The organism is Nocardioides sp. SYSU D00038 (assembly GCF_016924665.1).
Classification (GTDB): domain Bacteria; phylum Actinomycetota; class Actinomycetes; order Propionibacteriales; family Nocardioidaceae; genus Nocardioides.
Window position 1 is genome coordinate 340,383 of record NZ_JAFFJT010000007.1, and the last position, 56,954, is coordinate 397,336.

The 56,954-nt window shown below is 72.5% G+C and carries 52 protein-coding genes (2 of these 52 cut by a window edge); 13 read left to right on the top strand and 39 right to left on the bottom strand.

Annotated elements, in window-relative coordinates; translation table 11 throughout:
* Positions 1-401, bottom strand: partial view of a hypothetical protein gene (locus tag JT721_RS03850; RefSeq protein WP_205471572.1) — the 5' portion only. Its footprint begins 67 nt before the window's first position; 401 of the gene's 468 nt are visible here — the first part of the coding sequence; the start codon lies at positions 399-401; its stop codon lies beyond the left edge, outside the window.
* A gap of 60 nt (positions 402-461) precedes the next feature.
* On the opposite strand from JT721_RS03850, the gene JT721_RS03855 reads away from it, so the two are divergent.
* Complete coding sequence (locus JT721_RS03855) at positions 462-1,058, top strand: mismatch-specific DNA-glycosylase (protein ID WP_205471573.1); 597 nt, start codon at positions 462-464, stop codon at positions 1,056-1,058.
* Positions 1,059-1,061: 3 nt separating this feature from the next.
* On the opposite strand, the gene JT721_RS03860 is transcribed toward JT721_RS03855, so the two are convergent.
* Positions 1,062-1,535: a hypothetical protein gene (locus JT721_RS03860; protein ID WP_205471574.1), complete on the bottom strand. Its 474-nt coding sequence runs from the start codon at positions 1,533-1,535 to the stop codon at positions 1,062-1,064.
* Positions 1,536-1,695: 160 nt separating this feature from the next.
* Here JT721_RS03860 and JT721_RS03865 point away from each other — a divergent pair, with 160 nt between their 5' ends.
* Positions 1,696-2,367, top strand: coding sequence for an EthD domain-containing protein (locus JT721_RS03865; protein ID WP_205471575.1), 672 nt, complete (start codon positions 1,696-1,698; stop codon positions 2,365-2,367).
* 21 nt (positions 2,368-2,388) lie between these two features.
* Here the strand turns inward: JT721_RS03865 and JT721_RS03870 are convergent, their stop codons facing one another.
* Complete coding sequence (locus JT721_RS03870) at positions 2,389-3,387, bottom strand: DUF1707 domain-containing protein (RefSeq protein WP_205471576.1); 999 nt, start codon at positions 3,385-3,387, stop codon at positions 2,389-2,391.
* Between the two features lie 76 nt (positions 3,388-3,463).
* Here JT721_RS03870 and JT721_RS03875 point away from each other — a divergent pair, with 76 nt between their 5' ends.
* From JT721_RS03875 to JT721_RS03885, 3 genes are read left to right on the top strand one after another with little or no spacing between them, the layout of a single operon-like run.
* Entirely contained in the window at positions 3,464-4,123 is a 660-nt protein-coding gene (locus JT721_RS03875) for a hypothetical protein (protein WP_205471577.1), read from the top strand.
* Positions 4,123-4,746: a hypothetical protein gene (locus JT721_RS03880; protein WP_205471578.1), complete on the top strand. Its 624-nt coding sequence runs from the start codon at positions 4,123-4,125 to the stop codon at positions 4,744-4,746. The genes JT721_RS03875 and JT721_RS03880 overlap by 1 nt, the downstream gene beginning before the upstream one ends.
* The gene (locus JT721_RS03885; protein WP_205471579.1) at positions 4,743-5,372 is read left to right on the top strand and encodes a hypothetical protein; all 630 of its coding nucleotides are present in this window, start codon (positions 4,743-4,745) and stop codon (positions 5,370-5,372) included. Before JT721_RS03880 ends, JT721_RS03885 begins: the two co-directional genes overlap by 4 nt.
* Here the strand turns inward: JT721_RS03885 and JT721_RS03890 are convergent.
* A complete protein-coding gene (locus JT721_RS03890) occupies positions 5,299-6,564 on the bottom strand; it encodes a hypothetical protein (protein ID WP_205471580.1) in 1,266 nt (421 codons plus the stop codon). The genes JT721_RS03885 and JT721_RS03890 overlap by 74 nt on opposite strands.
* Positions 6,557-6,724: a hypothetical protein gene (locus JT721_RS03895; RefSeq protein ID WP_205471581.1), complete on the bottom strand. Its 168-nt coding sequence runs from the start codon at positions 6,722-6,724 to the stop codon at positions 6,557-6,559. The genes JT721_RS03890 and JT721_RS03895 overlap by 8 nt, the downstream gene beginning before the upstream one ends.
* A 14-nt stretch (positions 6,725-6,738) precedes the next feature.
* Here JT721_RS03895 and JT721_RS03900 point away from each other — a divergent pair, with 14 nt between their 5' ends.
* Positions 6,739-7,359, top strand: a complete 621-nt coding sequence (locus JT721_RS03900; protein WP_205471582.1) for a hypothetical protein — start codon at positions 6,739-6,741, stop codon at positions 7,357-7,359.
* Between the two features lie 19 nt (positions 7,360-7,378).
* Here JT721_RS03900 and JT721_RS03905 read toward each other — a convergent pair whose 3' ends face one another.
* The 5 genes from JT721_RS03905 to JT721_RS03925 all read right to left on the bottom strand — a co-directional run bounded on the left by JT721_RS03905 (position 7,379) and on the right by JT721_RS03925 (position 10,621).
* The gene (locus JT721_RS03905) at positions 7,379-7,804 is read right to left on the bottom strand and encodes a DUF4234 domain-containing protein (protein ID WP_205471583.1); all 426 of its coding nucleotides are present in this window, start codon (positions 7,802-7,804) and stop codon (positions 7,379-7,381) included.
* 221 nt (positions 7,805-8,025) lie between these two features.
* Entirely contained in the window at positions 8,026-8,469 is a 444-nt protein-coding gene (locus JT721_RS03910; RefSeq protein ID WP_205471584.1) for a hypothetical protein, read from the bottom strand.
* A gap of 10 nt (positions 8,470-8,479) precedes the next feature.
* A complete protein-coding gene (locus JT721_RS03915; RefSeq protein WP_205471585.1) occupies positions 8,480-9,487 on the bottom strand; it encodes an ERCC4 domain-containing protein in 1,008 nt (335 codons plus the stop codon).
* Positions 9,488-9,499: 12 nt separating this feature from the next.
* The gene (locus tag JT721_RS03920) at positions 9,500-9,640 is read right to left on the bottom strand and encodes a hypothetical protein (protein ID WP_205471586.1); all 141 of its coding nucleotides are present in this window, start codon (positions 9,638-9,640) and stop codon (positions 9,500-9,502) included.
* Positions 9,641-9,850: 210 nt separating this feature from the next.
* Positions 9,851-10,621 carry a nuclease-related domain-containing protein gene (locus JT721_RS03925; protein WP_205471587.1) on the bottom strand — a complete coding sequence of 257 codons (771 nt, stop codon included), beginning with the start codon at positions 10,619-10,621 and terminating at the stop codon, positions 9,851-9,853.
* Between the two features lie 212 nt (positions 10,622-10,833).
* Between JT721_RS03925 and JT721_RS03930 the strand changes: the two genes are divergently transcribed.
* A complete protein-coding gene (locus tag JT721_RS03930; RefSeq protein WP_374220860.1) occupies positions 10,834-11,205 on the top strand; it encodes a PH domain-containing protein in 372 nt (123 codons plus the stop codon).
* Between the two features lie 63 nt (positions 11,206-11,268).
* Here the strand turns inward: JT721_RS03930 and JT721_RS03935 are convergent, their stop codons facing one another.
* The 12 genes from JT721_RS03935 to JT721_RS03990 all read right to left on the bottom strand — a co-directional run bounded on the left by JT721_RS03935 (position 11,269) and on the right by JT721_RS03990 (position 26,118).
* Positions 11,269-11,928, bottom strand: a complete 660-nt coding sequence (locus JT721_RS03935) for a vancomycin high temperature exclusion protein (protein WP_205471589.1) — start codon at positions 11,926-11,928, stop codon at positions 11,269-11,271.
* A 31-nt stretch (positions 11,929-11,959) separates the two neighbouring features.
* Entirely contained in the window at positions 11,960-12,241 is a 282-nt protein-coding gene (locus JT721_RS03940) for a DUF4287 domain-containing protein (RefSeq protein WP_205471590.1), read from the bottom strand.
* Positions 12,242-12,469: 228 nt separating this feature from the next.
* Complete coding sequence (locus JT721_RS03945; RefSeq protein WP_205471591.1) at positions 12,470-13,060, bottom strand: excalibur calcium-binding domain-containing protein; 591 nt, start codon at positions 13,058-13,060, stop codon at positions 12,470-12,472.
* A gap of 119 nt (positions 13,061-13,179) precedes the next feature.
* Positions 13,180-15,042, bottom strand: coding sequence for a glycosyl hydrolase (locus tag JT721_RS03950; protein WP_205471592.1), 1,863 nt, complete (start codon positions 15,040-15,042; stop codon positions 13,180-13,182).
* Positions 15,039-16,658 (bottom strand): glucoamylase family protein, encoded by a 1,620-nt coding sequence (locus JT721_RS03955; protein WP_205471593.1) that lies wholly within the window; start codon positions 16,656-16,658, stop codon positions 15,039-15,041. The genes JT721_RS03950 and JT721_RS03955 overlap by 4 nt, the downstream gene beginning before the upstream one ends.
* A 36-nt stretch (positions 16,659-16,694) precedes the next feature.
* Entirely contained in the window at positions 16,695-17,591 is an 897-nt protein-coding gene (locus JT721_RS03960; RefSeq protein WP_205471594.1) for a carbohydrate ABC transporter permease, read from the bottom strand.
* A gap of 1 nt (position 17,592) precedes the next feature.
* On the bottom strand, positions 17,593-18,540 hold the full coding sequence (locus JT721_RS03965; RefSeq protein WP_307827870.1) for a sugar ABC transporter permease: 948 nt from the start codon (positions 18,538-18,540) through the stop codon (positions 17,593-17,595).
* A gap of 1 nt (position 18,541) precedes the next feature.
* A complete protein-coding gene (locus tag JT721_RS03970; RefSeq protein WP_205471595.1) occupies positions 18,542-19,816 on the bottom strand; it encodes a sugar ABC transporter substrate-binding protein in 1,275 nt (424 codons plus the stop codon).
* Positions 19,813-20,805, bottom strand: coding sequence for a LacI family DNA-binding transcriptional regulator (locus tag JT721_RS03975; RefSeq protein WP_205471596.1), 993 nt, complete (start codon positions 20,803-20,805; stop codon positions 19,813-19,815). The genes JT721_RS03970 and JT721_RS03975 overlap by 4 nt, the downstream gene beginning before the upstream one ends.
* A gap of 338 nt (positions 20,806-21,143) precedes the next feature.
* Complete coding sequence (locus JT721_RS03980; protein WP_205471597.1) at positions 21,144-24,041, bottom strand: vitamin B12-dependent ribonucleotide reductase; 2,898 nt, start codon at positions 24,039-24,041, stop codon at positions 21,144-21,146.
* Positions 24,042-24,197: 156 nt separating this feature from the next.
* A complete protein-coding gene (nrdR, locus tag JT721_RS03985; RefSeq protein ID WP_205471598.1) occupies positions 24,198-24,722 on the bottom strand; it encodes a transcriptional regulator NrdR in 525 nt (174 codons plus the stop codon).
* 349 nt (positions 24,723-25,071) lie between these two features.
* Positions 25,072-26,118 (bottom strand): ATP-binding protein, encoded by a 1,047-nt coding sequence (locus tag JT721_RS03990; RefSeq protein WP_205471599.1) that lies wholly within the window; start codon positions 26,116-26,118, stop codon positions 25,072-25,074.
* A gap of 79 nt (positions 26,119-26,197) precedes the next feature.
* Between JT721_RS03990 and JT721_RS03995 the strand changes: the two genes are divergently transcribed.
* Positions 26,198-26,542 carry a hypothetical protein gene (locus tag JT721_RS03995; protein ID WP_205471600.1) on the top strand — a complete coding sequence of 115 codons (345 nt, stop codon included), beginning with the start codon at positions 26,198-26,200 and terminating at the stop codon, positions 26,540-26,542.
* Here the strand turns inward: JT721_RS03995 and JT721_RS04000 are convergent.
* Entirely contained in the window at positions 26,517-26,927 is a 411-nt protein-coding gene (locus JT721_RS04000; protein WP_307827871.1) for a DUF3052 domain-containing protein, read from the bottom strand. The two genes, JT721_RS03995 and JT721_RS04000, sit on opposite strands and share 26 nt — an antisense overlap.
* 113 nt (positions 26,928-27,040) lie before the next feature.
* On the bottom strand, positions 27,041-27,427 hold the full coding sequence (locus JT721_RS04005) for a LysM peptidoglycan-binding domain-containing protein (protein ID WP_205471601.1): 387 nt from the start codon (positions 27,425-27,427) through the stop codon (positions 27,041-27,043).
* 332 nt (positions 27,428-27,759) lie between these two features.
* Here JT721_RS04005 and lexA point away from each other — a divergent pair, with 332 nt between their 5' ends.
* From lexA to JT721_RS04025, 4 genes are all read left to right on the top strand, one after another.
* On the top strand, positions 27,760-28,494 hold the full coding sequence (gene lexA / locus JT721_RS04010) for a transcriptional repressor LexA (protein WP_205471602.1): 735 nt from the start codon (positions 27,760-27,762) through the stop codon (positions 28,492-28,494).
* Positions 28,495-28,614: 120 nt separating this feature from the next.
* Positions 28,615-29,334 (top strand): phosphatase PAP2 family protein, encoded by a 720-nt coding sequence (locus JT721_RS04015; protein WP_205471603.1) that lies wholly within the window; start codon positions 28,615-28,617, stop codon positions 29,332-29,334.
* 14 nt (positions 29,335-29,348) lie between these two features.
* Positions 29,349-30,872 carry an MXAN_6640 family putative metalloprotease gene (locus JT721_RS04020; protein WP_205471604.1) on the top strand — a complete coding sequence of 508 codons (1,524 nt, stop codon included), beginning with the start codon at positions 29,349-29,351 and terminating at the stop codon, positions 30,870-30,872.
* Positions 30,873-31,000: 128 nt separating this feature from the next.
* Complete coding sequence (locus tag JT721_RS04025) at positions 31,001-32,545, top strand: MXAN_6640 family putative metalloprotease (protein WP_205471605.1); 1,545 nt, start codon at positions 31,001-31,003, stop codon at positions 32,543-32,545.
* Here the strand turns inward: JT721_RS04025 and JT721_RS04030 are convergent.
* From JT721_RS04030 to hflX, 15 genes are all read right to left on the bottom strand, one after another.
* The gene (locus JT721_RS04030; RefSeq protein ID WP_307827872.1) at positions 32,535-34,535 is read right to left on the bottom strand and encodes an ATP-dependent DNA helicase; all 2,001 of its coding nucleotides are present in this window, start codon (positions 34,533-34,535) and stop codon (positions 32,535-32,537) included. The genes JT721_RS04025 and JT721_RS04030 overlap by 11 nt on opposite strands.
* 541 nt (positions 34,536-35,076) lie before the next feature.
* Positions 35,077-36,042 (bottom strand): sugar phosphate isomerase/epimerase, encoded by a 966-nt coding sequence (locus JT721_RS04035; RefSeq protein WP_205471606.1) that lies wholly within the window; start codon positions 36,040-36,042, stop codon positions 35,077-35,079.
* A 44-nt stretch (positions 36,043-36,086) separates the two neighbouring features.
* Positions 36,087-36,737 carry a hypothetical protein gene (locus JT721_RS04040; RefSeq protein WP_205471607.1) on the bottom strand — a complete coding sequence of 217 codons (651 nt, stop codon included), beginning with the start codon at positions 36,735-36,737 and terminating at the stop codon, positions 36,087-36,089.
* 3 nt (positions 36,738-36,740) lie between these two features.
* Positions 36,741-37,748: a sugar phosphate isomerase/epimerase gene (locus JT721_RS04045; RefSeq protein WP_205471608.1), complete on the bottom strand. Its 1,008-nt coding sequence runs from the start codon at positions 37,746-37,748 to the stop codon at positions 36,741-36,743.
* Between the two features lie 301 nt (positions 37,749-38,049).
* On the bottom strand, positions 38,050-43,437 hold the full coding sequence (locus JT721_RS04050; protein ID WP_205471609.1) for a ThuA domain-containing protein: 5,388 nt from the start codon (positions 43,435-43,437) through the stop codon (positions 38,050-38,052).
* A 195-nt stretch (positions 43,438-43,632) separates the two neighbouring features.
* Positions 43,633-44,796 carry a xylose isomerase gene (gene xylA / locus JT721_RS04055; protein ID WP_205471610.1) on the bottom strand — a complete coding sequence of 388 codons (1,164 nt, stop codon included), beginning with the start codon at positions 44,794-44,796 and terminating at the stop codon, positions 43,633-43,635.
* Complete coding sequence (locus tag JT721_RS04060) at positions 44,793-45,977, bottom strand: Gfo/Idh/MocA family protein (RefSeq protein ID WP_205471611.1); 1,185 nt, start codon at positions 45,975-45,977, stop codon at positions 44,793-44,795. Before JT721_RS04060 ends, xylA begins: the two co-directional genes overlap by 4 nt.
* A 126-nt stretch (positions 45,978-46,103) precedes the next feature.
* Positions 46,104-47,159 (bottom strand): substrate-binding domain-containing protein, encoded by a 1,056-nt coding sequence (locus JT721_RS04065; RefSeq protein WP_205471612.1) that lies wholly within the window; start codon positions 47,157-47,159, stop codon positions 46,104-46,106.
* Positions 47,160-47,241: 82 nt separating this feature from the next.
* Complete coding sequence (locus tag JT721_RS04070) at positions 47,242-48,369, bottom strand: ABC transporter permease (RefSeq protein WP_205471613.1); 1,128 nt, start codon at positions 48,367-48,369, stop codon at positions 47,242-47,244.
* Positions 48,366-49,907: a sugar ABC transporter ATP-binding protein gene (locus tag JT721_RS04075; RefSeq protein ID WP_307827873.1), complete on the bottom strand. Its 1,542-nt coding sequence runs from the start codon at positions 49,905-49,907 to the stop codon at positions 48,366-48,368. Before JT721_RS04075 ends, JT721_RS04070 begins: the two co-directional genes overlap by 4 nt.
* On the bottom strand, positions 49,904-51,145 hold the full coding sequence (locus JT721_RS04080; RefSeq protein WP_205471614.1) for an ROK family transcriptional regulator: 1,242 nt from the start codon (positions 51,143-51,145) through the stop codon (positions 49,904-49,906). The genes JT721_RS04075 and JT721_RS04080 overlap by 4 nt, the downstream gene beginning before the upstream one ends.
* Positions 51,146-51,432: 287 nt before the next feature.
* A complete protein-coding gene (xylB, locus tag JT721_RS04085; RefSeq protein WP_205471615.1) occupies positions 51,433-52,815 on the bottom strand; it encodes a xylulokinase in 1,383 nt (460 codons plus the stop codon).
* Positions 52,812-54,020: an ROK family transcriptional regulator gene (locus JT721_RS04090; RefSeq protein ID WP_205471616.1), complete on the bottom strand. Its 1,209-nt coding sequence runs from the start codon at positions 54,018-54,020 to the stop codon at positions 52,812-52,814. The genes xylB and JT721_RS04090 overlap by 4 nt, the downstream gene beginning before the upstream one ends.
* Before the next feature lie 45 nt (positions 54,021-54,065).
* Positions 54,066-54,761 carry a GDSL-type esterase/lipase family protein gene (locus tag JT721_RS04095; RefSeq protein ID WP_205471617.1) on the bottom strand — a complete coding sequence of 232 codons (696 nt, stop codon included), beginning with the start codon at positions 54,759-54,761 and terminating at the stop codon, positions 54,066-54,068.
* A 98-nt stretch (positions 54,762-54,859) separates the two neighbouring features.
* Entirely contained in the window at positions 54,860-56,374 is a 1,515-nt protein-coding gene (gene hflX / locus JT721_RS04100) for a GTPase HflX (protein WP_205471618.1), read from the bottom strand.
* Between the two features lie 78 nt (positions 56,375-56,452).
* Here hflX and JT721_RS04105 point away from each other — a divergent pair, with 78 nt between their 5' ends.
* On the top strand, positions 56,453-56,954 hold the 5' portion of the coding sequence (locus tag JT721_RS04105; protein ID WP_307827874.1) for a nucleoside/nucleotide kinase family protein. Its footprint extends 134 nt past the window's final position; only the first 502 of its 636 coding nucleotides appear in the window; it begins with the start codon at positions 56,453-56,455; its stop codon lies beyond the right edge, outside the window.

A 56,954-nucleotide genomic window follows, 5' to 3' on the forward strand; every position in this document is an offset into this window, starting at 1 on the left:
ACGCCGTCGGCCACGACCCGCAGCCCGTCGCCCTCCTCGGTCACCGTCACCCCGGTCGGCACCTCGCAGCCCAGGTGGACCACGGCCCCGTGGAGGAGCCGCCCGGGAGCCAGGTCGGCCCGCGCCCGCCGGGCTGCCTCGGCGAGCTCGGTGGCGAATCCGTCGTCGAGCCCGGAGGCCCACTGCTGCACCGCCTGCTCGTCGGGCAGCGCGACCGCCACCGGGTCGGTGCGCCCGCCCACCCCGGAGCCGTGCAGCAGCCGCACCAGCCGCGGCTCCGCCGCAGCGGATGCGGACGGCGCCGGTGACTCCTCGGTCGTCGGCTCGTCACCGCAGCCACCGAGCAGCACGAGCGGGCCGACCAGCAGGAGGGTCGCGGTCGGTCCGAGCAGGCGTCGCATGGTGCTCCGACGCCCCTGCCCCGTGCCGGGTTCCGAGCCCCGCCGTGACAGGCTGCGCCCGTGCCCCGCTTCACCCGCGACGAGCTGCTGGCGTTCCGCGACGCCGAGGTGCCCGACCTGGTCGGCTCGGACCTGCGGCTGCTCTTCGTGGGCATCAACCCCGGCCTGTGGACCGCGGCCGTGCAGACCCACTTCGCGCACCCGGTCAACCGGTTCTACCCCGCGCTGCTCCGCGCCGGCATCCTCGACCGCCCGGTCGACCCCGCCGCCGGCATGACCGACGACGACCGCGCGGCGCTCACCGGCCGCGGCATCGGCATCACCAACGTCGTCCGCCGAGCCACCGCGCGGGCCGACGAGCTGACCGACGAGGAGCTGCGCGAGGGCGGCCGCCAGCTGGTCGCGACCGTCGAGCGCACCCGCCCCCGGGTCGTGGCCATCCTCGGCATCACGGCCTACCGCACGGCGTTCGGCCGCCGGAAGGCCGCCGCCGGTCGGCAACCGGAGACCCTGGGCGGCGCCGAGCTGTGGGTCGCACCCAACCCGAGCGGCCTCAACGCCCACGAGACCGTCGAGTCGCTAGCGGTCGCGTACGCCGAGGTGGCGCGCGCGGCCGGCATCCTCCCGCCCGTCGAGCCGGGGCCCGACCAGGGTTGATCGTCACGACTCCTCCCTCCCCCGCCTCCCCAGCGGCACCACCTCCCCCGGCCCTCGTCGTGGTCGGCGCAGCGGGAACAGGTCGTCGTCGAGCGGCACCTCACGCACCCGGTTGTGGGTGACCACCACCAGCACCGGCCCCGACCCGCCGTGCTCCACGAGCGCCCGGCCGTCGAGCCGGTGCCCGCCCGGCAACCCCATCCGTCGCGAGCGGCGCAGGGGCCCCGCCGCCCGCGGCGCCACCAGCTCGCGCACCAGGAACCGCAGCCAGCGCGCCGCCCCGGGGTCGTCGTCGCACAGCACCAGGCAGCACCCGTCGGGACACGGCGCCCACGGCGACCGCGGTCCGGGCTGCCCCGGCCAGACCACCCGGGTCGCCCCCGGCACCGCCGCCAGCCCGGCCACCAGGGCGCGGGTGCGCGGCTCGAGCGGCGGGTCGACCACCACCAGCTGGGTCAGGTCTCGCGGTCGCAGCACGGCACACCTCCAGGAGCTAGTCCGCTGCTGATCCCGACGCTTCCCGTCCGCACCGACGGACCCACCCGTGCGCGCCGGACCCTGTGGACGAGGCCTTCGCGGGGCCCGGATGTGGGCGCGACGTGGTCCGCGACGAGCGCTGAGCCACTACCGTGACCGCGTGTCCAAGCTGATGTTCGCCCTGTGGGGCGGCGACCTCGCGTCTACGCTGCACGACCCGGCGCTCCACGCCCGGCTCGCGGAGGCGGGGGTCGAGCGGGTGCAGGTGAACGTCGACGACGCCGCGGTGGCGGGGGCGATGCGGATCCCGTCGGCCGAGCCGGCGATCGGGGCGGTCGTCAGCACCTGGGGCGGGGAGGCGCCCGCCGTCGTCGACGTGCTGGGAGGCGCCGCCGACCGGGTGGCCGGCTGGGCGGTGGAGGAGCGGCTGCCGATCCCGCCGCCGTCGTCCGCGAGCGGGGAGCGCCTGGACGCCCTCGCCAACATCGCGCTGCTGCGCCGCCCCGAGGAGCTGTCGCACGAGGAGTGGCTGCACCGGTGGCTGGTCGACCACACACCGGTCGCGATCGCGACGCAGGCGACGTTCGGCTACGTGCAGAACGTCGTCTCGGCCCCGGTCACCCCGGACGCGCCGGCGGTGGCCGCGCTCGTGGAGGAGCTGTTCCCGAGCGCGGCCATCGACGACGTGCACGCGTTCTACGGCAGCGCGGGCGACGACGCCGAGCTGCACGACCGGCTCGGGCGGATGATGGCCAGCGTGGCGCGGTTCGGCGCCGACCGCGACCTCGACCTGGTACCGAGCAGCCGCTACGTCTACGACGTCGGCCCCTGAGCCACCGCGCCGGGCGCCCCGCTAGTCCGAGGCCGTGGAGTCGTAGGTGACCTTGCCGCCGAGCGTGGCGTTGAGGTGCACGGACTCGCCGTACTCGTTCGACGCGCTGGCGGTGATCCTGCTGTCGTTGAGCGCCAGCCCGCCGACGGTGACGTACCACGTGGTCGGGTCCTCGACCTTCGACCGGGCCAGCTCGACGAGCTTGAGGATCACCCCCGGCCGCACCTTCGCGAGGTCGGTGCGGGCGTACTCGATCGTGCCCTTCGAGCCCGACTCCTCGAGCTGGCCGTCGTAGTAGAAGGAGCGGTAGCGCTTGCCCGAGGGCCCCTCGGGGATCTGCACCACGGCGTAGCGGGGGTAGATCACCGCCATGAAGACCGAGGTGCTGCCGCGCTCGGCGACCGCGTCGACGAGGTCCTGGTAACCCTGCCGGGTGAACAGGTTGATGCCGTTCTCTCCCGGCTCCTCGCCCGGCGCGTACGTCGTGTCGTCGGTGGGGGTGATGCCACCGAGGTCGGTGTCGTCGAACGCCGAGACGACCGCTCCGATCACGGTGCCGAACACCGCGATGGCGACGATCGCCACCACGGCGAAGATCAGCGGCCGGGTGCGCCTGGCGACCTGCTGGGCCGCGTCGCCGACCACGACGGTGATGTCGGTGACGCCCCCGCCGCCCGAGGTCGGCCCGTACTGCGGGCCGGTCGGGAAGCCGGTGCGCTGGCCGGTGGCGCTGGCGACCGCAGCGGGGTCGGGAGCGGCCGGCTCGTCCTCGACCGCCTCCGAGGCCGGCGTGGGCGGCGTCGCGTCGTCCGGGTAGGTCTCGTAGGTCGGCAGCACCGGAGGCGGACGCAGGTCGCGCACGTGGGTCTCGATGTCGCCGAGGGTCTGGGCGTGCTGGAGGTCGGCGAGGCGCTTGTCGCGGTCGGCCTCGATGATCCGGCCGTCGGCGAAGGCCTCGCGCACGAGGTCCATGGCGGTGGCCCGGTCGGCGTCGCGGGCCCGCTTGTCGGGAGAGGTCACGTCGGCACGGTAGCGATCGGGCGCCACTCCCGACCATGGCCCGGTCGAGTGGTTGCGCCCGCCTAGGATCTGGCGCGTGACCGTCTCGGAGGCGTCGACCGACCAGCCGCCCCCGCCCCGCCGGCGCCGGGTGCGCGAGCTCGTCGCCAACCGCCCGCTGCCGCAGCGGGTCGGGGCGGTCGTCGGCGTGCTGATCCTCCTCACCGCGCCGTTCGGCGGGCTCAGGGAGGCCACGGGCAGCGACACGGAGCCGATCGCCCTCGACCAGCGCATCGACATCGGCCCGTTCCACCTCACCGTCACCAAGGTCGTCTCGCTCCCCGACCTCGCGCCGGTGGCCGAGCCCGAGCCCGGCAACCGGGTGCTGGCGATCAGGTTCGACCTCGAGAACCACACCGACGAGCCCGTCTACGCCGAGCGGCTGATCCGCGACGCGTTCGGCTCGCCCACCAAGGGGTTCCGCCCCTGGCCGGGCGAGGAGTCGCCCGAGATCGAGTTCTTCTTCGTCGACGACACCGCCCCGCTCGGCACCGAGTACGTCAACCCCGGCACCACCGCCGACCTGGTCGGCGTGCTGCACACCGGGCCGACGTTCGAGCCCGAGGACTTCGAGCTCGAGGTCTACGGGTTCACCTACCAGGTTGACGAGATCGCCGCGTTCCGCGCCGACGAGTGGGGCCCGGCCGGTGGCGACCCGCTGGCCGCCGGCCCCCTCGAGGTCGCGGTGGAGGACTGATGGCGCTCCCGCTCCAGCGCGGCCTCCAGGCCGCGGCCGTGATCGCCGCGATGGCCCTGGCGCACGTCGTCGACGGCGCCCTCTCCGCCGAGGACGACATCTCGGCGCCCTTCCTGCGCGAGGGAGTGCGCGGCGAGCCGGTCGTGCTGGAGTACGGCGAGCTCGAGGTGCTCGACGTCGACGCGGCGCAGTACCTCTCCCACCTCCGCGAGAGCGTGCAGGCCTCCGGTCGCTTCCTGATGGTCGAGGTCGCCGGCTCGGGCGCCGACGACCAGCTCGTCACCGGCACCGTGCGGCTCCAGGACGAGGACGGCCGCACCTACGCGACGTCGGCCAAGGCGGGCTGCCCGCGCACCCTCACCTTCGACGCCGGACTGACCGGCTACGGCTGGCTGTGCTTCGACGTCCCGCCCTCGCGGATCGACGAGCTCGACCTCGTGGTGGGGCGCGGCAGCGACATCACCGACGGCACCCGCCGCGACGAGGTCGCCGTCGTCGACCTCGACCTCGACGGGGCACGGGCGGCCGAGCTGGCCCGCACGACCGCGGCCTACGTCGCGCCCCAACCCGGCCTGGTGCGCCAGGAGCTCGACCCGGTCGAGCTGGAGGTGGCGCAGCCGTGACCTGGTGGCGACGCAACCGCGTCTGGCTGGCGCTCCTCCCGGTCGTGCTGCTGGCGCTCGGCGCCGCGGCGTCGTACCGGGTCGCCGACTACTGGTGGAACGTCGAGCCCCACGAGGTCATCGCGCGCGGCGAGCCCGGTCGGGCGCTGACCTTCACCGACGACTACGAGGACGCGCTGGGCGAGACCTCGCGCACGCTCACCGTCGAGGTGGTCGACGTCGCCGAGCTCGACGCGGTGCCGGTGCGGCGGCTCGACGACCCGGTGCCGCTCTCGGACGACGCCCGCGTCGTCCGCGTGACCATGGACTGGGAGGCCGACCCCGACCAGGGGCTGCGCGGCTGCACGGTGGCGCTGCGCGACTCGCGCGGCCGCACGCACCGGCTGTCGTCGGCGGGGCTGCGGTTCGCGAGCTGCCTGCCGTCGGAGGGCGGCGGTCCGCTGGTGCCGAGCGCGGTCGACGACGCCGCGGGGCGCAGCGTCCCCGACGGCGAGGAGCGCCTGCCGGCGTGGCGGACCCGCCCGGTCTTCGTGGTGCCGCAGGACGCCGAGATCACCGAGGTGCTGCTGTGGTGGCAGCTTCCGGAGCACGTCGTGCTGCCGGTCCCCCCGCGCGCCGGGAGCTGACCAGCCAGTCGACGGCGGCCGCGAGCAGCGGGGCCACCACGACCATCGACGCGACCAGGCCGAGCGCCTGCTCGTAGGGTTGGAACGCCAGGTAGGTGCCGTGCTCGGTGGGGCCGACCACGACGCGGCTCAGCCGCACCAGCAGGCCGGGCAGCCGGAGCGCCACCACGAAGACGAGCGAGAAGACCAGCATGGGGTAGAGGCCGGCCGCCGAGAGCAGCCGCAGGCCGTCGAAGAACGCCCCGAAGCGGCCGCGCAGGTCGGCACCGAACGACCGGAGCAGCCCGCCCCTGCGACCCCCTTCGGCGTCGTCGGCGTCGTCGGCGTCGTCGCCAGCTCGGGTGGCGCCGTCGCCGTGGCCCTCGGCCAGCTGGTGCCCGAGGACGACCGCGCCGACCGTGAGCCACGCGATCGGCACGACGACGACGCTGTCGAACGAGCCCAGCACCGCCTGGCCCGCGTCGACCGTCGCCGCGACCGGGTCGGCGAGGAAGCCGAGCCGGCCGAGCAGGGCGTCGTACCCGTCCTGGAACCACTGGTAGGCGCGGCGCCGGGCGAGCCACTCCATGCCGTCGGTCTTGATGAGGAAGCCCTGCCCGGCGAGCTGGGAGGTGTAGTAGAGCTCGACCACGGCGCCGACGACCGCGAGCGCCAGGAACTTGGTGCGGTGCTCGAAGCGGCCCAGCGCCCACCGCAGCACCCAGGCGACGACGACGATCATCGCCGCGACCTGGACGGGGTAGAGCCCGAGCCGGTCGCGGAAGTCGACCTCCTCGACGAACGTGTTGCCGAGCTCCTCGCTGGCGGCCTCGTTGCGGAACTGGAGGATGTCCTGCTCCAGGAAGCCGTAGCTGACGTAGACGGCCAGGAACGGCACCAGCACGCTGACCGCGATGTCGACCAGGCGCCGCTGCCGGCCCTCGGTGGGGCTGACCCGGTCGTCCTCGCCCTGGAGGTTGGGCAGGCTGCCGCGGCACAGGTGGAGCATCCAGATCACTGGCAGCAGGTAGCCGAGCGGCGCCAGGATCAGCAGCAGCTGGGCGAGCTCGCTCTGCCGGTTGCTGAGCGCCACCGCCGCCCACAGGGTCGCCGCGCGCACGGCCGCGCCCGCGACGGCCAGCACCAGGAACGCCGGCCAGTGCCGGGCGAGCAGCCGCCCCGCCGTGACGAGGACGCCGGGGACGTCACGCATCCGCGTCGTCCCCGGTGGCCTCCCGGAGCCGCCGGTGCAGTCGCTCGCGGACCTGGTCGGGGGTGAGGTCGGCTCGCTTGCGCTGGTTGCGGGCGACCACGATGCCGGTGGCCGCCACGCCGGCCAGCCCGGCCAGTCCGAGCACCTTCCAGAGCCTCACGGGATGATCCTTCCATGACCCCTTCGCGGCTGTCCCTCGACGAGGCCGTCGACCTGACCCGCACCGGTGACCTGTGGCTGTTCCGCGGCCACACCGCCGCCGACCACGCCATCCGGGCACTGACCAACGCGCCCGTCAACCACGTCGGCATGGCGGTGGTCGTCGACGACCTGCCACCCCTGATGTGGCACGCGGAGCTGTCGAAGGGCCTGCTCGACGTGTGGACCGGGAGCCACCACCGCGGCGTCCAGCTGCACGACCTGCGCGAGGCGGTCGTGCAGTGGCACGACCGCTACGAGCAGCGCGCCTGGCTGCGCCAGCTCCACCACCCGGTCTCGCGGTCGATGGAGGACGCCGTGCTGCGCACCATCGCGCGGCTCGACGGCACGCCGTTCCCGTCGACGGCGCGGCTGGCGGCCCGGTGGGCGAGGGGCCGGTTCCGGCGCCCGGACTCGATCGAGGCCACCTACTGCGCCGAGGTGGTCGCGGCGACGTACACGGCGATGGGGCTGCTCGACGGCACCAGGCCCACCAACTACTACGACCCCGGCTCGTTCTGGTCCGGCGACGAGCGCGAGCTCGACCTCCAGCACGGCGCCCGGCTGGGCGAGGAGATCGCTGTCGAGGTCCCGTGAGCCGGAGCCAGTCGTGCGTCTACCGGGCGCCCTGCGACCGCCAGTAGCTGTTGAGCGCGCCGTTGGTCTTGACGAACCAGACGATCGGTCCGACGAGGATGAGGAAGCCGGGGATGTACCAGAGACCGGTCGCGCCGCTGACCGGCGCCTGCTGGCCGGACCGGGTGTAGAGCCTGCCCACCTCGGAGGCCACGAGGAACGGGCTCACGACCCCCACGAACAGCGCGAGGACCAGGCCGACCACCCCGCCGACTCCCTGGCCGGTGTGGCGCTTCATCTCCTCGTGGACGCTGTAGTACCAGACCAGGCTGTAGATCCCGAGCGTGATGATCGTGAGCCCGATGCACGCGCCGGTGCCGCGCACCTTGCCGATCGGGCCGTGCTGCGCCGGGGCCGGCGGCGCGCCGTACCCAGCGGGAGCGGGCGGCGGGGACTGGGGCGGCACACCAGGCGGAGCTGCTGGGTCGGGCGACGGAGCGGCCGACGACGGAGCGGCCGACTGCGGCGCGGTGGGGTCGACGGTCGGGTCGGGGGTGTGGGACACGGCTACCTCGATCTCTCGCACGGCCGGGCTGGCCGGACGGCCTCAAGATAGGCGCTGGGGCTGCGCGTGACACTCCTGGTCTGGTCTGGTCTGGTCTGGTCTGGCCGGACTGGCGGCCCAGGTCAGAGGGAGCGGAGACCCTTCTCGGTGAGCTCCCACACGCCGGGGGTCGCCGGCCGCATCAGGCCCTCGTCGATCATCGCCTTGCGCTCCTTGCGGGCCGCGATCTGCCAGCGCACCTCGCCGGTTGGCGCGGTGGTGCGGTCGCGGTCGCGCAGCACGTCGTCCATCCGCTGCCCCAGCGCCTCGAGCACGTCGGCCTGGTCGAGCCGGCCGCCGTGCTCGGAGAGCACCTGCAGGATGTGCGGGCGGAACGCCGCCTGGTCGGTCAGCAGGCTCGGCTTCCGCACCGGCGCGGCCGGGGTCGAGGTGGTGCGGCTGGTGGTCGCGCGCGAGGCCCGCGGCCTGGGCGTACGCACGGCGGGGGCCGGCGGGGGCGGTGGCGGCTGGCCGTGGATGCAGGTGCTCTTCGGGAGGTCGCACAGCTCGCAGTAGTCCTCAGCCACGTCTCCGAGGTTACGAGGGCGGCGCGACCGGCGGCTCGTCAGGGTCGGCGGGACGGGCGCGGGCCGTGAGGTACGCCTCGACCAGGTCCTTCCTCACCCGGCCCCGGTCGCTCACGACGTGGCCGTTGGCCAGTGCCCAGGCTCGCACCTCGGCCGGCGACGGCGGCCCGGGCGGCACCACGGGCCCGGTAGCCAGCGTGCGGATGGCCACGTCGCCGACGCGTTCCTCGGCGGTCGCGCGGTAGACCGCCGCGAGGAACCGGTAGGTCCACTCCTGCGCCAGCTTGCGGCTGTCGCAGAAGACGATCGGCACCGTCGGGAACCGCACCTGGCACTCCGCCAGCCCGTCGGCGACCACCGCCGGGCGCACCCGGTCGAGCTTGAACACCTGGCTGTAGCGCTCCTCGACCACCACCGCGGCTCGCGGCACCGAGGCCAGCTCGGTCAGCTGGTAGGTGAGCTTGCCGGTGGTCAGGCTCGAGACCAGGTCGGGCAGGCTCTTGCGCTCCACCACCGCCGCCAGCCGGTCGTCGACCACCACGCCGTAGTCACCCGCCTCGAGCCGCCGTCGTACGACGTGCGCGGGGCGGTCGGAGAAGGTGAACGCGTAGCGCTCGTTGCTGTCGACCGCGATCTCGAGGTCGGCGACACCCGAGGCGCGGGCGGTGGGCACCGACGCCGCCGGCCGGGCCTTCTTGTTCGTGCGAGCGGTCTGCCAGAAGATCATCTGCCGGCCGCGGGCGTTCGCGACGACGAACTGCGACCGGTTCTCGCGCCCGCGGTCGAGCACCAGGTCGATCGCCGCGCCGCGCTTGACGCAGCTGCGCACCCCGATCCGCTGCACGATCTCGGCGTCCGCCGGCCACTCCTCCGCGCGATGGCAGTAGACCTTCGCGGTGCGTGGCCAGGTCTCCCGCGCCTTCAGCAGCACACCCTCGGGCCCGAGCGGGATGCGCAGCACGTAGGGCAGCGTGGAGTCGCCGTCGGGGTTGCGGGCGATGAGGAAGTCGTCCGTCACCCGGCCAGTGTGTCAGCGGGTGGCGTCGAGCCGGCGCAGCTCGGCCTCGATCTCCTGCTGCTGCCGGCGGCGGAGCGCGGCGAGCCGGCGCTGCTTCTCCTCGCGGGAGAGCAGCCGCCAGTCGCGGGCGGGGAGCCTGCTGTCGAGCTGCATGACTGCGACATTACGGCCGCCCACGGCCGTCGTACATCCGACTTTGGGCTGGTCCGGGGTCAGACCGGGGTCGGAGGCGGGTGGGTCGGGGTCGGGGTCGGGGGTTTCCCCGGTGCACCGGGGAAACCGTGACTTCTCGGCCGGAACTCTGGCCGAGAAGTCACGGTTCTGGCCGAGAAGTACGCCGCTCCTGGCCGGCCGCCACCAGGTTCAGGCCGTCGCCAGTCCGGCCCACCACCCGGCGAACCAGTCGACGCCGGCCGTCAGCAGCTCCGGCTGCGACCGCAGCACGACGACCATCGCGGCTCCGGCGAGCACCGTCATCGCCGTGCGCCCCAGACCGGGGCCTCGCTTCCGGCGTCGGGCTGGCGCGCTCGCCGCGGGTCGCGCCGCGGCCGCGCGCCGCTGGGGGTACGGCGTGCCCACCCGGGCCGCCGGGACCCGTGCGGGCGCCAGGTGGGACAGGGTGGCCGCGACCTCGCGCACCTGCTCGGGCCCCAGCACGGTGGGCCGCGACCGCAGCAGCTGGGCGACGCTCCACGTCGTGCACACCAGCACGTCGTCGACCCGGGCGTCGAGCCCCTCGGCAGTCGTGAAGCAGAGCACGGGCTGCACGCGCAGCCCGGGCAGCACCTCGGCGACCGCCCGCCCGGCGGCTGCGCACGACGCGACGGTCGACGCCCGGGAGCGGCCGTTCTGGCGCAGCACGCCGCCGCGGGTCGACAGCGTGCCCGACCAGTACTTGCTGTCGATCACGTAGACCCCGCCCGGCCCGACGGCCACGTGGTCGAGATTGGCCCGGGCACGCCCCGGCCACCGCAGGTCGTGCAGCACCACCCACTCCGGCGGCAGCACCGACAGCGCGGTGGCCGTCCACTCCTCGCCCTCCGCGCCGCGCTCGTACGCCGCGGCGCTCCGCTGGAGCGCCTCGGCGCGCTCCCTCTTCCGGCGCGCGACGTCGCGCGCTGACTCTCCGGCCATGCTCGCCCTCCCCAGGGTCCGTTGCGGAGGACCGTAGGTCGCCGGCGCCGGTCGCGCCGCCGATCCGGCCAGCCGTGACCGGCCGGCGTCGTCCCCACCCGCTGTCCGGGCCATCGGGGACGACCGGTCGGGGGAGGCGTCGACCGGGGTGTCCCTTGCCAAGCAGGCGGGCACGCGCTTCGGTGTCGAGCACACCGAAGAGAGGAATGTCCGTGGAGACCGCTGCCATCACTGCCTGGACTTTTCAAGCCGAGTGCCCCATCCCGAACGACCTCGGACCCATCCTGGTCGAAGGCGAACAGCCATGGGCTGCGTACAAGACCTTCCGCGACACGTCCGTGTTCACCAACAAACGGCTCATCGTGAGGGACGCTCAGGGTCTGACGGGCAAGAAGGTCGAGATCTACTCCTTGCCCTACTCCGCCATCAACATGTGGTCGTCCGAGAACGCCGGCAAGATCGACTTCAACGCCGAGATGGAGCTGTGGACACGCGCCGGGCACATCAAGGTCAAGCTGGGCAAGGGCATCGACGTCCGCAAGCTCGACCACCTGATTTCGCACGCGGTCCTTAACGGCCGCTGACCCGATTCATCCAGGGTCGCTTCCGCCCACGACGAGGGGATCCGCGGACGACGGACGCCCGGGTCAGTCCTCGTCGTCCCAGGAGGCGCGCCCGTCGCCGGTGATCGGGATCGTGGGGCCGCCCGTGACGTCGGGACGCAGGATCGCCTCGCCGAGACCGCGCACCCGGGCCAGCACCTCGCGGACGCCCCGGCCGGCGTCGCCCGCGACGTAGCCTTGGACGTCGAGGCCGGCGGCACGGCCGAGGTCGACGGACCGCGCGACGTGGAAGTCCTGGGTCACCACCACCGCTGATTCGACCTCGAACACGTCGCGGGCCCGGCGCATGGTGTGCCAGGTGTTGAACCCGGCGTAGTCGGTGAACACGTCCTCGGCGGCAACCCCCGCCGAGATCGCCGCGTCGCGCATCGCGTCGGGCTCGTCGTACGCCGCCGTCCCGTTGTCGCCCGACATCAGCAGCTTGTCGACGACCCCGGCGCGGTAGAGCTCCACGGCCGCGTCGACCCGCTCCTGCACGACGGCACCGAGGCTCCCGTCGGGGCGCACCAGCGAGCCCGGCACGATCGCCACCTGGGCCTGCTCGAGCTGCTCGACGTCGGTGTGGATGTCGTCCTCGGTGCGCACCAGGACGACCGCGTTGGCGGTGGCGACGAGCAGGACGCCGGTCGCCGCAGCGACGCACCCGGCCACCACGACCCGGCGGACCCACCTCCTGCGCAGCACCCCACGAGTGTAGGCGGGGGGTCGCGCCTGATCAGCGGGCGGCGATCCCGTCGAGGCGCAGCACCGCCGACTCGTCGCGGTGGGTGCCGGTGCTGCCGACGTGCGCGTCGCTGATCCCAGGCCCGTTCTTGATCACGTGGACCAGGGCCATGCCGTGCCCGCGGCCGAGGTCGAACTCGTCCTTGAGCCAGGCCAGGATCTCGTTCGCCTTGGTGTCGGGCCCGTAGCCGCGGGCGTGGGCGAGGTCGACCAGCTCCTGGGGCGTGCGCCCGGTCTTCTTCTCGGCGTTGTCCAGGTAGGCCTGGAAGGACATCGGGTCTCCTTCGCGTTCGGGGTTGCCGATCATCTCGCAGTCCAGTGGCTGCGTCAGGCCCTTGCCGGCCCTCCACGAGACCCCCGGTGGCAGTGACGCGTGGCGTACGGACCGGGGCCGAGGCGGGGCTGACGGGCCGACTTCTCGGCCGGAACCGCGACTTCTCGGCCAGAGTTTCGGCCGAGAAGTGGGGGTTTCCCCGGTGCACCGGGGAAACCCACCGAGCCGCTACTCGCAGACGACCCCGTCGCCGTCGCGGTCGTCGTAGTGCGTGTACTCGGGGTCGACGCCCGAGACGTAGTGCCCGAAGCCGGCCGCGTTGGCCTCACCGCAGGTGTCGAAGAGCGGGTCGCTACCGCCTCCGGCGAAGGGCGTCACGCCGCCGGACGCCGCCTCGTCCCGCGCCTCCTGCACGGCCTGCTCCAGCTTGCGCCGTTCCTCGTCGCGCACCCGGGCCACGGCCTGTCGGACGGCGCGCCGCTGCGCCTTGAGGGCCCGCTCCTCCGCCGTTGCGACGGCGGCGGCCAGGTCGGCGGCCGCCTCCTCGCCAGCTTCGGTGAGCCGCTCCTCGGCTGCCGCCAGCTGGTCGTGCAGGGTCGCGGTCTCCTCGGCGACTGCCTGGGCCACCTCGGCGTCGCTGGCACCCGGCGTCTCGGCGGGAGACTCGTCCGCGGACGAGGTCCCGGAGCCACCCCCGGCCAGGGCGAACCCCAGCACGAGTCCGGCCAGGCCCGTGGCCGAGGCGGTCTTGCCACGGCCCCAGAGCCGGGTCTTGGTCGGGCGGTGGCCGGTGCGGGACGTCGATGTCGATCGAGCCATGAGGGGTTCCAGACGGGCGTGGGACGGGACGCCCCCTTCCTACGTCCCCCCGCGCCGGCCGGTCGAGACAGTCAGGACGAAGTGACTACCGAATGACCCCTCCGGCACCCGGTCGCTAGTCACCGTGGGTCAGGGTGACCATCTCCCAGGGTCAGCGTCACCAACGACATCGCCGGCATCGGCAGGTGGGTGTCGAGGACGGCCCGGCCGTCGGCGTCCGCGACGACGACCCGGCCGGGGTCGACCTCCTCGAGCCGGTCGGCAGCGCGGAGGGCGGCCCACTGGTCGTCGTCGGGCCAGTCCTGGCCCTCGCGGCGGATCGAGCCCCACGCGGCGGCGACGTTGGAGTGGTCGGCATCGACCCGCTCCTCCACGACGGCGTACGACGCGCCCGGCTCCAGGCCGGCGACCTCGACCACGACGTCGCGAGCCAGCTCGGGCGCTCCGGCCGACTTGGTCTGGTCGAGGGTGAGGTTCCAGGCGAGCACGGTGACGGTGCCGTCGTCGGCGGCGGTGGCGAGGGCCTCGACGAGCGAGCCGCCGCCGTCGCCGGTGACCGAGCAGCCGAGCCGGTGCGGGCCGAGGCGTTCGAGCATGGCCAGCGCCCACCAGCGCGGCTTGCGCAGCTCGCCGACGGTGCGCAGGCCGAAACCGCCGTGGAGCAGGGACGGCGGGCGGCCGAGTTCCTCGAAGTGGTCGGAGACGACCCAGTAGGAGAGCGCCTCGATCCGGCCCATCGCCGAGGCCATCCCGCGGAGCAGGAAGGTGCCGGAGAAGACGGCGTCGCTGACCTCGTTGAAGTGGGTCGGGGTGACGCCCCACTCGGTCCACCAGATCGGCGTGTCGGCGCGGCCGTAGCGCTCCAGCATCGGGCGGAAGTCCAGCGGCGGCGAGCCGTAGGTGTGGGTCGAGACGAAGTCGACCGGCGTGCCGGTGCGCTCGGCGTGGGCGAGCAGCTCCTCCACCCAGCCGGCGGCCGCCGACGACGGCCCGCCCACCACCAGGCGGTCGTCGACCGAGCGGATCGCGTCGACGGTGACGTCGTAGAGCCGGAGGTACTCCTCGGGAGTGCCGCTCCAGAACACCTCGAGGTTGGCCTCGTTCCACACCTCGAACGACCAGTGCTCCACGACCTCGTCGCCGTAGCGCTCCAGCAGGTGGGCGGTGAGGTCGCGCACCAGCGCGTGCCAGCGCTCCCAGTCCTTGGGCGGGGAGATGATCGCGCCGTAGCCGAAGACGGTCTTGGTGGGGTCGGCGGCGAGGTCGTGGGGCATGAACGACACCTCCACCACGGGGTAGAGCCCCAGCGACCGCACGTGGTCGTAGACCCGGTCCACGCCCGAGAAGTCGTGGACCGGGTCTCCGTCCTCGTCCTCGCGGTAGACGCCGACGTCGTCGCAGAGGATCGCGTGGGCCCGCACGTGGGTGACGCCGAGCTCGTCGTGGGCCGCGCGCAGCGCGGCGGTGAGCTCCTCGCCCACCGGCCGGCCGCCCGTGGTGTCGGTCGACAGCGCGTGCGAGAGGTGCTCGCTGCCGATCATCGGGCGCCACGGGCGGGGCAGCGCGCCGCGCCGCTCGCCCGCGTCCACCGCCACCGTCACCGGCCCGGTCGGCTGCGACAGTGGCGCGATCGCGACCGAGCGCGACAGCGGCCCCTCGACGTGCACGTCGGACAGCGACGACACGGCGTACCAGCGCTGCTCGTCGGGGGTGCCGGTCGTGTCGACGTACGGCGGGTGCGGCACCGCCAGCACGTCGCGACCGGCGTGGTCGAGCGGTCGCCACGGGCCGTAGGGGCCGTCGGCGACGTGCACCTGGTAGCCGATCGCGCCGGCCACCGGCTCCCAGGTGAGCGTGACCTGGTGGCCGCCGGCCACGACCCGCACCTGGCTCGGCGGGTCGAGCTCGGGGGCGTTGCCGCCGAAGGCGGTGCCGGACCGGACGCCGATCCGGGCCTCCCAGTCGGTGCGTGCGGTGCTCATCGGGCCTCCACCACCTGGGTGCGCGCGGAGACCGAGAAGACCTCCTGGCGCATCAGTGGCCGCACCCGCTTCGCGAGCCCGCCGCGGGCGGCGTAGCGGCGCAGGTCGTCGCCGGTCAGCGCGTTGCCGAGCGCGGCCATGATCATGCCCTGGTCGAGGGAGAGGTAGCGCTTGGAGACCTGCCCGCTCCGCACCGCGATCGCGTCGTGGAAGCCACCCTTGCCGTAGGCGTCGAAGTTCCGGCGCAGCTTGGCCAGGTTCCTCAGCGCGCGGCCCGGGGCGTAGCGCAGCGCCAGGAACGACGCGTGCGGGGTGACCACGCCGTCGCCGTACTCGGTCGGCGCCGGCTCCGACTCGCGGCAGTCGCCGTAGGGCTGCTCGTGGGTGGTGCGCTCCTGGTCGGAGGTGTAGCCGGGTCCGTCGAGGCCGAGGGCGTCGACGCCGTACTCGCGGTAGCCGCCGGCGGGGTCGTTGGACGGCGAGAAGCCCCAGTAGCCGTACCTCGCCTCGTCGAGCCCGTGCTCGATCTGACCGCGCACGTAGAGCGGGTGGTTGCGGCCCCACGAGCGCTTGCCCCAGCGCTCCTCGGGCACGAACAGCGGCACCATCAGCGCCTCGAACATGCTGCCGCCCCAGGTCGGCACGATCTTCATGTCCCGGTAGGGCAGCGCCCCCTCGAAGACGTCGACACCCTCGTAGGTGCGCCAGGTGCCGGTGGGCATCGTCTCGGTCCACGACCAGTCACAGCTGGGCGGGAAGGTGCGGAACGTGCCGAAGTAGTGCTTCCTCGGGATCTGGCCGGCGGCGATGCCGAGGTACGACGCCATCCGGGGCTCGGTGTTGAACGCGCCGTAGTGGTGTCCGGTGTACCAGACGTCGCCCCCCATGCCGCAGTAGTCACCCGTGACCGCAGCGCCGTCGTGCGGGTCCTCGTCCCAGAAGCCGCCGCGGATCTGGCCGCCCTGGCCTTCCGCCCCGTTGTAGTAGCAGCCGAAGTCCATCCGGGCGCGGATCGCGTTGGCCTGCTTGCGAATCCGGGGCTCGGCGCGCGCCGCGACCAGTAGCCCGGTGGCGAGCCAGCCGTTGTCGACGCTCGAGAGGAACGGCTTCACCGGGTCGCCGTTCTCGGGCCAGGTGGTGAGCTTGGCAAGCGTGCGCGGGTCGTACCAGTTGTAGAACATCCCGGACGGCTCGTGGTGCACCAGGCGACCCACGGAGCGGATGGTCCGCGACATCCGCAGCTTCGCCTCCCGCTTGCCGATCAGCCCGGCGTCGCGGGCGGCGACCGTGCTCCACAGGTAGGCGCCGATGTTGGTGGGCGAGGTGTACGTCGCCCGGCTGGCCGGCCGCAGCGCGCCGCCGATGTTGTCGGTGGGCAGCCCGGTGCGCGGCACCACCATCGCCTCGAACGAGCGCCAGGTGTCGCGCGCGTACCTGCGCAGCAACGGTCGCTTCTTGGCCAGCATCCGCGCAGTGTCGGGTTCGGCGGCGGCGCTCGAGGCGGGCGGGGCGCCGCCGGTCCCCCGGGCTGGGCCGGCCGACGCCGGCACGGTCGTGACGACGAGCCCCGCGGCGACCAGGCCGGCGAGGAGGGTGGTGCGCACCGAGTTGCGCATCGTGGATCTCCTTGGGTGAGGGGGTGTGGTGGGGAGCTACTTGATGCCGGTCATGGCGATGCCCTGCATGATGTGGCGCTGCAGGACGAGGAACACGGCGATGACCGGGATGACGACGACGACCGCACCGGCGAGCAGCAGGCCGTACTGGGTGGCGTTCTGGCCGACGGAGTAGAGCGCCAGCGCCACGGGCAGCGTGTACTTGTCCTCGCTGGTCGCGACCACGAGCGGCCACAGGAAGTTGTTCCACGACGTGAGGAACGTGAGCACGCCGAGGGTGGCCAGCGCCGGGCCGCACAGCGGCAGGATCACCGAGACGAAGATCCTCAGCTCCCCCGCCCCGTCGACCCGCGCGGCCTGGATCAGCTCGTCGGGCAGGCTCAGGATGAACTGCCGCATCAGGAACACCCCGAACGGTCCCGCCAGGAACGGGAGGATCATCCCGGGCAGGGTGTTGGTGAGCCCGATGTTGGTGGTGAGCACGAACAGCGGCACGAACGTCACCACGCCCGGCACCATCAGCGTGCCGAGCACCAGCCCGAAGACCACGCGCTTGCCGGGGAAGTCGAGCTTGGCCAGCGCGTAGCCGAGCATCGAGCAGAACACCAGGTTGCCCACGGTCACCGCGATCGCGACCAGCGCGGAGTTGAGGAAGTACGTCGGGAAGTCCAGGCGGGTGAACAGGCTCTCGTAGTTGGCGAGCGTCACGTCCTCGGGCCAGAACGTCGGCGGCACGGCGCGCAGCTCGCGCTCGGGCTTGAACGAGCTGACCAGCATCCACGCGAACGGGACCGCGGTCACCAGCAGACCCACCGACAGCACGGCGTAGAGCCAGCGCGGCGTCGTGCGGGTGTCGTCGTCGCGGCGCGGCCGCGGCGGCCCGGGCGGGTCGGGCTGGGTGGGGGTGGGGGGCGCCTCGGTGGTGGTGGCCATGTCAGTCCTTCTCCCTCAGCACGCGGAACTGCACGAAGGTCAGGAGCACGATCGCGAGGAACAGCAGGTAGCTGGCCGCGGCGGCGTAGCCGTAGTTGCCGAACCCGAACTGGTCGTAGGTGAAGAAGGTGACCGAGCGGGTGGAGTCGAGCGGGCCGCCCTTGGTCATCACGAAGGCCTCCTCGAAGAACTGGAGGTAGCCGATGCCGGTGATCACCGCGCCGAAGAGCAGCGTGGGTCGCAGCGTGGGCAGGGTGATGTGGCGGAAGCGCGACCACGCCGACGCGCCGTCGACCTCGGCGGCCTCGAGCTGCTCGCGCGGCACGGTCTGGAGGCCGGCCAGGAAGACCACCATGAGCGTGCCGAAGTTGCGCCACACCGCCATCACGACCAGCGTCGGCAGCGCCCAGGTCGTCGAGTCGAGCAGCCCGGGCACGTCGAGCCCGACCCAGCCGGCCGCGGTGGTGAGCAGCCCGCCCCGCTCGCGGAGCAGGAACTTCCAGACCACCGACACGGCCACGATGCTGGTGACGACGGGGAGGTAGAAGCCGACCCGGAAGAAGCCGCGCAGCCGGGTCACCCGGTTGAGCCCCACGGCCGCGGCGAGCGCCACTGCCATGGTGAGCGGGACGCCGAGCAGCAGGTAGAGCAGGGTGTTGCGGGTGACCTTGAGGAACAGCGGGTCCTGCACCAGGTCGGCGTAGTTGCCCAGCCCCACCACCTCGACCGCGAACGGGTCGCGCACGTCGGTGCTGCGCAGGTCGGTGAAGCTCATCCCGAGGCTGGCGAGCACCGGCCCGGCGGTGAACACCAGGAACAGCACCACGAACGGCAGCGCCAGCACCCACGCGGCGATCGCCTGCGAGCGCCGCGTGGGGTCGACGTGCCGCGACCGCCGGGGGCGGACGGGCCGGCCGGTGCCGGTCGGGGTGGTGGAGACGGCGGCCACGTCAGAGCCCGGTGCCGATCGACGCCGCCTCCGACTGCATCTGCTTCACGGCGTCCTCGGGGTCGGTCGTGCCCTTGGCGGCCTGCTCGACCAGGGCGTCGATCGCGGCCGCGACCTGCTCCCAGGTCGGCACGGCCGGGGGCGACTGCGCCTCCTCCAGCTGGGCGCCGAAGACCTGCAGCTGCGGGTCCTCGGCGAGCTCGCCGGTCTCCCACGCGGCCTGGACGGCCGGCAGGTCGCCGACCTCGTCGTAGAACGCCTGCTGGGTCTCGGGCTCGCTGAGCCACTGCACGAGCTTCCACGCCGAGTCGGCGTTGTCGGAGTCCTCGAAGACCGCCAGGTCGCCGCCGCCGACGAAGCTGGTGCCGGGGGCGCCATCGGGGCCGGGGAGCGGCGCGACGGCGTACTGGTCCGCACCGACGCCGGCGTCCTCGACCAGGCCGGTGTGCCAGGGCCCGGAGATGAACGAGCCGAACACCCCGTCGGCGAAGCCGCTCTCGAGCTCGCCGGGGTCGAGCACCCGGGTCTGGGAGACCTCGTCGGCGAAGTAGGAGGTGTAGTGGTCGAGCGCCTCGGTCATCTCCGGGGAGTCGATCGTGTACTCGGTGCCCTCGTCGTTGGTGAGGCTGGCACCGTTGCTCCACGCGAACGGCAGCATGGTCTGCCACGAGCCGGTCTGGCCGGGCTGGAGGCTGAGGCCGTGCTCGGCGCCGCCCTTGGTCTGCAGGTCCTCGGCGAACTGGCGCAGCTCGTCCCAGGTCTGCGGTGCCTCGTCCCAGCCGGCCTTCGCCGCGAGGTCGGTGCGGTAGTAGAGGACGCGGGTCTCGACGTACCAGGGCACGCCGTACGACGTGCCGCCGACCTCGGTCGACTCCCAGGCGCCGGGGAAGAAGTCGGCCTCGTCGACCAGCCCCTCCGGGGTCGGCATCAGCCCGCCGGCCTCGGCGAACTCGCCCATCCACGTGGTGCCGATCAGGCTGACGTCGGGGGTCTCGCCGGCGGTGATCGCGTTGGCGATCTTGTCGTGGGCCGCCTCCCACGGGATGGCGGTGACCTCCACGTCGGCGTCGGGGTTCTCCTCCTCGAAGCCGGCCACGAAGTCGCCGAGGACCTCGCCCTCGGTGCCCATCGCCCAGACCTCGATGGTCCCGGACGCCTTGCCGGCGCCGATCTCCTCGCTCTGCTCCTCGCCGCCCGCGCCGTCGTCGCTGCGTCCGCAGCCGGTGAGGACGACCACGGTGATCGTCGCGAGCGAAAGTGCTGTCCTGCTCCTCATGCGTGTTCCTTCCCGAGAGTGCTGCCCCGCACCACCAGCTCGGTGCCGAGCACCTCGTGGCGTGGTTCGCTGCGGCTGCCGTTGATCAGCTCGTCGAGCAGGCGGGCAGCCGTTCCGCCCAGCTCGCGCATCGGTTGCCGGACGGTCGTGAGGCCGGCGTAGCGCGCCGCCATCACGTCGTCCCACCCGGTGACCAGCACGTCACCGGGTACGTCGATCCCCCGCTCCCCCAGCCGGGCCATCAGGCCCAGCGCCAGCTCGTCGTTCGCGCACACGAAGGCGTCGGGCAGGTCGTCGACCCCGCCGACCGAGTCGGCGACCGCCGCCCCCGCCTCCTCCGTTGGTCGAGCAGCGAGCGCCAGCGAGCGTCGTCGAGACCCCGCGCGCCGGAAGCCCTCCTCGACCCCCTCCAGGCGCTCCGCGAACTCGCTCGAGCCGTCGGGGTCGCCGACGAAGACGAAGTCTCTCGCCCCCCGCGCCACCAGGTGCTCGGCGAGCGCCACCGCGCTGTCGCGGTTCTCGACGTTCACGCTGTCGGCGGTCGCGATCGCCGGCCGCGCGACCAGCACCAGGCCCACGCCGCGCTTGGCCAGCCGCTCCACCGTCGTGTCGCCCACCGTGCGGCCGAGGATCACCAGGCCGTCGCACCGCTCGGCCATCTCCAGGACCTTCGCGTCGGCGTCCTGCCGGCCGTGGGTCGACAGGATCAGCACGCTGCGCCCCAGCTCGGCCGCCACCGCCTCGTAGCCCAGCACGACCTCGGCGTAGTAGGGACCGCTCAGGTCGGGGAACACGATCCCGTTGGCGGCGTGCCGCCGCTCCGCAAGCTGTCGCCCCAGCTGGCTCGGCACGAACTCCAGCTCCTGGGCCACCGCCAGCACCCGCTCGCGAGTCGGCTCGGTGACCGACGCCGACCCGCGCATCACCCGCGACACGGTCGCGATGGACACCCCCGCCTCGCGGGCGACGTCCCTGATCGTCGTACGCATCCGGTCACCTCCCGAGCGGCGGTGCGTGTGTAAGCGGTTTCAGAAACCGGTTACAGCGACCGTAACGCGGGTCACACCGCGGCTGTCAACCGTTCGCCGGGCAAAGACTCCGACTGGCTTGGGGTACTTGTCCACGTCGAGTCGGGGGGGGGGGGGGGGGGGGGGGGGCGGCCCCGCCCCCCCCCCCCGCGGGGCGCCCCGGCGCCCCGGCTCGCCTCCCCCCCCCCCCCCCCCCCCCACCCCCCCCCCCCCCCCCCCCCCCCCCGCCCCGGGCGGGCGCTCCGAAATGCCGCGAGCGGGACGGCCCCGAAGGGCCGCCCCGCTCGATGCGCGCTGGGTCAGCTGCAGCCGCTGGTGGAGCCGCAGCCCTCGCAGACGTAGCAGGAGCCGGCGGGACGCATCTTGGTGCCGCAGGTCATGCAGAGCGGGGAGTCGACCGCGGTGCCGGTGATCTTCTCCAGGAGCTCGGCGGAGGTGTGGGCCTCCTGGGCGGGGGCCGCGGGGACCTCGCGCTGCTCGGAGCCGTGGGTGTCCTTGGTCTCGACGACCTCGGCCTCGGCGGTGGCCTTGGGCAGGGCCGGAACGTCCTCGAGGAGCTCGGAGGCGTTGCCGGTCTCCTCGGTGACGGGCTCGTAGGAGCCGGTCTCGAGGTGGCGCTGCCGCTCCTCGGCCGAGTAGATGCCGAGCGAGGAGCGGGTCTCGAAGTCCATGTAGTCGAGGGCCAGCCGGCGGAAGACGTAGTCCATCAGCGACTGCGCCATCCGGATGTCCGGGTCGTCGGTGAGGCCGGCGGGCTCGAAGCGCAGGTTGGTGAACTTCGAGACGTAGGTCTCCAGCGGGACGCCGTACTGCATGCCGATCGACACGGCGATCGAGAACGCGTCCATCACCCCGGCCAGGGTCGAGCCCTGCTTGCCGAGCTTGAGGAAGATCTCGCCCAGGGTGCCGTCGTCGTGGGCGCCGGAGGTCATGTAGCCCTCGGCACCGCCGACCGTGAACGACGTGGTGCGCGAGACCCGCGACTTCGGGAGCCGCTTGCGGGTGGGGGCGTAGACGACCTTCTCGACGACCTTGGTCTCGGCGTCGGTCGAGGCGGTGGCCCGGCCCTGGTCCTTCTTGGACGACTCCGACTTGCCGTCGGAGAGCGGCTGGCCGACCTTGCAGTTGTCACGGTAGATCGCGGTGGCCTTGAGGCCGAGCTTCCACGACTGGAGGTAGACCTCCTCGATCTCCTCGACGGTGGCCGACTCCGGCAGGTTGACGGTCTTGGAGATCGCACCGGAGAGGAACGGCTGGCAGGCCGCCATCATCCGCACGTGGCCCATCGGCTTGAGCGCGCGGGCGCCCATCGCGGTGTCGAAGACCTCGTAGTGCTCCTGGCGCAGGCCGGGGGCGTCGATCACGTGGCCGTTCTCGGCGATGTAGTCGACGATCGCCTCGATCTGCTCCCCGACGTAGCCCATCTTCTTGAGCGCGCGGGGGATGGTCTGGTTGACGATCTGCATCGAGCCGCCGCCGACGAGCTTCTTGAACTTCACCAGCGAGAAGTCGGGCTCGATGCCGGTGGTGTCGCAGTCCATCATGAAGCCGATGGTGCCGGTGGGCGCCAGCACCGAGGCCTGGGCGTTGCGGAAGCCGTTGTCGGCGCCGAGCCTGACGACGTCGGCCCACGCCTGGGTGGCGAGCTTGTGCACCTGGGCGTCGGCGATCGAGAGGGTGCGGACGGTGTCGTTGGCCGCCTGGTGCTTGCGCATCACCCGCTGGTGGGCCTCGGCGTTGCGGGCGTAGCCGTTGTAGGGGCCGACCACCGAGGCGAGCTCGGCGGACCGCTTGTAGGACTGGCCGGTCATCAGCGAGGTGATCGCCGCGGCCATCGCCCGGCCGCCGTCGGAGTCGTAGCCCAGGCCCATCGCCATCAGCAGCGCGCCGAGGTTGGCGTAGCCGATGCCGAGCTGGCGGTAGTCGCGGGTGGTCTCGCCGATCGCCTCGGTCGGGAAGTCGGCGAAGCAGATCGAGATGTCCATCGCGGTGATGATCAGCTCGACGGCCTGGGCGAACAGCTCGGCGTCGAAGGTGTCGTCGTCCTTGAGGAACTTGAGCAGGTTCAGCGACGCGAGGTTGCACGAGGAGTTGTCGAGCGACATGTACTCCGAGCACGGGTTGGACGCGGTGATCCGGCCGGTCTCGGGGTTGGTGTGCCAGTCGTTGATCGTGTCGTCGTACTGCAGGCCCGGGTCGGCGCACTCCCAGGCGGCCTGGGCGATCTTGCGGAACAGGTCGCGGGCGTCGACCCGCTCGATGACCTCGCCGGTCTTGCGGGCACGCAGGCCGAAGTCGGTGCCGTCCTCGACGGCGCGCATGAACTCGTCGCTGACGCGCACGGAGTTGTTGGCGTTCTGGTACTGCACCGAGGTGATGTCGTCGCCGCCGAGGTCCATGTCGAAGCCGGCGTCGCGCAGGGCGCGGATCTTGTCCTCCTCCCGCGCCTTGGTCATCACGAACTCCTCGATGTCGGGGTGGTCGACGTCGAGCACGACCATCTTGGCGGCCCGACGGGTGGCGCCGCCGGACTTGATGGTGCCGGCGGACGCGTCGGCGCCGCGCATGAACGAGACGGGACCGGACGCCGTGCCGCCCGAGGAGAGCAGCTCCTTGGACGAGCGGATCCGGGAGAGGTTGAGCCCGGCACCGGAGCCGCCCTTGAAGATGAAGCCCTCCTCCTTGTACCAGTTGAGGATCGAGTCCATCGAGTCGTCGACCGAGAGGATGAAGCACGCCGAGACCTGCTGGGGGCTCTGGGTGCCGACGTTGAACCAGACCGGGGAGTTGAAGGAGAAGTACTGGTTGACCAGCAGCCAGGTCAGCTCGTGCTCGAACAGCTCGGCGTCGGCCGGGGTCGCGAAGTAGCCGTGGTCGAGGCCGGCCTTGCTGTAGGTCTTCACCACCCGGTCGATGAGCTGGCGCAGGCTCCACTCGCGGGCGTCGGTGCCGACGGCGCCGCGGAAGTACTTGGTCGTGACGATGGTGGAGGCGTTGACCGACCAGGTGTCGGGGAACTCCACGCCGCGCTGCTCGAAGACGGTGTCGCCGGTCTTCCAGTTGGTCTGGACGACGTCGCGGCGCTCCCAGGTCAGCTCGTCGTAGGGGTGGACGCCCTCCGTGCTGAACACACGGTTGATCGTCAGTCCCTTGCTCGCCGTGCCCTTGCGGGCCCGGCCGCTCACCGTCTCGGTCATGGTTCTCCTCGGTCCTGGGGGGTGGGTGTCGCTGCTGGCTCGTGCTGCTGGCTGCTGCTGGGTGGTGCTGGTGATGCTTCCTGCTGGCACCGACACTCGGTGCCGACGTGGTACGCCCGGCCGGCAGCTTCCCCACTACCGGCCGGGCAGCCTGGGTCAGCCGCTGGGGGCTGAGGTGGTGAGGGCCTCGACCGGCCCGTCGGCCGGCCCGTCGACCAGGCCCGCCAGCTCGCGGGCGCGCTCGGCGCGCAGCTGGGTGATCGCGGACTCGAAGTCCTCGGCGCTCTCGAAGGAGCGGTAGACCGAGGCGAAGCGCAGGTAGGCCACCTCGTCGAGCTCGCTGAGCGGGGCGAGGATCGCCATCCCGACCTCGTGGGCCTCGAACTCGGCCTTGCCGGCGCCGCGGAGGGCGTCCTCCACGGCCTGGCCGAGGCAGGCCAGCTGGTCCTCGGTGACGGGACGGCCCTTGCACGCCTTGCGCACGCCGGCCACCGCCTTGTCGCGGTTGAACGGCTCGGTGGCGCCGGAGCGCTTGAGCACCATCAGCTGCATCATCTCGACGGTCGTGAACCGCTTCTCGCACGCCTGGCACTGGCGCCGCCGGCGGATCGAGCCGCCGTCCTCGGCCACCCGGGAGTCGAGGACCTTGGTGTCGTCGTTCTTGCAGAACGGGCAGTGCACGGCGGTCCTCCTCCCACGCGTCGAGCCGACTCCCGGGGTCGCCACGGACACCCCTCGCAGGGTGTGGACGGGCTGGGGATATCGGGGGCTTCTCTGTGTACAACCAGCAGCTCCGTGTGCACCTTCCCCACCCGGACTGTGACTATCTCGCCACCAGATGTGGATAACTACACCGTTGTAACTACTAGATGTAGTGGTAACCGTACGCCTGGTCCGGGACGGGCGCAAGTGGTCCCGGCAGGTCGGTCGTGACCCGGGAGCGGGGTCGGAGAAACCGCAGGTCAGGACCGGTAGCGGACGGGCACGGACGTCGGTCGGCGGCGTGTCGCGGGGTCGCGGGAGGCGCGCGTCAGCCGGCCTCGAGGGCACCCGCGGCCGGTCGGCCGAGGTCGACGACGAACCACACGCGGGTGCCGTCGCCGGTGCGCTCCGAACCCCACCGGTCGGCCAGCGTCTCGACCAGCCGCAGGCCCCGGCCGTGCACCCGCAGCGGGTCGGGTTCGTCGGCCGGTCGGGGTGCCTGCGACTCGACCCGCCCGCGGTCGCGCACGGTGACCGTGAGCAATCCGTCGTCGACCGCGAGCCCGAGGGCCGAGCCGGTGCCGGCGTGGACGACGGCGTTGGTGACCAGCTCCGAGACGCACAGCTCCACCACGTCGACGGCGTCGCCGACCACACCCCACTCGCCCAGGCGGCCCCGCACGAAGCGGCGGGCCTGGGCCGCGGCGCGCGGGTCGTCGGGCAGCTCGAGGCCGTCGCTCGCGCCGTCGGGCTCGGGCGACGAGGCGGGCCGCGGCTCGGGTGCGCCCTGCGCCCGCACCCGCGCGACCGCCTCGCCGGTGCGCCGGACCACCGCCTCGAGCAGCCGGAGCTGGGCCCGGGCGCCGGGGGTCGGCTGGCGGAACCGCTGCGGTCGGTCGTAGAAGAGCACCAGCCCGCCCAGCGGCGATCCGGTGCCCGGCAGGGGGAGCGCGGCGAGGTCGGTCGTCCAGGCGGGCTGCCGGGCGACGAGGGCGGCGTAGCGCGGGTCGAGCTCGGTGAGCGAGCCGAGCACCGGTCGACCGGTGCGTACGACGGTGGTCAGCGGCACGTCGTCGTAGGCGTCGATGTGGCACCAGTCGAGCTCGTCGCCGGGGCCGGGCGCGAGGGGCCCGGCCGCGTCCGGCCGCTCGGCCGCGGTGAACAGCAACCGGCGTCCGCCGCCCTCGGAGAGCGCCAGGCCGACCCGACGCACGCCGGGCAGGGCGGTCAGGTGGGTGAGCGCGGCACGGGCCACGCCGTCGAGGGTCTCGGCCGCGGCCAGGTCGACCCCCAGCCGGGCGAGGTGACCCAGCGCCGCTCGCGGGGGCGCCGCCGTGGGCGTGCCCGGCCGCTCGGCCCCGCTCTCGTCGCTCACGACCGGCCGGTACCCAGCAGATCGCGACAGCGCGGGTGTTCTCCGGTGCGAGGTTCGTCCCATGGGTCACAATCTCCGCATGGGAGAGCCGGGGAGGCGCGTGAAGGGCGGGGCGCGACGTGGCGCTCGGCCGCGCCGGTCGTTCCGGCCCGACGTCGCGCTCCTCGCCCTCGGGGCCGTCGTCGCGCTCGCCGCCTGGGCCGGGCTGGTCTGGCTGGCCATCGGCTTCGGGCGCGACGCCCGCGGCGGCGACGACGGGCGCTGGCTCTGGCTAGCCGGCACCGGTCTGGTCGCGGCCGGCGCGCTGCTCGCATGCCTGTTGCTGACCGCTCGCGCGCTGCGCGCGATCGGCGTCCTCGCCCAGCCGGACAAGCCCCGGGCCGACCCGCCGGAGGACGTCAGCCGCGGTCGACGAGCCGCCTGACCAGCTTCAGGCCCGACCACGTGTCGTCGATGGCGGCCACCTTGACGTCCACGAGGCCGGTCGCGAGAGCCAGCGCACGCACCCGGTCCTCGTCCAGGTCGCTGGCGATGCCGAACGCCTTCCGGGCCGCCTTCTTGGGCCAGCAGACCCAGATCATCCCGGCAGGTGCCGTGCGCTCGACCAGCAGAGGCAGGCGTGCCGACAGGCTCGCCAGGCTGGTGTGGAAGGTGAGCGAGACGTCCAGCCTGTGCGGCAGCCGGGTGACCAGGCGAGCGGCGCCGATGTCGCCGAGGTCGAAGCCGGCGGGAGCCCGGTCGAGGAGCACGACGTGGCCGTCCCTGACCCCGATCTTGCGCACCAGCGGGGTGCTCGAGTAGCCAGTCACGGGCCGCAGGCTAGGACAGGAATGCCGCGAGGGGCGGGACCGTCAGGCCCCGCCCCTCGTCTTCCCCGGCTCGCCAGCCGGGGTCGAAGCGGCTGGCGATGTCTGTGTGGCGGTCAGCCGCCGGCGGGCACCAGGATCCGCTGGCCGGCGGAGAGCGAGCCGGACTCGAGGGCGTTGAGCCGCTTGATCTGCTCCATCACTTCGCGCACCTCGCCGTCTGCGGCGAGGGAGGCGGCGATGTCCCACAGGGTGTCGCCGGAGCTGACCAGTACGACGCGGGTGGGCACGGGCTCGCCGGCCTCGCCGGTGGCGACCGACCCGGCGGCCACGAGCAGTCCGACGCCCAGGACCAGGAGCAGGGCGAGCACCAGCACGACCAGCCGGCCGCGGCGGGTCAGTCGCACCTCGCTGCGCCGTTCGACCCCGCGAGCGGGGCGCGTCGGGGCGGGGGCGACAGTGCGGGCCGGGCCGAACATCGAGTCGAGGGTCATGGTGCTCATCGAGGACTCCTGGGGAAGTAGGTGTGTCCAGTTCTAGGTGCGACCACCGACAGTGGCGCCGGGCCGGTGCTCCTGGGTGCTTCGATCAGACGTTCGATCGAACACGTGTTTGAGAGTAGAACACCCGTTCGAACGATTTCAAGCACCCGGCCGAACAGGCGTTCGACGGCGTGTCGCGCTCGAGCCTGCGGTCGCGGCCGACACACGCCGTTCGAACAGGTGTTTGAACACCGGGCGCGGGTGCGGCTACGGTGAGGCAACCGGACCCGGGTCCTGCGTGCCTCGCCCGCACCTGACCATCCCTCCCGGGCCGCCGAGCGGAAGGCGTCACGATGGCCAGCAGCAAGTCCGACCAGCAGGGACAGCACGTCACCGAGCTCCCCGACGGACCCGCCGACGCCACCGGGCTCACCCCGCGCCAGCAGCGGATCCTGGCCCACCTCAAGGACTTCATGGAGCAGCGCGGCTACCCGCCGAGCATGCGCGAGATCGGCCAGGCGGTGGGCCTGACCAGCTCCTCGAGCGTGGCCCACCAGCTGAAGGTGCTGGAGGAGAAGGGGTGGGTCAAGCGCGACCCCAACCGGCCGCGCGCGCTCGAGGTGCGACTGCCCGAGCTGATGGCGGCCCGCAAGGCGATCTCGTCGGTCGAGGAGACCGAGGTCGACGAGACCGGCATCGGTGACACGGTTCCGGCGGCGACGTACGTCCCCGTCGTGGGCCGGATCGCGGCCGGCGGCCCGATCCTCGCCGAGGAGCGGGTCGAGGACGTCTTCCCGCTGCCCAAGCAGCTCGTCGGCGACGGCCAGCTGTTCCTGCTCGAGGTCGTCGGCGACTCGATGATCGACGCCGCGATCTGCAGTGGCGACTACGTCGTGATCCGCCAGCAGCCCACCGCCAACAACGGCGAGATCGTGGCCGCGATGATCGACGGCGAGGCCACCGTCAAGACGTTCCAGCGCAAGGACGGCCAGGTCTGGCTGCTGCCCCACAACGACGCCTTCGAGCCGATCGACGGCACCCACGCCACCATCCTCGGCAAGGTCACGGCCGTGCTGCGCAGCGTCTGACGCCGAGGTCTCGGGGCTGCCCCCGAGCGGGACTCGGGGTGAAACCCCATGTCCCCGGCCAGCGGTCTGCGCCACAATCGAGCGGTGCCCTCCCTCCGCCGCCCCCTAGCAGAGGCGGGCGTGCTGCTCGGGCTGTACGCCGTCTACAGCGCCTCGAGGCTCCTCGCCGACGACTCCCTCGACCCCGCGGTCGACCGGGCGGGTCGGCTGCTCGACCTCGAGCAGGCCAGCCACCTCGACCTCGAGCACCCGCTCAACGACCTGTTCACGCGGTTCGACTGGCTCGGCGTCTTCTCCAGCTACTGGTACGCCACCGCCCACTACGTCGTCACCGCGGTGGTGCTGGTCTGGCTCTACCGCCAGGGCGCCGACCGCTACCGGCCGGCCCGCCGAGCGCTGGTGCTGGCCACCCTCCTCGGGCTCGCCTGCTACCTCGTGGTCCCCACCGCCCCGCCCCGCTTCATCGAGGGGTACGTCGACGTGCTGCAGCTCCACAGCACCGCCGGCTGGTGGGGCGGGGACGCCTCGGCACCGCGCGGGCTGGGCCAGATGACCAACGAGCTGGCGGCGTTCCCCTCGCTGCACGCGGGCTGGGCGCTGTGGGTCGCGCTGGTGCTCCAGGTGGTAGCCACCGTGCGGTGGGCCAAGGTCGCCGGCTGGACGCACGCCGTCGTCACCGCGGTCGTGGTCGTCGGCACCGGCAACCACTGGCTCCTCGACGTCGTGGCCGGCTGGGGTGTCGTCGTCGTGGCCTGGGTCTGCGTGGCCCTCGCGAGAGGTATGGTCGGGCAGTCCGCACCGAGGGAGGCCGTGGTCTCCGGGCTGTGCCGTAACCCATAACCGACGGAGATCCCATGACTGTGTCCGCCCGCTCCACGCGGCGACGCCGGGCCGTGCTGCTGGTCGCCGCAGCCGGACTGACCGGGGGGCTGCTCACCGCCCCGCTCGCCCAGGCCGCGACCGCCACCGACGGCACCAAGACCGTCGCCACCTCGGCGAAGCAGGCCAAGGCGTACAAGACCTTCGACCTCGCCCAGCGGCTGCTGAAGCCCGCGAGCCGCGCCGAGGGCCGGGCCGCGCAGGCCGAGGCCGCCGCGGCCGGCCGCAGCGTGACCATGGTGCTGCGCGACCTCCAGCTCCAGAAGGCCGACCTGCCGGCCGACCTCCGGGCCCAGGCCGAGCGCTTCGCCGGCCGCCCGGTCAAGGCGGTGGCGGAGGACAGTGCGCGCGCTCGGATCCACTACACCCCGGGCCAGAGCCCCGCCGGCTACATCAACCAGGTCAAGAACACGATCGACGCCGTCCACAACACCTACGTCGCCCGCGGCTACCGCGCCCCCAAGCCCGACGGCACGCGCGGTGGCAACGCCAAGATCGACATCTACATCGACACCCTGGCGCCCGGCCTCTACGGCTACTGCACCACCGACCAGCCCATCAGCGCGAACGCGACGCGCTTCGACGTCTGGGCGTACTGCGTGCTCGACAACGACTACGCCGGCTTCCCCTCGAACACGCCGATCGAGAACATGCAGGTGACGGCGGCGCACGAGTACTTCCACGCCGTGCAGTTCGCCTACGACATCGCCGAGGACGGCTGGTTCATGGAGGCCACCGCCGCCTGGGCCGAGGACGAGATCTTCGACTCCGTCAACGACAACTACCAGTACCTGCGCCGCAGCCCGCTGGTGATGCCGCGCTACCCGATGGACAAGTTCGGCGGCCTGCACGAGTACGGCGGCTGGATCTACTTCCGCTGGCTCAGCGAGCGGTACGGCTCGGACATCGTGCGACAGATGTGGAACGTGGCTGACAGCTCCCAGGGTCCCCGCAAGGACCGCTACTCCACCCAGGCGATCACCCGGGTGCTGAAGACCAAGAAGCTGACCTTCCCGAAGGCGTTCGCGCTGTTCGCTGACGCCAACCGGCGCCCGAAGCGGGTCTACTCCGAGGCGGTCGCGCTGAACTACCCCACCGCCAAGCCCTACAAGGTCGCCACGCTGGGCAAGAAGAGCAACAAGCTCTACAAGGCGCGGCTCAAGCACCTCACCAGCGCCACCTGGCGGTTCGTGCCCAAGAGCGGCAAGAAGCTCAAGGTCACCTTCTCGCTGGGCGCCAAGCCCACCGGCCCCGCGGCGGTCGTCACCGTCTACGGCAAGAACGGCTCGGTGAAGTCCAAGGTGGTCAAGCTCAACGGCAAGGGCGTGGGCGCCGCCAAGGTGGCCTTCAAGAAGACCTCGGTCGCCTACGTCGAGGTCACGGCCGTCAACGCCAGCACCCGGTTCAAGAACTGCTTCCGCAAGCGGACGCCGTTCACCTGCTCCGGCAAGCCGGTCGACGACAACGTGCTGCAGAAGGTGCGGGTCCGGGTCGGCTGACCTTCCCGCCCCAGCACCACGGGCCCCGTCCGAGCCTCTGCTCGGGCGGGGCTCGTTGCCGTCGCGGGCGTTTGACGCAGGCTCGTCGTGGTAGGTGTGGAGGGCCCCCATCCGCACCTGGAGTCCCCATGCCCTCCCCCGGACGCCGCCCCGCCGCGCTCCTCTTCGCGGCCGGCCTGGCCGCCGCCCTCCTGCACGCCTCACCCCCAGCCGGTGCTGCGCCGGCCGGGCCGACCCCCGAGCAGCGGGCCGCCCACGCCGCCCTGCTCGCCGCCGAGCAGGCCCTCGACCCCACCGCGGCGTCCGACGGGTCGACGTCGGCGCGGCGCGCCGCCCCGGCCCCTGGTCGGCGCGACGCCACGCTGGCCCTGGCCCGCCTGTTCGCGGTGCACGACGACCTTGCGCCCGGCGACCGCGCGCGGGCCGAGCGGCTGACGCTGCGGCCCAACGTCCCGGCCTGCCGCGCCAACCAGTGGGTCGTCATCCACTGCGTGCCGGAGCAGCTGGAGGGCTTCACCGCCGACGACGCGCTCGCGATCGCCACCGAGGTCGCCGAGACCTACGCCGCGGCGGGCTACCGGCGGCCCAAGGCCGACGGCGGCACCGGCGCCAACAACAACCCCGACGGCCTCCTGGACATCTACCTCCAGGACGACCTGACCCCCGGCCTCTACGGCTACTGCAGCCCGATCGCCGAGGAGCAGGTGGCCGAGGACCGGTTCGACGTGCCGGCGTTCTGCGCGCTGCGCACCGACTACTCGGCGTTCCCGATGAGCCCGCTCGACAACCTGCGCGCCACGACGGCCCACGAGTACTTCCACGCGGTGCAGTTCGCCTACGACGCCGCCGAGGACCCGTGGTTCATGGAGGCCACCGCCGCCTGGGCCGAGGACGAGGTCTACGACGACATCGACGACAACGTGCAGTACCTCCGCGAGGGACCGATCACCCGTCCGTCGCGACCGCTCGAAAGCTCGCGCGGCATCGAGGTCTACGGGTCGTGGATCTTCGTCCGCTGGCTCTCCGAGCGGTTCTCCGAGCAGCTCGGCGGGCTGCCCCGGATCGTGCTCCGGATGTGGAACCGCGCCGACAGCAGCCACGGCGCGGCCCGCGACAAGTACTCGCTCCAGGCGCTCAAGGCGGTGCTCGGCCCGCGTGGCGGCTTCCCGCGCCTGTTCGCGGAGTTCTCCGACGCCAACCGGCGATCGCGCACGGTCTACGAGGAGGGCCAGGAGAACGCCTACCCGGTCAAGCGCCTCGCGGGCACCGTCACGCTCGGCAAGGCCCGCAGCCACGGCCTCACCACCTCGAAGCGGCGCCACCTGACCAGCGCGACCTACCGCTACACCCCCAAGTCGAACGTCGGCGACCGGTGGCGGCTCAACGTACGGGTCGACCTCGCCGGCGCGGCGACGTCGCCGTTCGCGGTCGTCTCGGTCTACCGGCGCACGGGCACGGTGACCACGTCGTACGTGAAGCTGAGCGGCGCCGGTGACGGCGCCAAGAAGGTGGCGTTCAGCAGGAACGAGGTGTCGCACGTGGAGGTGACCGTGGTCAACGCCAGCACCCGGTTCACCGACTGCTTCGACTCCGTCAGCGACTTCTCCTGCGGTGGCGGCCGTCCGCTCGACGACCGGGTGCGGGGCCGGGTGACCGCGACCGTCACCCGCTGACCCGCACCGGCGAGGCGGCGGCCTCGGCGAGCCGGGCCAGCGCCTTGCGCACCAGCGCCGGGTCGGTGGTGGTCCACATCGGCGGCAGGCTGGCCTTGAGGAACGAGCCGTAGCGAGCGGTCGCGAGCCGCGGGTCGAGGACGGCGACGACGCCGCGGTCGGTCGTCGTGCGGATCAGGCGGCCCGCGCCCTGGGCCATCAGCAGCGCGGCGTGGGTGGCGGCGACCTGCATGAAGCCGTTGCCGCCGGCCCGGTCGACCGCGCGCTGGCGGGCGCTCATCAGCGGGTCGTCGGGCCGCGGGAACGGGACCCGGTCGATGAGCACCAGCTGGCAGGTCTCGCCGGGCACGTCGATGCCCTGCCACAGCGACAGGGTGCCGAACAGGCAGGTGTGTGGGTCGTCGACGAACTGGCGGGCCAGCTCCGGCAGCTGGGCCTCGCCCTGGGCGAGCGTGGTGAGGTGGGGCAGCCGGGTGCGGACCGCCTCGGCCGCGGTCTCCGCCGCCCGGCGGCTGGAGAACAGTCCGAGCGTACGGCCCTGGGCGGCGTCGACGAGGTCGACGATCTCGTCGAGCTGGGCCGCCACCAGCCCGTCGCGGCCCGGGGGCGGCAGGTGGCGGGCGACGTAGAGGATCGCCTGCTGGCCGTAGTCGAAGGGGCTGCCGACGTCGAGGCCGGCCCAAGGCAGCACGGTCTCGGTCCGGTCGACCGGCTCGTGGCCCGGCAGGTGCCGCTCGGCCGGCTTGAGACCGACGCTGCTCGCCACGGAGGCGAAGTCGCCGCCGAGCATCAGGGTGGCGCTGGTGAGCACGACGGTCTTGTCGGTCATCAGCTTCTGCCGCATCGGTCCGGCGACCTCCAGGGGCGCGACGCAGAGCCGGGGTGGCATCCGCTCGGTGCCCTCGGTCAGCCAGAGCACGTCGTGGTCGGAGCCGGACGCCATCCGCTCGGCGGTGGCGAAGACCTCCTGCACCGCACCCTTCGCCTGCTGCCGACCGGCGTCGGGCTCGGAGTCGCCGCCCTCCTTGGGGTACGCCGAGACGACGGCCCGGGCGGTGTCGCGCACCCGGGCCAGGGCCTCGGCGAGCTGCTCGGGCACGGTCTCGAAGCGGCCGGGGCGGCACTCGTCGATCGCGATCTTGAGCATGTCGGAGGCCTCGGCCAGGTCGAGCGCCTGGTCGCCCTCGACGTGGCGCACCGAACGCCGGGCCGCCCGGTCGACCTCGGCCGCCCACAGCTCGTCGGTGGCCGCCTGGGTGACCCGGTTGACCAGCTCGTGGGCCTCGTCGATGACCACGGCGTCGTAGTCGGGGATCATCGGGACGCCCTCGATGGCGTCGATCGCGAGCAGCGAGTGGTTGGTGACGATCAGGTGGGAGCGGTGGGCCTTCTCGCGCGCCAGCTCGGCGAAGCACTCCTGGCCGAACGGGCACTTCGCCGCGCCCAGGCACTCGCGGTGGGTGACGCTGACCTGGCGCCACTCGCGGTCGGTGTGGCGCGGCGCCCCGTCGCGCTCGCCGCTGCCGCCGTTCTCGGCCTCCTCCTCGACCCAGGCGCGCAGCTCGAGCACCTTGGCGCCCAGCGACCCCTGCGGCACCTCGACCAGCGCGCCCTGCTCGTCGGGCACGCCCGCCCGCACCCGGTGGAGGCAGGCGTAGTTGGAGCGGCCCTTGAGCACGGCGTAGGAGGCGTCGACGCCGGGCACGTCCTTGACCGCCTCGACCAGCCGCGGCAGGTCGCGCTCGACCAGCTGGTGCTGCAGCGCCAGCGTGGCGGTGGCGACGACGACCCGCTCGTCGTGGAGCAGGCTCGGCACCAGGTAGCCCAGCGACTTGCCCGTGCCGGTGCCGGCCTGCACGAGCAGGTGCTCGCCGCCGGCGAGCGCACCGGCGACCGCCTCGGCCATCTGCACCTGCCCGGGCCGCTCGGTGCCGCCCAGGGCCCCCACCGCAGCCCCCAGCACCTCGCGGAGGTCGGGGGTCTCGGGCACCCGAGCACCCTAACCTCGCCCACCGACGACGGTGCCGCCTCCCCACAGGCCGGTGGTCGAGCAGCGGTGGTCTGCGCTGGTTGAGGTGCGAGCGAAGCGAGCCTCGAAACCCCCGGCAGCCGAACGCCCTCCCTGGTCACCGGAGGGCATCTGTCTCACCGGGTTTCGAGACAGGACTTCGTCCTTCCTCAACCAGCGGTGGGCGGCACCGGTGGTCGAGCAGCGGTGGTCTGCGCTGGTTGAGGTGCGAGCGAAGCGAGCCTCGAAACCCCCGGCAGCCGAACGCCCTCCCTGGTCACCGGAGGGCTTCCGTCTCACTGGGTTTCGAGACAGGACTTCGTCCTTCCTCAACCAGCGGCAGCCCGGCAGCCGAACGCCCTCCCTGGTCACCAGAGGGCTTCCGTCTCACGGGGTCTCGAGGCTCAGGCCTAGCGGCCTTCGCACCTCGACCAGCGCCGAACGCCCTCCAGTGGTCACCGGAGGGCGCTCGGCTTGCGGGGTTTCGAGACGGGACTTCGTCCCTCCTCAACCAGCGGTGAGGTCAGTACTCGAGGTGGTCGAGGTAGACGTGGCCGACGGCGGCGCTGGTGAGCGGGGAGACGTCGGGGGTGTCGTTCTCGACGATGTACTCCTCGACCTCGTGGCTGCGGAAGATCCGCGGGAAGTCGACGACCCCCGTGCCGAGGTCCGCCATGTCGCCGGTGGTGGCGTCGCGGTCCTTGACGTGGAACTGGCGCACCCGCTGCGGGGCCTCGCGGATCACGTCGATCGCGAACCGGTCGGGATCGACGGCGCCGGTGTTGACCCCGCCGGTGTAGGCCCAGTAGAGGTCGACCTCGAGGTGGACCAGACGCTTGTCGAGGCGCGAGGTGAGCACCTCCCACGGGGTGACGCCGCCGCCGAGGTCGGTCGTGAACTCGTGGGCGTGGTTGTGGTAGCCGTAGCGCAGCCCGTAGCGCTTGGCCAGCGCCGCCTCGGCGTTCATCTGGTCGGCCCAACGCTCCCAGTCCGACCGCGTGCTGGAGGCGAGGTAGGGCACGACGACGTACTCCTGGCCCAGGACGACGGCGTTCTCGAGCTTGGTGCGCAGGGCGGCGGCGTCGGCGCTGATGCCGTCGTGGGACGACGACGCGCGCAGCCCCAGCCGGTCGAGCCGGCGCCGGAGCTCGCGGGCGGTGAGGCCGTAGAGGCCGGCGAGCTCGATCCGCTCGTAGCCGTACTGGGCCAGCCGGGTGAGCACGGTGTCGACGCCGGCCGCGGTGCCGGTAGCGGCACGCAGCGTGTACATCTGGATGCTGATCCGGTCGTGGGGCACCCGGCGCCGGCGGTGGTGGCCGCGGTCGGGACGCCCGTGGGCCGAGGCCGGGGCGGCGACGCCGGTCACCGCACCCGCCGCCGCCAGGCCGGCGGCACCCGCCGCGGCGCCGCGGAACAGCGAGCGCCGGCTGGCGCCCTTCTCGGCGAGCGAGCGTGCGAGCGCTGCCTCTCCGTCATGTCCGAAACACATGCTGATCTCCTCCTCATCAAGCCCGAGCCGAAGTGGCGCGGAGGTCAGTGGTGCACGCCGACGCCCTCCTCGGAGCCGTCGAGCGGCAGGAACAGGTGGATGTGGCCCTGGTCGGTCAGCACCGCGGTCTCGTCGAGCGCGATGGCTCCGATCGACCACACCTCGGCCGCCGAGGTCCGCAGCTGAGCCGCGCGCCCGGTGTCGCCGTCGGCGTACGTCTCCGCCGCCACGCCCAGCAGCCGGGTGGCCTCGATGAAGGCGAGCCGGGCGCGGTTGGTGGCGGTGCCACCGGTCTCGGAGGCCTCGAGGTCGGCGAGCGCGGCGTCGGCGGCCGCGACCCAGTCGTCCGGACGGGCGTCGGCGCCCTCGGCGGCGTCGGTGCCGTCGAGCGGCATCGCCGCGGCCATGCCGGAGAGCACCGGCAGGAGCCCCTCGATCGCGCTCTCCGCGGTCTCGACCAGGGCGTCGAACGCCGCTGCCTCGCGCTCGAAGCGCTCCGCCTCGAGGTCGGCGACCCGGGAGGCGGTGGGGTCGTCGGCACGGTCGTCGGAGCCGGAGCCCACGACGAGCCACAGCACGCCGACGAGCGCCGCGCCCACCACCGCGCCGAGCAGTCCGACGGCCACCACGCGTTCTCGGGACGAGACGGTGGGGGTCGAGGAGACGGGCCTGCGGGTGGTGGTGCGCGACGCCACGGGTCAGTCCTTCGTCGAGAACGCCGCGTCGAACGCCGCCTCGGGGGCGTCGAACGCCAGCCGGCGCACGAACTCGAGCGCCTCCGGCGCACCGACCAGGCGGTCCATGCCGGCGTCCTCCCACTCGACCGAGATCGGGCCGTCGTAGCCGATCGTGTTGAGCATCCGGAACGACGCCTCCCACGGCACGTCGCCGTGACCGGTGGAGACGAAGTCCCAGCCGCGCCGCGGGTCGGCCCACGGCAGGTGCGAGCCCATCCGGCCGTTGCGGCCGTTGCCGGTCTGGCGCTTCGCGTCCTTGCAGTCGACGTGGTAGATCCGGTCCTTGAAGTCCCAGAGGAAGCCGACCGGGTCGAGGTCCTGCCAGACGAAGTGCGAGGGGTCCCAGTTGAGGCCGAACGCCTCGCGGTGCCCGATCGCCTCCATGGTGGCGACGGTGGTCCAGTAGTCGTAGGCGATCTCGGACGGGTGCACCTCGTGGGCGAACCGGACGCCGCACTCGTCGAACACGTCGAGGATCGGGTTCCAGCGGTCGGCGAAGTCGCGGTAGCCGGCGGCCACCATCTCCTCGGTGGCCGGCGGGAACATGGCGACGTACTTCCAGATGGCGGAGCCGGTGAAACCCACCACCGTCTTGACTCCCAGCCGCTGCGCGGTGCGCGCGGTCATCTTCATCTCCTCGGCGGCCCGCTGGCGGACGCCCTCGGGGTCGCCGTCGCCCCACACGCGCTCGGAGAGGATCGCCTCGTGCCGCGCGTCGATCGGGTCGTCGCAGACCGCCTGGCCCTTGAGGTGGTTGGAGATCGCGTAGACCTTGAGGTTGTACTTCTCGAGCAGGTCGAGCTTCGCCTGGATGTAGGCGTCGTCCTCGGCGCCCTGCCAGGGGTCGAGGTGGTCGCCCCAGCAGGCGATCTCGAGGCCGTCGTAGCCCCACTCGGAGGCGAGCCGGGCCACCTCCTCGAACGGCAGGTCTGCCCACTGCCCGGTGAACAGGGTGATCGGTCGTGGCATCAGGTGGTCCTCTTTCTCGCGGGTTGTGCTCGGCTGGTCAGTCGGCTGGTCACTGGGGTGCTGGGTGCGGTCTCGGCTGTGCCGCACCGGCGCGAACCGGTGCCGGGACGGAGCGCGCTGTCCCGGCACCGGCCGCCGGAAGCGGGGCCGCGAGTGCCCCGCTCCCCCGCCCGACCTGGGGACCCGATCGCCAGGCAGCCGGCAGAGCCGAACTACCGGACGCCTGGGTGGCCTGCCTCGCGGCAGGACCTGACCGGATCCCCATCGGCGGACGTTTCTCCTCTCTGACCTGTCCCGGCGCCTAGAGCTGCGCCTTGAGCTGCTTGGACAGGTTCTTCAGGGCGGCCTTGGCGTCCTTGCCGGACGCCTGGCCGGCCAGCGAGGCGAAGGTGTTGAGCGCCCTGCGGGCGTCCCTCACCTTGCCCCGACGGTCGGCCTTCTGGGCCGCCTTCAGCTGGGCCTTCAGCTTCTTGGCCAGCGCGGGCTTGACCTTGTCCTCCTTGTCGAGGCGCTTCACCAGCTTGTGGCCGCCGGCGTAGGTCGCCTTGATCGTGAAGGAGATGGTCCGGACCGTCTGCGTGCCGGCCTTGTCGACCGCGGTCACGACCAGGGAGTGCCGGCCGGAGCGCAGCTTGACGGCGTCGATGGTCACGGGCGAGCCCACGACCTTGCCGTCGAGCGTGATCCGGCGCGACGCGATCCCGGAGGTCGCGTCGCTCGTGGTCACGGTCGCCTTGAGCAGCGCCGCGACGTTGAGCGTCCGTCCGGCGGTGATGCCGGTGACGCGCACGACGGGACCCGTCCGGTCGATCTTGACCGTGGTGCCCTCGACCTCAGAGACCTGGTCGGCCTCGTCGGTCGCCCGCGCCTGCACCTGGTGGGTGCCGTCCGCGGTCAGCTGCACCGGGCCGGCGTACGCCGTCCACGGGCCGCCGTTGACCCGGTACTCGAGCTCGAGGTCGCCCTCGCCACCCTGACCGGCGACCGTGACGGTCACCGGACCGGTGTACCAGCCGGCCTTGCCGTTCGGCGCGGCCGGAGCCGGCGTCACGGTGACGGTCGGAGCGGTCGGCTCCTCGTCGGGCACGACCACGTCGAACTCGCCCGTGGTCTCGTTGCCGGCCTCGTCCGCCGCCCGGTAGGCCACCGTGTGGGTGCCCGGGTCGTCGATCGTGAACGGCTCGGTGTAGTCGGTCTCGGTGCCGTCGTCGACGGTGTAGGTCAGCTCGGTGACCTCGGTGTCGTCGGTGGCGTCGAGCACGACCGTGCCCGGCCCGGTGAGGTCCAGCGTCGCGCAGGCGACGATGGCCCCTTCCTTGTGCAGCACCAGGGCGCGGCCGTCGATCCGCGGCGCCCAGGGCACCGTGGCGGTCGCGGTGGCGGTGCCGTCGGCGGCGCCCACGATGCGCGGACCCGACGTCCAGCCCGGACGCGTGGGCCACAGCTCGTTCGGCGGGACACCGTCGCCCTCCGGGTCGTCGCGGTAGTGCAGACCCAGCGTGTCGCAGGTGCCGACGTGGAGGTGCGACTCGTAGCCGGCGCCCGCCTCGAGACCGGTCAGGTTCAGGTCGGCGGTGGTGGTGAAGCCGTCACCGTCCTGCTCCGAGACCAGGGTGGCGGTGCCGCCGATCTGGGTGTCGACCTTGGTCTTCACCTCGCCCTCGTAGGAGCCGAGCACGGTCGCGTCGACCTCCGGGTCGGTGGTGTCCTCGCCGTTGCACGGGGTCGCCGTGTCGTCGGGCGTGATCCGGAAGTAGTCGAAGTGCGCCGTGATGTTGGCCGCCGCCGCGTTGTTGGCGAAGGCGGTCACACCGATCCGGGGCTCGTTGATGGAGCTCAGGTCGCGCGCACCCGTCATGTCGACGAAGTCCTGGCCGTCGGCGCTGTAGGACGCCGTGACCGCGAGCCCGTCTGGGCTCGAGAGCCGCAGCCACACGGTGTCGGGGAAGTTCGCGCCGAGACCGGAGGTGTTGGTCTCGGTCGCGGTGCCCGCGACCTCCTTGGCGAACTGGATGACGTTGCCCGCCTTGTTGGGCTCGGCCGTCCGGCCCTGCACGACCAGCTTGAGGTAGTTGTTGTCGTCGCCGTAGACGATCAACCCGGCCTGCTGGTACTGCCGCACCGCCGCCAGCGTCACCTTGGTGGTCGCGGTGAACGCGCCGCCGGGCAGGTGCTGGAGGACGATGTTGGGCGTGGCGCTGCCGTTGTTGCCGTAGATGTCGGTCGCGGTGAGCGGGATGTTCAGCGTCCCGTCCGAGACCGTCATCGTCTGGTCACCGCGGACGACGGCGTCCCAGCGGGACGTGTCGAGCGAGGTGCCGTCGAACCCGTCGGAGCGACCGGTGAAGCAGGTGTCCTCCGGCGCGAAGACCTTGACCGTGATGGTCTTGGTCGACTTGGCCCCACGGGCGTCGGTCGCGGTCACCTTGGCCGGGTAGGTGCCCGGCTGGGTGTAGGTGTGCGACACGTTGGCACCCGTGGCCGTCTCGCCGTCACCGAATGCCCAGTCGAAGGTGATCGCGTCACCGTCGGGGTCGGTGGCCGAGGACGTGAAGGCCACGGTGAGCGGGCCGGGACCGGACGTCACGTCGGCCGAGGCCTCGAGCACCGGACGCCGGTTGTCGGTGATGCCGTCGCCGATGAAGTCGATCCAGTTGATGTTCGACCCACCGGACGTCTCGACGAAGTAGAGCGGACCCGTGGTCGTGCTCGGCGCCGTCAGGTTCGCCTGGACGTTCTGGTAGACCTGCCAGTCGCCGGTGTTGGGCACGGTGATCGTGGCCACCGCGGGACCGTCCGGCGCGCCGGTGCGGACCTCGTAGGTGGCCCCCTGCGGGGACGCCGCCCGGAGCGAGATCGCGTTGATCCCGGTCAGGTTCATCTTGTCCCAGCCGAACCAGTCACCGGGCTCGATGAACCCGACGTTCTTGGTGCCGCCCTGGGTGTCACCGGTGTCCTCGGTGACGACCCCCGGGTCACCGCCCGAGGTCGAGCCGGCCAGGCGCCCGGTGTTGTCGAAGTACTCGGCCTCCTTGCGCTTGGTGTGCACGACGATCGTGTCGCTGCCCTGGAGCGCGGAGGTGCCGGGCGCACCCGAGTCGGTGTACTTCGCCGTGATGGTGCCGAAGATGTTGGCGCCCACGTGGCCCTCGTCGCCGGGCAGCGGGAAGACGCCCTCGCAGCCGGTGTACAGCTCGTAGCCGTGGTTGTGCTCGTCGTGGCCCAGGGCGGGCTGGACGACGACCCGGTTGCAGTCGATCGTGGGGTCCTCCGGGTCGGTGACGACGACCTTGTACTTCATCGTGTCGCCGAACTCGAAGAAGCCGCCCTCGGCCGGGAGCACCAGCTCGACGGTGGGCGCGGTGTTGCCCGACGTGATCGCGAGGTTGGACACCGCGGTGCGGCCGTCCTCGTCGGTCACGGTCAGCCGGGCGGTGTAGTCGCCCGCCTCGGTGTAGGTGTGCGTCGGGCTCTCGTCGGTGCTGTCGACGGTGTCGTCACCGTCGAAGTCCCACGCGTAGGTGAGCGGCGAGCCGTCGGGGTCGCTCGAGGCACTGCCGTCGAAGTTGACGGTCAGCGGCGCCGGACCGGACGTCTTGTCGGCGGTCGCCCGGGCGATCGGGGCCCGGTTGCCCTGCACGTAGTCGATCCGGTAGATGCCGGAGTCGGCGTTGTTGCCGCCGAACCCGCTGCCCCACTCGATCATGTAGAGCGCGCCGTCCGGTCCGAACTGGAGGGCGTGGGGACGCGTCATCGGCAGCTCCGGCAGGAACCGGTTGACGTCGTCGTAGCCGTTGCCGGCCTCGTTGACCTGCACGGTGAACAGGCGGCTGTTGTTCCAGTCGGCCCAGATCGCCTTGCCGTCGAAGTACGCCGGCCACTTGCGGTCGGAGTCGAGGTCGGCGTCGTAGGCGTAGGTGCCGGACGTCATCGGCGCACCGCTGGCACCGATCTCGGGCGAGCCGGTGATCGAGCCGTTGTTGCTCTGCCACATCGTCGCGGCCTTGGCCGGCGGCAGGTTGGTCAGACCCGTGTTGTTGGGCGAGTTGTTGACCGGGGCAGCGCAGTTGAACGTCGCGCCGGCCTGGCTGGTCGCGAAGTTGTAGTCGTTGTACGGCGTGTTGTCGCCCACGCAGTACGGCCACCCGTAGTTGCCGGGCTCGGAGAGGATGTTCCACTCCACCCGACCGTTCGGGCCGCGGGTCGGGCTCACCGAGCCGGCGTCCGGACCGTAGTCGGCCACGATGATCTTGTTGTGCTGCTCGTCGAGACCGATGCGGAACGGGTTGCGGAAGCCCATGGCGTAGATCTCGGGCTTGGTCTGGGCGGTGCCGGCCGGGAACAGGTTGCCGGTGGGCACGTCGTAGCCACCCGCGGCCTTGGGCTTGATGCGCAGCACCTTGCCGTTGAGGCTGTTGGTGTTGGCCGAGGTGCGCTGGGCGTCCCAGGCGGAGCGGTTCTCACGCTCGTCGATCGGCGCGTAGCCGTCGGAGTCGAACGGGTTCGTGTTGTCACCCGTGGCGATGTAGAGGTTGCCGTCGTGGTCGAACTCCAGCGAGCCACCCGCGTGGCAGCACTGCTGCCGCTGCACCGGGATGTCGATGATCGTCGTGGCGCTGTTCATGACCAGCGAGTTGCCGTTGAGGGTGTAGCGCGCGACCCGGTCGACCGACCCGGCGTTGGTGGGTGAGTAGTAGAGGTAGACCCAGTTGTTGGTCTCGAAGTCGGGGTCGAGCGCGATCCCGAGCAGACCGAACTCCTGGCCGGTGTAGACCGGGATCTCGCCGGCCTCGACGACGTTGCCGTTGGTGAGGACGATCTTCACCTCGCCGTTGCGGTCGACGTAGAAGACCCGGCCGTCGTCGGCGATCGCCAGCTCCATCGGGTTGGCGGTGTTGTCGTCGAGGGTGATCTTCTCGAAGCTGGTCGGCACGGTGGCCGCGCAGTCGGCAGCCTGGACGCCGGCGGCGGTGCGGATGCCGCCGAGGATGTGGTCGAGGAACTCGGGCTCGGAGAACGACGCGTTGGTGTGGCCCATGCCGGTGTACCAGCTGCGGCCGCCGTCGTAGTCCTGGCACCACGCGATCGGGTGCTCGACGCCCATGTTCCCGCCCTGGTAGCTCGTCTCGTCGAGCGAGGCGAGCACGTGGACCTTGTTGCGCGGGTTGGTGCGGTAGTTGTACCACTCGTCGGTGCGGTCCCAGCGGGCCGGGAGGCCGGCCGTCGACGGGTGCGCCGGGTCCTCGACCTTGACGGTCGCGTCGGGCGTGCCCGGCGGGTGGCCCTGGAAGTAGGAGCCCACCAGCTCGCCGTACCAGGCCCAGTCGTACTCGGTGTCGGAGGCGGCGTGGATGCCGGCGTAGCCGCCGCCGGCCTCGATGTAGTCCTCGAACGCCGCCTGCTGCGTGGCGTTGAGGACGTCACCGGTGGTGGAGAGCCAGATCACCACGTCGTACTGCGCGAGGTTCGCGGCCGTGAAGTCGTCCGCGTCCTCGGTGGTGTCGACGGTGAAGTCGTGGTCGGCGCCGAGCTGCTCGATCGCGGCGATGCCGGACTCGATGCTGCCGTGCCGGAAACCGGCCGTCTTGCTGAAGATGAGCGCCTTGAACGGCGCCGTCTCCTCGTGACCCGGGTGGGCCTGGGCAGGTGTGGCCAGTGCCATCGCGCCCAGCGGGAGCGCGACGAGCATGGCCAGGACGTACCCGAGTGCTGAACGCGCTCGGGTACTCAGGCCCGTGATGAGGTGATTCATCACGTACTCCTTCGTGTGGTGGCGGTGCGCTCCGCTGGTTCCGGGGCGGGTCCCCGGTCGTTCGGCCCTTGGTGGTGCTGATGAAGTTGTGGTGCTGCTCTCCGGTAGTGGTGGTGCCCCGAGGGGCCCTGTTCAGCGGACGCCGAGCAGGTGCTCCATGGCGAGCTGGTCGAGCGCCTCCATGGCGATGGAGCGGTCGGCCAGGCCCTGCACGTCGTACGACGCGTTGCGCAGGTCGTCGAGCGACTCGCCCTCGGCCAGCGTCGGCTGGTCGAGCTCGGCGACCTGGGCGGCCTCCAGCGCGGCGGTGACCTCGGGGTCGGCCCGGAAGGCCTGCACCTTCTCGCGCAGGATCAGGTAGTTGCGCATGCAGGCCTTGGCGGAGTCCCACACTCCGTCGACGGCCTCGGCCCGCGGGGGCTTGTAGTCGAAGTGGATGTAGCCGTCGTAGGCGTTGGCGGTGCCGCTGCCGAGCAGGGTGTCGACGGTCCAGAACGCGCCCCGCAGGTTGCCGGCGCCGAAGCGCAGGTCCTGGTCGAACCGCGGGCCGTGCTGGCCGTTGAGGTCGACGTGGAACAGCTTGTCGTGCCACAGCGCCTGCGCGATGCCGTGGGCGAAGTTGAGGCCCGCCATCTCCTCGTGGCCGGTCTCGGGGTTGAGGCCGACCATCTGGGGGTCGTCGAGCTCGGCGATGAGCGCGAGCGCGTGACCGATCGTGGGCAGCAGGATGTCGCCGCGCGGCTCGTTGGGCTTGGGCTCCAGGGCGAACCGCAGGTTGTAGCCCTGCTCCTTGACGTAGGCGGAGAACAGGTTGAGCGACTCGACCATCCGGTCGAGCGACGCGCGGATGTTCTTGCCCGCACCGTGCTCGGCGCCCTCGCGACCGCCCCACAGCACGAAGGTGTCGGCCCCCAGGCTGGCGGCGAGGTCGATGTTGCGCAGCACCTTCTTCACGGCGTAGCGGCGCACCTCGCGGTTGTTGGCCGTCAGCGCGCCCTCCTTGAAGATCGGGGGGCTGAACAGGTTCGTGGTCACCATCTCGACCCGGAGGCCGGTGTCGGCCAGCGCCTTGCTGAACCGCTCCAGGGTGTGGTCGCGGGTCTCGTCGTCCGGCACCAGGTCGTCGTCGTGGAAGGTCACGGCGGAGGCGCCGATCTCGGCCAGCTTGTAGGTCGACTCGACGGGGTCGAGCGCGGGACGGGACGCCGGGCCGAAGACGTCGACGCCCTCCCAGCCCACCGTCCAGAGCCCGAAGCTGAACTTGTCCTCGGGACGGGGGGTGTAGTCGTTGGTCACTGGGTGATCTCCTGCCACTGTCGGGTGTCGGAGCTCGTCTCGACCGCGCCCAGCACACGCTGGACCTGCAGGCCGTCGGCGAACGTCGGGGTGGGGTCGGTGCCCTCGGCGACCGCCCGGACCAGGTCGACGACCTGGTGGGTGAAGCCGTGCTCGTAGCCGAGGCCGTGGCCGGCCGGCCACCACGCCTCGACGTAGGGGTGCCCGGGCTCGGTCACCAGGATCCGGCGGAAGCCGGCGGTCTCGTCGGGCTCGGTGGCGTCGAAGAGCTCGAGGACGTTCATGTCCTCGAAGTCGAAGGCCAGCGAGCCCTTCGACCCGTTGATCTCGATCCGGATCGCGTTCTTGCGACCGGTGGCGAAGCGGGTGGCCTCGAAGACGCCGAGGGCACCGCCGGTGAAGGTGGCGATGAAGACCGCTGCGTCGTCGACGGTCACCGGACCGGTCTCGCCGGAGGCGCCGCCGCCGCCCAGGGTGCCGGCCGTGTCACCGGCCGCCAGGGGGCGCTCCTTCACGAAGGTCTCGAGGCGGCCGGACACCGAGGTGATCCGGTCGCCGGTGATGTGCTGGGTGAGGTCGATGATGTGGGCGCCGATGTCGCCCAGCGCGCCGGAGCCCGCCTTCTCCTTGTCCAGGCGCCACGAGAGCGGCGCGGTGGGGTCGGCGATCCAGTCCTGGAGGTACTGCGCCCGCACGTGGCGGATCTCCCCGATCCGGCCCTCGGCCACCAGCTTGCGGGCCAGGGCGACGGCGGGGACGCGTCGGTAGGTGAAGCCGACCATGGCGCGGACGCCCTCGGCGGCTGCCTTCTCGGCCGCGGCGACCATCGCCTCGGCCTCCTCGACGGTGTTGGCGAGCGGCTTCTCGCAGAGCACGTGCTTGCCGGCCTCGAGCGCGGCGATCGCGATCTCGGCGTGGGTGTCGCCCGGCGTGCAGATGTCGACCAGGTCGACGTCGTCGCGCTCGACGACGCGCCGCCAGTCGGTCTCGGTCTCGGCCCACCCCAGACGGGTGGCCGCCTCGGCGACCCGGTCGGCGTCGCGGCCGCAGACCACCCGCATCGCCGGGTCGAGCGGCAGGTCGAAGAAGCGGGGCGCGCTGCGCCAGGCCTGGGAGTGGGCGGCGCCCATGAACGCGTGCCCCACCATCGCCACCGCGAGGGTTGGCCGGCTGCTGGTCATCTGTGTCTCCATCGTCGTCACGGGTGCGTCCCTCGGGTGGTGGGACGGCCGGGGTGCCGCCCCTCCCCCGCGTGGTGACGGGGGAGGGACGGCGGTGTCAGTGCCCGGTCCGGGCCTGGGTGTCGCTCAGGACTCGAAGGCGCTGTCGATGAAGGCGTCGACGTTGTCCTTGGTCACGACCGGCGCGTAGAGCTGCACCGTGCGCGGGACCTCGACCTCGACCAGGTCGCTCATCGCCTTCTGCTGCACGAGCAGGCGGGCGAGCTTGACGCCGTCGGCGCCCTGGGTCGACGGGTAGATGACGGTCGCCTTCAGGACGCCGCTGTCCTCCTGGATGGCACGCATCGCGTTGGCGGAGCCGGCACCGCCGACCATGATGAACTCGTCGCGACCGGCGTTCTCGAACGCCGCCAGCACGCCGACGCCCTGGTCGTCGTCGTGGTTCCACACGGCGTCGATCTTCGGAGCGGCCTGCAGCAGGTTGGCCGCGGCCTCCTCGCCACCCTCGACAGTGAAGTCGGCGGCGACGCGGTTGTCGACGTCGAGGCCGCACTCGTCGAGCGCGTCCTTGAAGCCCTGGCTGCGGTCCTGGGTCAGCGGCAGCGAGTCGATGCCGGCGATCTCGGCGACCACGGCGTCGGGGTTGTCGCCGAGCTGCTCGCAGATGTAGGTGCCCGCCGAGACACCCATGCCGTAGTTGTCACCGAGGACGGTGACGCGGGCGGCGTTCGGGTCGTCGAACTCGCGGTCGACGTTGACGACCGGGATGCCGGCCTCCATCGCCTTGAGCGCGACCGGGGTCATCGCGGCGCCGTCGAACGGCAGCAGCACGATGGCGTCGACCTTGTCGTTGATGAAGGTCTCGACCTGGCTGATCTGGAGGTTGACGTCGTTGGTGCCCTCCGCGACCCGGAGCTCGATGTCGTCGTACTGCTCGGCCAGCTTCTTGGTGGACTCGGTGATCGAGCCCATCCAGCCGTGGTCGGCAGCCGGGGCCGAGAAGCCGATGACGACCTTGTCGCCGGGCTCGTCGTTGGAGCCCGCCTCGGCCTCCGACGTACCGCCGCTGATGTTGTCGTTGTCGTCGTCGGGCTCGTTGCCGGTGCAGGCCGCCAGGGCCAGGACGGCCACGCCGGCGACGAGGCCGGTGCCGAGCTTCTTGGTGTTGCGCCGCAGGGACATGGTGGTGCTCCTTGAACTGAAGGGGTGGTGCGGAGAGGGGTGTGCCGAGAGGTGGTGCGTCCGAGACGTGGTGCGGGTGGTGCTAGGTGGTGGTGCTGTTGCGCGACGCCAGCCGCTGCTGGAGCAGGACGGCGGCGACGATGATGGCTCCCTTGAGGAGCGACTGCTCCGAGATGGAGCGGTTGTTGAGGGTGAAGACGTTGGTGAGCGTGGTGAAGATCAGCACGCCGATCACGGTGCCGACGATGGTGCCGCGGCCGCCGGCGAGCAGGGTGCCGCCGATGACGACCGCGGCGATGGCGTCGAGCTCGTAGAGGGTGCCGTGGGTCGACGAGCCGGTCGTGGTGCGGGCGACCAGCATCAGCGCCGCGATGCCGCAGCAGACGCCGACGAGGACGTAGAGCATCACGGTGTGGCGCTTGACGTTGATGCCGGCGAGGCGGGCCGCCTCGGGGTTGCCGCCCACCGCGAGCGTGCGCCGGCCGAAGGTGGTGCGGTTGAGCAGCACCCAGCCGGCGATGGCGACCAGCACGAAGAGCCAGACCGAGAAGGAGAGGCCGAGGATCTCGCGGTTGAAGAACTCGCGGAAGCCGGGGACGTCGACGATCTGGGTCTTGCGGTTGGAGATGATCTCGGCCAGGCCGCGCGCGCTGGCGAGCATCGCCAGGGTCATGATGAACGGCACGATGCCGCCGTAGGCGATGAGCAGGCCGTTGACCAGGCCGCACGCGGCGCCGACCAGCAGCGCCACCGCCACCATCGCGACCCAGTGGCCGTCGCGGGCGAGGTCCTGGGTGGCGAGCGTCGTGCACCACACCGAGGAGAGGGCGAGGATCGCGCCGACCGAGAGGTCGATGCCGCCGCCGGTGATGACGAAGGTCATGCCGATGCTGACGACGCCGATGGTGGCGGCCAGGCTGAGGATCGTCTGCACGTTGCCGGTGCTGACGAAGCGCTCGCCGGCGGTGGCGGCGCCCACGACACAGAGGATGACCAGGGCGATCACGAGGCCGAGGTTGCGGCCCATGCCGGTGCCGAGGAGGCGGGTGAGCGCCGAGGCCTCGCCGGCCTTCGCGCGCTCGACCTCGAGGGCCTCCTGCTCGGCCTTGCGGGTGGCCTCCTTGTCGGCCGCGGTGCGGGCGTCGTCGACGTCGAGACCCGCGGCGAGCGAACCGCCGGGCTCGGGAGTGGGGGTCGAGCTCTCGCTCATGCTGCGCTTCCTTCCATGACCAGGTCGAGGACCTGGGACTCGTCGATCTCGGTGGCGGCGGACTCGTGGACGACGCGGCCCTCGCGGACCACCAGCACGCGGTCGGAGAGCCCGAGCACCTCCTCGACCTCGCTGGAGACCACGACCACGGCCACACCGCTGTCGGCCAGGGTGCGGATGAGCTGGTAGATCTCGGTGCGCGCGCCGACGTCGACGCCGCGGGTGGGCTCGTCGAGCAGCAGCACCCGGCACTCGCGCAGCAGCCAGCGGGCCAGCACGACCTTCTGCTGGTTGCCGCCCGAGAGCGTGCCGACGGCGCGGACCACGCCGGTCGGGCGCACGTCGAGCGACGTGGTGAGCTGCTCCGCGCGGGCGCGCTCCTCGCCGCGGTCGAGGAATCCGAGCCGGGCGAAGCGGTTCATCGACGAGATCGTGATGTTGGTGTAGACGGCCTGGTCGAGCAGCAGGCCCTGGCTCTTGCGCTCCTCGGGGCAGAGGCCGACGCCGGCCTTCACCGCGTTGGTCACCGACCCGCGGCGCAGCGGCTTGCCGTCGACGGTCACGGTGCCGTTCGAGGCCCGGCGGGCGCCGTAGAGGGTCTCGAGGATCTCGGAGCGGCCGGCGCCGACCAGGCCCGTCAGGCCGACGATCTCGCCGGCGTGGACGGTCATGTCGACACCGCTGAACACGCCCTCGAGCGCCAGGTCCCGGACCTCCAGGACGACGTCGTTGCGGGCCGGGTCGAACTCGGGGCGCGGCGGGAAGACGTACTCGATCGCGCGGCCGGTCATCAGCTCGATCAGCCGGGAGGTCGGGGTGTCGGCGACGGCGAGGCCGGTGGCGACGGTCGAGCCGTCCTTGAGCACGGTGATCCGGTCACCGATCTCGCGGATCTCCTCGAGCCGGTGGGAGATGTAGACGATCGCGACGCCCTCGGCGGTGAGGCCGCGGATGACCCGGAAGAGGTTCTTCACACCCTCCTGGTCGAGCACCGCCGACGGCTCGTCGAGGATGAGCAGCTTCGTGTCGTGGGACAGCGCCCGCGCCATGCTGACGATCTGCTGGTTGGCCGGGGAGAGGTCGCCCACGGCACGGCTCGGCGAGATCTCGGGGTGGCCGAGGCGGGTGAGCAGCTCGCGGGTGACCTTGTTGGCCCGGGCCCGCTGGGAGAAGCCGCCGCGGGACATCTCGTGGCCGAGGAAGACGTTCTCGGCGACGCTGAGGTCGGGCACCAGGTCGAGCTCCTGGTAGATCGTCGCCACGCCGGCGTTGATCGCCTGGAGCGGCGAGCCGAACGACACCTCCTGGCCGTTCCAGGTGATGGTGCCCTCGTCGGGCTGGTACGCCGCGGCGAGCACCTTGATCAGGGTGGACTTGCCGGCGCCGTTCTGGCCGAGGAGGCAGTGCACCTCGCCGGCCCGGACGTCGAGGTCGACGCCGCCGAGGGCGCGCACGCCCGGGAACTCCTTGACGATGCCGCTCATCTGGAGCAGCACCTCGCCCGGAGCGGCGCTCGGGGCTGTGTTCTGGGGGGTCACGAGACTCCTCCTGCCGCGGCGGGGCGGCGGTCTACGAGCATCGGGTCGGCGAACACCGCGTCGAGGGCGACGGTCGCGCCGCCCCGGACTGCGGCGGTGAATCCGAAGGTGGACAGGAGGACGCGGGTGCCGGCCGCGTCCGGGGCGAGCACGCCCTGCTCGAGGGCCTGCTCGATGGCCGGCCGCATGTGGTGGCCGACCTGGGCGAAGTAGCCGCTCAGCACGATCGAGGCGGGGTTGAGCGCGTTGGTGAGCACCGCGGCGCCCACACCGACCCACTGACCGACCTGGTGCAGGGCGGCGAGGGTGCGGGTGTCGCCGAGGTCGGCGCGGCGGTTGAGCTCGGCGAGCCGGTCGTCGATGGCCAGCGCGGGGTCGCGCACCGGGTCGTCGGAGTCGGCGGCGGCGTCGAGCAGCGCGTGCAGACCGCTCACGGTCTCCCAGCAGCCCACCCGGCCGCAGCCGCAACGGCGGCCGTGGGGCTCGACGATCATGTGACCGAACTCGCCGGCGTAGCCGCGGCGGCCGCGCAGCAGCCGGCCGTCGGCGACGATCCCGCCACCCACGCCGATCTCGCCGAAGATGACGAGGATGTCGCGGCGGTCGGCGTCGCCGGGGACGGCCTCGGCCATCGCGGCGAGGTTGCCCTCGTTGTCGATGGAGACGGGGAGGTCGTCGCCGAGCGCCTCGCGCACCATGTCCGCGACCGGCACGTCCTGCCAGCCCAGGTTGGGTCCGTGGGTGAGCACCTCGGCGGTGCGGTCGACCAGGCCGGCGATGCCGATGACCAGGCCGACGGGGCGGATGTCGCGGTGGCTCAGGTCGGCGACCGTGCGCCGGACCAGGTCGACCAGCTGCTGGACCACCTCGGCCGACGACAGCCGGCGGGCGTCGAGGCCGATCTTGTGCTCGGCGACGACGTTGCCCGCCAGGTCGAGGGCCAGGGTCGAGACGTGGTTGACGTTGACCTCGGCGCCGATGCCGCACACGCCGTGGCCGTCGAGCTCGACGAACGTGCCGGGACGGCCGACGCCGCCACGCTCGACGTCGCCGGTGCGGACCAGGCCGCGCTCGGTGAGCTCGCCGACCAGGTCGGAGGCCGCCTGCCGGGACAGGCCCAGCTCGGCGGCGAGGGTGGCACGGGACCGGGGACCGTGGTCGCGCAGCTGACGGAGGACCAGGCCGAGCTTGGTGCGGCGGAAGTTGAGCTCGCCCGCGGCGTCGTCGTGGTTGCGCATGGCTCGTCGTCCACCTCCATCCGATCGGCTTGTGATCCGGGTGTGGCCCCAGTCACTCGTTTGTTGGTCTGGCGCACAAACTAGGGACGGTCGTCACATCGGCGCAAGTACCTGGCCCAAAGTTTTTGGCCACCAGGCGTAAATCTTTCGAAATCCATTGGACGAAGTTCCGCAACTCGGGTGCGGATGGGCTGAATGAAACGTTGCAAACGACCGAACGCCGCGGCCGGCCCGAGGCGCGCCGAGTCGTCGTTACCGCATGGCAGTAACGACGACTCGGCGGAGGGTCAGGCGGGCCTGACGGCCCGGTAGCGCTCGCGGACGGCCGCGACCGGGGCGGCGTCGTACGTCGACACCTCGCCGGTGGTCCAGGCAGGGGGCGTGTCGCCGCCGGCGAGGGCCCAGGCGGCCTGGCGGCAGGCGCCGTCGGCGACGTACTCGCCCGGGGCCGGCACCTCGACCGGCACGCCGAGCACGGTCGGCGCCAGCCGGCGCACGGCCTCGGACTGGGCGCCGCCGCCGACCAGGCTGACCCGCCGCGGCGTCACGCCGGTGGCGAGCAGGGCGTCGAGCCCGTCGGCGAGGCCGCAGAGCATGCCCTCGACGGCCGCGCGGGCCAGGTGGGCCGGGGTCATGGTGCCGAGCGTGAGCCCGTGGAGGGTGCCGGTGGCGTCGGGCAGGTTGGGGGTGCGCTCGCCCTCGAGGTAGGGCACCAGCACCAGCCCGTCGGCGCCCGCCGGCGCCGAGAGCGCGAGGTCGGAGAGGGTGGCGAGGTCGACGCCGAGGGTGCGCGCGGTGGCGTCGAGCACCCGGGCGGCGTTGAGCGTGCAGACCAGCGGCAGGAAGTGGCCGGTGGCGTCGGCGAAGCCCGCGACGATGCCGCTGGCGTCGCGCACCCCGGAGGTGGCCACGGCGGTGACGACGCCAGAGGTGCCGATCGACACGACGACGTCCCCGGGGCCGGCGGCCAGGCCGAGCGCGGCACCGGCGTTGTCGCCCGCGCCGGCGCCCAGCACCGCACCCCCCGGCGTGCGGCCGGCCTGCTCGGCGGGTCCGACCACGCGGGGCACCAGCGGCTCGTGACCGAGCGCCAGCTTGAGCAGGTCCGGACGGTACTCGCCGGTCTCGGCCGACCAGTAGCCGGTGCCGCTGGCGTCGCTGCGGTCGGTGGTGGCGGTGGCGATGTCGGCGGAGCCGGAGAGCTTCCAGGTGAGCCAGTCGTGGGGCAGCAGCACGGCCGCCGTGCGGCGGGCGTGCTCGGGCTCGTGCTCGGCGAGCCACCGGAGCTTGGTGACCGTGAAGCTGGCGACCGGGACGACGCCGACGGCGTCGGCCCAGGCCTGGGGGCCCCCCAGCTCGTCGGTGAGGTCGGCGGCGGCGCCGGCGGAGCGGGTGTCGTTCCACAGCAGGGCCGGACGCACCACCTCGCCCGCCTCGTCGAGGCAGACCATCCCGTGCTGCTGGCCGCCGACGGCGACCGCGGCGACGTCGTCGAGCCCGCCGGCCTGGGCGATCGCCTCCTGCAGTGCCGACCACCAGTGGGCCGGGTCGACCTCGGTGCCGTCGGGGTGCGACGCACGTCCGCTGCGCACCAGCTCCCCGGTCTCGGCGTCGCGGACGACGACCTTGCAGCTCTGGGTCGAGCTGTCGACTCCGGCAACGAGCGTCACGGGATCCTCCCCTGGTCAGCGGCATAGACGACCCCGCTGATCAGGCGAGCGGCACCGACGACCCCGGCGTGGTCGCCGAGCTCGGTGAGCACGATCGGCAGGCTGCCGGTCGCCAGCGGGAGAGAGCGACGATAGGTCACACCACGGATCTCGGCCAACAGCGAGTGGCCCAGCGCGGTCACGCCGCCGCCGATCACGATGAGATCGGGGTTGAAGAACGAGACCAGGCTGGCGAGCACCTGCCCGATCCGGCGACCGCTGTCGCGGATCAGCTGGACGGCGTGCGGATCGCCTTGTGACACAGCGGTTCCGACGTCGGCGGCGGTGAGCACGCCCTTGTCGGTGAGCAGCGAGGCGAGGATCTCGGAGCGGCCCGCCTGGGCCGCCGCGGTGGCGTCCCGGGCGAGCGCAGCACCCCCGGCGAAGGCCTCCAGGCAGCCGGTGTTGCCGCAGGCGCAGGTGGGCCCGAAGTCGTCGACGCGGATGTGGCCGATGTCCCCGGCGCAGCCGTCGGCGCCCCGGTAGAGCTCGCCGTCGATGACGATGCCGCAGCCGATGCCGGTGCCGATCTTGACGTAGAGGAAGTTGTGGGCGGTGCGGGCGACACCGGCGTGCTGCTCGCCGACCGCCATCACGTTGACGTCGTTGTCGAGCACGACGGGGCAGCCGAGCTCGCGGGAGACCGCGTCGCGCACCGGGTAGCCGTCCCAGCCGGGCATGATCGGCGGGCTGACGGGCAGCCCCCGGTGGAAGTCGACCGGGCCCGGCACGCCGATGCCGACGCCGACCAGCCGGTCGACGTCCGCCTCGGTCATCAGCTGGCGCGCGGTCCTGAGCGCGATCGCCAGCACCGCCTCGGGCCCCTGCTTGATGTCGCACGGCACCGCGCGGTGGGCCAGCACGCCGAGCCGACCGTCGGTCACCGCGACCGAGAGGCCGGTGGCCCCGACGTTGATGCCCGCGAACCGGATCGAGGCGTCGAGGTCGACCATCGTGGAGCGCCGGCCGCCGCGCGAGGCCGCCGGTCCGGTCTCCTCGGCCAGCCCGAGCTCGCCGAGCCGGGCGACCTCGGCGGCCACCGTGGTGCGCGAGACCTCCAGCCGGTCAGCCAGCTGGGCCCGGGAGAGAGGCCCGGTGTCGCGCAGCAGCGCCAGGAGCCGGGCCTGGAGCGGGGTCTCGGCCCGTCCGGCGAGGGAATGCAGCACGCGCGCATCCTCCCACGCGCTGCCAACGTCGCGCCCGACGCGCCGCTACTCGGCGGGCAGTCGTGCGGCGACCGCCGCGCCGAACGCGCGGTGCCCGTCCTCGGTGAGGTGGAGGCGGTCGTCGAGGTAGGACAGGTCGAGGTCGGTGGTGGAGACGTAGGCGACGCCGTGCTGCTCGCTGAGCTCGGCGAGCAGCGCGTCGATGCGGGGTACGCCGCGCGAGCGGCTCGGGGCGGCCGCTGGCCCGACGACGACGACCGGCGCGCCAGTGCCGTCGAGCACGCGGAGCAGGTCGCGGAAGCCCCGGGCGACCAGGCGCTCGGGCTGGTCGACGTCGTTGAGCCCGCCCTCCACCACGACCAGGCCGGCGCCGCCGGCGACCGCCGCGGCGGCTCGGGCCGCGAACGCGACCGCGGCGCCGCACGGGGAGGCGCCGGCGCTGAACCCGGAACCCGAGAAGCCGTCGACGTGCACGCGGCCGGGCAGCTGCGAGGGCCACGAGCGCTCGGGGCGCTCGAGGCCAAGGCCCACCGACCAGGAGTCGCCGATCACCACGACCCGCTCGCCGGTGCCTACGTCGCGCTCCGCCCGCGTCGACGCCGCGGCCGCGAACCGCTCGCAGCGGTCGGCGTCCGCGCTGCTGGCCCGGCCGGCGAGGTGGAGCGAGAGCCCCGCGGCCACCACGACCAGGCACACGCCGACGAGCAGGCGGCGGCGCGCGGCCAGGACGGGGAGGAGCACGGTGTCATTCTCGGTGGGGCGACCCTCGGGTCACATGGCGAACATGGGGGATCCGGGGTGGCCCGATCGGGCCACCACCGGGGCGCGGGCTGCGCAGGTCAGACGGCGTACGCCGCCAGCTCGCCGGCCAGGCGCTCGGTGGCCCGCCCCGACACCACCGTGCCGTCGCCGGTGTGCTCGATCGACTCGATCTCGCCGTGCTGGTGGAGCTTGTCGATGAGGTCGCCGCGGTCGTAGGGCAGCAGCGCCTTGAACTCCACACCTGGGCGGGGCAGCTCGCCCTCGACCACGGCGAGCGCCTCGGCGATGCCCTCGCCGGTGCGGGCGCTGACCACGACCGAGTGGGGCTCGCGCTGCCGCAGGCGGGCGATCACCATCGGGTCGGCCAGGTCGGCCTTGTTGATCACGACCAGCTCGGGCACCTCGGCGGCGCCGACCTCGGCGAACACCTCGCGCACCGCCGTGATCTGCCCCTCCGGGTCGGGGTGGGAGCCGTCGACGACGTGCAGGATCAGGTCGGCGTCGGCGACCTCCTCGAGGGTGGAGCGGAACGCCTCGACCAGCTGGTGGGGCAGGTGCCGCACGAATCCGACGGTGTCGCTCATCGTGTAGACGCGGCCGTCGGCGGTGGTGGTGCGGCGGGTGGTCGGGTCGAGCGTCGCGAAGAGGGCGTCCTCGACCAGGACGCCGGCGTCGGTGAGCCGGTTGAGCAGCGAGGACTTGCCGGCGTTGGTGTAGCCGGCGATCGCGACGGCCGGGATGGCGTTGCGCCGCCGCTCGGCGCGCTTGGTGTCGCGGGTGCCCTTCATCGCGGCGAGCTCGCGGCGCAGCTTGGCGATCTTGGTGTTGATCCGCCGTCGGTCGGTCTCGATCTTGGTCTCACCCGGACCGCGGCCGCCGATGCCGGCACCCGCGGCGACCCGGCCACCGGCCTGGCGGGACAGGTTGCCGCCCCAGCCGCGCAGCCGCTGCTTCATGTAGCTGAGCTGGGCGAGCTCGACCTGGGCCTGGCCCTCGCGGCTCTTGGCGTGCTGGGCGAAGATGTCGAGGATCAGCGCGGTGCGGTCGACGACCTTGACCTTGAGCCGGTCCTCGAGGTTGCGCAGCTGGCTGGGTGCGAGCTCTCCGTCGCAGATGACGGTGTCGGCGCCGCTGGCCTGGACGATCTCGGCGATCCCCTCCACCTTGCCGCGTCCGACGTACGTCGCGGGGTCGGGGGACTGCCGGCGCTGGTAGATCGCGTCGAGCACCTCCGAGCCGGCGGTCTCGGCGAGCAGGGCCAGCTCGGCCATGGAGTTTTCGGCGTCCTCGACGGTGCCGTCGGTCCAGACGCCGACCAGGACCACCCGCTCCAGCCGGAGCTGTCGGTACTCGACCTCGGTGATGTCCTCGAGCTCGGTGCGCAGGCTCGCGACCCGGCGGAGCTGGTGGCGCTCGGCGAGGTCCATCGCGCCGGTGGTGGGGTCGAGCTCGGGGTCCGGCGCGTCGAGGTCGGCGCCCGTCCCGGGGTCGTCGCCGGGGTCGTCGCCGGGGTCGTCGGCGTCGTCCCAGGCCGTGGTCTGCTCGAGCTCGTCGTCGAGGTCGAAGTGGGTGAGGTCGTGTGCGTTCGTCATACGCCTTCCAGAGTAGGTTCTCCGGTTCAACACTGGCGAGTCCTTATCCATGCCCGACCCTGGTGGGAGGCTGACCGGGTGGACCCGATCCGGCTCTCCCCCGACGGTCGCGAGCTCGACCCGCTGCTGGCCGCGTTCACCGGGCGGCTGCTGGGCGTCTCCGGTGCGCCGGGTGCCGGGAAGTCGACGCTGGCGGCCGAGCTCGCCCGCCGCACAGGCGCGGTCGTCGTGCCGATGGACGGGTTCCACCTCGCCGACGTCGAGCTGGTGCGCCGCGGGCTGCTCGACCGCAAGGGCGCCCCGGAGACCTTCGACGCGGCGGGGTACGCCGCGCTGCTCGCGCGGGTTCGGGTGGCCGACGAGGTCGTGATGGCGCCGGCGTTCGAGCGCGACCTCGAGCAGCCTCTCGCAGGGGCCATCGCGGTCGACCCGGCCGCGCCGCTCGTGGTCACCGAGGGCAACTACCTGCTGCTCGACGAGGACCCCTGGCCCCGGGTGCACGCCCGCCTCGACGCGGTCTGGCACGTGGTGACCGAACCGGTCGTACGCCGCCGCCGGCTCCTCGCGCGCCACGTCGCCT

What these genes read in the sequence shown, in the direction of transcription:
- JT721_RS03940 (WP_205471590.1), bottom strand. Translation starts at nt 12,241, where the DNA reads ATGTCCTTCCAGGCCTACCTGGACAACGCCGAGAAGAAGACCGGGCGC.
- JT721_RS04070 (WP_205471613.1), bottom strand. Translation starts at nt 48,369, where the DNA reads ATGAGCGAGAGCTCGACCCCCACTCCCGAGCCCGGCGGTTCGCTCGCC.
- JT721_RS03970 (WP_205471595.1), bottom strand. Translation starts at nt 19,816, where the DNA reads ATGAGGAGCAGGACAGCACTTTCGCTCGCGACGATCACCGTGGTCGTC.
- JT721_RS03980 (WP_205471597.1), bottom strand. Translation starts at nt 24,041, where the DNA reads ATGACCGAGACGGTGAGCGGCCGGGCCCGCAAGGGCACGGCGAGCAAG.
- JT721_RS03975 (WP_205471596.1), bottom strand. Translation starts at nt 20,805, where the DNA reads ATGCGTACGACGATCAGGGACGTCGCCCGCGAGGCGGGGGTGTCCATC.
- JT721_RS04035 (WP_205471606.1), bottom strand. Translation starts at nt 36,042, where the DNA reads ATGTGTTTCGGACATGACGGAGAGGCAGCGCTCGCACGCTCGCTCGCC.
- lexA (WP_205471602.1), top strand. Translation starts at nt 27,760, where the DNA reads ATGGCCAGCAGCAAGTCCGACCAGCAGGGACAGCACGTCACCGAGCTC.
- JT721_RS03920 (WP_205471586.1), bottom strand. Translation starts at nt 9,640, where the DNA reads ATGCAGCTCGACAGCAGGCTCCCCGCCCGCGACTGGCGGCTGCTCTCC.
- JT721_RS03890 (WP_205471580.1), bottom strand. Translation starts at nt 6,564, where the DNA reads ATGCGTGACGTCCCCGGCGTCCTCGTCACGGCGGGGCGGCTGCTCGCC.
- JT721_RS04060 (WP_205471611.1), bottom strand. Translation starts at nt 45,977, where the DNA reads ATGACCAGCAGCCGGCCAACCCTCGCGGTGGCGATGGTGGGGCACGCG.
- JT721_RS04080 (WP_205471614.1), bottom strand. Translation starts at nt 51,145, where the DNA reads ATGCGCAACCACGACGACGCCGCGGGCGAGCTCAACTTCCGCCGCACC.
- JT721_RS03900 (WP_205471582.1), top strand. Translation starts at nt 6,739, where the DNA reads ATGACCCCTTCGCGGCTGTCCCTCGACGAGGCCGTCGACCTGACCCGC.
- JT721_RS03960 (WP_205471594.1), bottom strand. Translation starts at nt 17,591, where the DNA reads ATGGCCACCACCACCGAGGCGCCCCCCACCCCCACCCAGCCCGACCCG.
- JT721_RS04025 (WP_205471605.1), top strand. Translation starts at nt 31,001, where the DNA reads ATGCCCTCCCCCGGACGCCGCCCCGCCGCGCTCCTCTTCGCGGCCGGC.
- JT721_RS04005 (WP_205471601.1), bottom strand. Translation starts at nt 27,427, where the DNA reads ATGAGCACCATGACCCTCGACTCGATGTTCGGCCCGGCCCGCACTGTC.
- JT721_RS03995 (WP_205471600.1), top strand. Translation starts at nt 26,198, where the DNA reads ATGGGAGAGCCGGGGAGGCGCGTGAAGGGCGGGGCGCGACGTGGCGCT.
- JT721_RS03880 (WP_205471578.1), top strand. Translation starts at nt 4,123, where the DNA reads ATGGCGCTCCCGCTCCAGCGCGGCCTCCAGGCCGCGGCCGTGATCGCC.
- JT721_RS04050 (WP_205471609.1), bottom strand. Translation starts at nt 43,437, where the DNA reads ATGCTCGTCGCGCTCCCGCTGGGCGCGATGGCACTGGCCACACCTGCC.
- JT721_RS04045 (WP_205471608.1), bottom strand. Translation starts at nt 37,748, where the DNA reads ATGCCACGACCGATCACCCTGTTCACCGGGCAGTGGGCAGACCTGCCG.
- JT721_RS04065 (WP_205471612.1), bottom strand. Translation starts at nt 47,159, where the DNA reads ATGTCCCTGCGGCGCAACACCAAGAAGCTCGGCACCGGCCTCGTCGCC.
- JT721_RS03945 (WP_205471591.1), bottom strand. Translation starts at nt 13,060, where the DNA reads ATGGCTCGATCGACATCGACGTCCCGCACCGGCCACCGCCCGACCAAG.
- JT721_RS03950 (WP_205471592.1), bottom strand. Translation starts at nt 15,042, where the DNA reads ATGAGCACCGCACGCACCGACTGGGAGGCCCGGATCGGCGTCCGGTCC.
- JT721_RS03955 (WP_205471593.1), bottom strand. Translation starts at nt 16,658, where the DNA reads ATGCGCAACTCGGTGCGCACCACCCTCCTCGCCGGCCTGGTCGCCGCG.
- hflX (WP_205471618.1), bottom strand. Translation starts at nt 56,374, where the DNA reads ATGACGAACGCACACGACCTCACCCACTTCGACCTCGACGACGAGCTC.
- JT721_RS03925 (WP_205471587.1), bottom strand. Translation starts at nt 10,621, where the DNA reads ATGGCCGGAGAGTCAGCGCGCGACGTCGCGCGCCGGAAGAGGGAGCGC.
- JT721_RS04020 (WP_205471604.1), top strand. Translation starts at nt 29,349, where the DNA reads ATGACTGTGTCCGCCCGCTCCACGCGGCGACGCCGGGCCGTGCTGCTG.